This is a genomic window from Klebsiella sp. WP4-W18-ESBL-05, assembly GCF_014169075.1.
In the GTDB taxonomy this organism is placed as follows: Bacteria; Pseudomonadota; Gammaproteobacteria; order Enterobacterales; family Enterobacteriaceae; genus Kluyvera; species Kluyvera ascorbata_B.
Map to the genome: position 1 here is coordinate 1,145,504 of NZ_AP022057.1, position 56,679 is coordinate 1,202,182.

At 56.5% G+C, this 56,679-nt stretch carries 55 protein-coding genes (2 of these 55 only partly in view); 29 read left to right on the plus strand and 26 right to left on the minus strand.

Annotated features, from left to right (window positions below; all coding sequences use genetic code 11):
* The 4 genes from H7R58_RS05475 to H7R58_RS05490 form a co-directional block, all read left to right on the plus strand.
* Positions 1 to 208, plus strand: the 3' portion of a protein-coding gene (locus H7R58_RS05475) for an antibiotic biosynthesis monooxygenase (protein ID WP_182929400.1). Its footprint begins 335 nt before the window's first position; only the last 208 of its 543 coding nucleotides appear in the window; its start codon lies off the left edge, out of view; its stop codon occupies positions 206 to 208.
* Positions 209 to 228: 20 nt separating this feature from the next.
* A complete protein-coding gene (locus H7R58_RS05480) occupies positions 229 to 2,097 on the plus strand; it encodes an amidohydrolase (RefSeq protein WP_106928058.1) in 1,869 nt (622 codons plus the stop codon).
* A gap of 136 nt (positions 2,098 to 2,233) precedes the next feature.
* On the plus strand, positions 2,234 to 4,870 hold the full coding sequence (locus tag H7R58_RS05485; protein ID WP_182929399.1) for a DUF2339 domain-containing protein: 2,637 nt from the start codon (positions 2,234 to 2,236) through the stop codon (positions 4,868 to 4,870).
* On the plus strand, positions 4,857 to 6,251 hold the full coding sequence (locus H7R58_RS05490) for a DUF3999 domain-containing protein (protein ID WP_182929398.1): 1,395 nt from the start codon (positions 4,857 to 4,859) through the stop codon (positions 6,249 to 6,251). The genes H7R58_RS05485 and H7R58_RS05490 overlap by 14 nt, the downstream gene beginning before the upstream one ends.
* A 47-nt stretch (positions 6,252 to 6,298) precedes the next feature.
* Here the strand turns inward: H7R58_RS05490 and H7R58_RS05495 are convergent, their stop codons facing one another.
* Positions 6,299 to 6,901 carry a peroxiredoxin gene (locus tag H7R58_RS05495; RefSeq protein WP_106928052.1) on the minus strand — a complete coding sequence of 201 codons (603 nt, stop codon included), beginning with the start codon at positions 6,899 to 6,901 and terminating at the stop codon, positions 6,299 to 6,301.
* A 171-nt stretch (positions 6,902 to 7,072) separates the two neighbouring features.
* Positions 7,073 to 7,654, minus strand: a complete 582-nt coding sequence (acpH, locus tag H7R58_RS05500) for an ACP phosphodiesterase (protein ID WP_106928050.1) — start codon at positions 7,652 to 7,654, stop codon at positions 7,073 to 7,075.
* A 91-nt stretch (positions 7,655 to 7,745) separates the two neighbouring features.
* Between acpH and queA the strand changes: the two genes are divergently transcribed.
* The 7 genes from queA (at position 7,746) to H7R58_RS05535 (ending at position 14,081) form a co-directional block, all read left to right on the plus strand.
* Positions 7,746 to 8,816 carry a tRNA preQ1(34) S-adenosylmethionine ribosyltransferase-isomerase QueA gene (gene queA / locus H7R58_RS05505; protein WP_106928048.1) on the plus strand — a complete coding sequence of 357 codons (1,071 nt, stop codon included), beginning with the start codon at positions 7,746 to 7,748 and terminating at the stop codon, positions 8,814 to 8,816.
* Positions 8,817 to 8,871: 55 nt separating this feature from the next.
* Positions 8,872 to 9,999, plus strand: a complete 1,128-nt coding sequence (tgt, locus tag H7R58_RS05510) for a tRNA guanosine(34) transglycosylase Tgt (protein ID WP_106928046.1) — start codon at positions 8,872 to 8,874, stop codon at positions 9,997 to 9,999.
* A 22-nt stretch (positions 10,000 to 10,021) separates the two neighbouring features.
* A complete protein-coding gene (gene yajC / locus H7R58_RS05515) occupies positions 10,022 to 10,354 on the plus strand; it encodes a preprotein translocase subunit YajC (protein ID WP_002890398.1) in 333 nt (110 codons plus the stop codon).
* Positions 10,355 to 10,381: 27 nt separating this feature from the next.
* The gene (secD, locus tag H7R58_RS05520; RefSeq protein ID WP_182934669.1) at positions 10,382 to 12,229 is read left to right on the plus strand and encodes a protein translocase subunit SecD; all 1,848 of its coding nucleotides are present in this window, start codon (positions 10,382 to 10,384) and stop codon (positions 12,227 to 12,229) included.
* Between the two features lie 10 nt (positions 12,230 to 12,239).
* Positions 12,240 to 13,211: a protein translocase subunit SecF gene (gene secF, locus H7R58_RS05525; RefSeq protein ID WP_182929396.1), complete on the plus strand. Its 972-nt coding sequence runs from the start codon at positions 12,240 to 12,242 to the stop codon at positions 13,209 to 13,211.
* 116 nt (positions 13,212 to 13,327) lie between these two features.
* Positions 13,328 to 13,675 carry an HNH nuclease YajD gene (gene yajD / locus H7R58_RS05530; RefSeq protein WP_035895149.1) on the plus strand — a complete coding sequence of 116 codons (348 nt, stop codon included), beginning with the start codon at positions 13,328 to 13,330 and terminating at the stop codon, positions 13,673 to 13,675.
* A 298-nt stretch (positions 13,676 to 13,973) separates the two neighbouring features.
* Positions 13,974 to 14,081: a type I toxin-antitoxin system toxin Ldr family protein gene (locus H7R58_RS05535; protein ID WP_035895150.1), complete on the plus strand. Its 108-nt coding sequence runs from the start codon at positions 13,974 to 13,976 to the stop codon at positions 14,079 to 14,081.
* Between the two features lie 89 nt (positions 14,082 to 14,170).
* Here the strand turns inward: H7R58_RS05535 and H7R58_RS05540 are convergent, their stop codons facing one another.
* Positions 14,171 to 15,034: a nucleoside-specific channel-forming protein Tsx gene (locus tag H7R58_RS05540; RefSeq protein ID WP_106928040.1), complete on the minus strand. Its 864-nt coding sequence runs from the start codon at positions 15,032 to 15,034 to the stop codon at positions 14,171 to 14,173.
* A gap of 306 nt (positions 15,035 to 15,340) precedes the next feature.
* Positions 15,341 to 15,883, minus strand: coding sequence for a SadB/YajI family lipoprotein (locus H7R58_RS05545; RefSeq protein WP_182929395.1), 543 nt, complete (start codon positions 15,881 to 15,883; stop codon positions 15,341 to 15,343).
* Between the two features lie 150 nt (positions 15,884 to 16,033).
* On the opposite strand from H7R58_RS05545, the gene nrdR reads away from it, so the two are divergent.
* From nrdR to pgpA, 6 genes are all read left to right on the plus strand, one after another.
* On the plus strand, positions 16,034 to 16,483 hold the full coding sequence (nrdR, locus tag H7R58_RS05550) for a transcriptional regulator NrdR (protein WP_061282153.1): 450 nt from the start codon (positions 16,034 to 16,036) through the stop codon (positions 16,481 to 16,483).
* Between the two features lie 3 nt (positions 16,484 to 16,486).
* Positions 16,487 to 17,590 (plus strand): bifunctional diaminohydroxyphosphoribosylaminopyrimidine deaminase/5-amino-6-(5-phosphoribosylamino)uracil reductase RibD, encoded by a 1,104-nt coding sequence (gene ribD / locus H7R58_RS05555; RefSeq protein ID WP_182929394.1) that lies wholly within the window; start codon positions 16,487 to 16,489, stop codon positions 17,588 to 17,590.
* A gap of 85 nt (positions 17,591 to 17,675) precedes the next feature.
* Complete coding sequence (gene ribE / locus H7R58_RS05560) at positions 17,676 to 18,146, plus strand: 6,7-dimethyl-8-ribityllumazine synthase (protein WP_001021161.1); 471 nt, start codon at positions 17,676 to 17,678, stop codon at positions 18,144 to 18,146.
* A 19-nt stretch (positions 18,147 to 18,165) separates the two neighbouring features.
* Positions 18,166 to 18,585 (plus strand): transcription antitermination factor NusB, encoded by a 420-nt coding sequence (gene nusB / locus H7R58_RS05565; protein WP_064547866.1) that lies wholly within the window; start codon positions 18,166 to 18,168, stop codon positions 18,583 to 18,585.
* A 73-nt stretch (positions 18,586 to 18,658) separates the two neighbouring features.
* Positions 18,659 to 19,633, plus strand: coding sequence for a thiamine-phosphate kinase (gene thiL, locus H7R58_RS05570; RefSeq protein ID WP_106928034.1), 975 nt, complete (start codon positions 18,659 to 18,661; stop codon positions 19,631 to 19,633).
* On the plus strand, positions 19,620 to 20,117 hold the full coding sequence (gene pgpA, locus H7R58_RS05575; RefSeq protein WP_106928032.1) for a phosphatidylglycerophosphatase A: 498 nt from the start codon (positions 19,620 to 19,622) through the stop codon (positions 20,115 to 20,117). Before thiL ends, pgpA begins: the two co-directional genes overlap by 14 nt.
* Before the next feature lie 75 nt (positions 20,118 to 20,192).
* Here pgpA and H7R58_RS05580 read toward each other — a convergent pair whose 3' ends face one another.
* The 4 genes from H7R58_RS05580 to xseB all read right to left on the minus strand — a co-directional run bounded on the left by H7R58_RS05580 (position 20,193) and on the right by xseB (position 24,252).
* Positions 20,193 to 21,167, minus strand: coding sequence for an aldo/keto reductase (locus H7R58_RS05580; protein WP_182929393.1), 975 nt, complete (start codon positions 21,165 to 21,167; stop codon positions 20,193 to 20,195).
* 61 nt (positions 21,168 to 21,228) lie between these two features.
* Complete coding sequence (gene dxs / locus H7R58_RS05585) at positions 21,229 to 23,091, minus strand: 1-deoxy-D-xylulose-5-phosphate synthase (RefSeq protein WP_106928028.1); 1,863 nt, start codon at positions 23,089 to 23,091, stop codon at positions 21,229 to 21,231.
* An 18-nt stretch (positions 23,092 to 23,109) separates the two neighbouring features.
* Positions 23,110 to 24,009: a (2E,6E)-farnesyl diphosphate synthase gene (ispA, locus tag H7R58_RS05590; protein ID WP_106928026.1), complete on the minus strand. Its 900-nt coding sequence runs from the start codon at positions 24,007 to 24,009 to the stop codon at positions 23,110 to 23,112.
* Positions 24,010 to 24,252, minus strand: coding sequence for an exodeoxyribonuclease VII small subunit (gene xseB / locus H7R58_RS05595; RefSeq protein WP_106928024.1), 243 nt, complete (start codon positions 24,250 to 24,252; stop codon positions 24,010 to 24,012). It abuts the gene before it with no gap.
* 190 nt (positions 24,253 to 24,442) lie between these two features.
* Here xseB and thiI point away from each other — a divergent pair, with 190 nt between their 5' ends.
* Positions 24,443 to 25,891: a tRNA uracil 4-sulfurtransferase ThiI gene (gene thiI / locus H7R58_RS05600; RefSeq protein WP_106928022.1), complete on the plus strand. Its 1,449-nt coding sequence runs from the start codon at positions 24,443 to 24,445 to the stop codon at positions 25,889 to 25,891.
* Between the two features lie 79 nt (positions 25,892 to 25,970).
* Here the strand turns inward: thiI and yajL are convergent, their stop codons facing one another.
* Positions 25,971 to 26,564 (minus strand): protein deglycase YajL, encoded by a 594-nt coding sequence (gene yajL, locus H7R58_RS05605; RefSeq protein WP_182928327.1) that lies wholly within the window; start codon positions 26,562 to 26,564, stop codon positions 25,971 to 25,973.
* Positions 26,527 to 27,438, minus strand: coding sequence for a 2-dehydropantoate 2-reductase (panE, locus tag H7R58_RS05610; protein ID WP_106928018.1), 912 nt, complete (start codon positions 27,436 to 27,438; stop codon positions 26,527 to 26,529). The genes yajL and panE overlap by 38 nt, the downstream gene beginning before the upstream one ends.
* Before the next feature lie 166 nt (positions 27,439 to 27,604).
* Here panE and H7R58_RS05615 point away from each other — a divergent pair, with 166 nt between their 5' ends.
* Positions 27,605 to 28,096: a YajQ family cyclic di-GMP-binding protein gene (locus tag H7R58_RS05615; protein ID WP_106928016.1), complete on the plus strand. Its 492-nt coding sequence runs from the start codon at positions 27,605 to 27,607 to the stop codon at positions 28,094 to 28,096.
* Between the two features lie 42 nt (positions 28,097 to 28,138).
* On the opposite strand, the gene H7R58_RS05620 is transcribed toward H7R58_RS05615, so the two are convergent.
* The 8 genes from H7R58_RS05620 to H7R58_RS05655 all read right to left on the minus strand — a co-directional run bounded on the left by H7R58_RS05620 (position 28,139) and on the right by H7R58_RS05655 (position 37,459).
* A complete protein-coding gene (locus tag H7R58_RS05620; RefSeq protein WP_106928014.1) occupies positions 28,139 to 29,503 on the minus strand; it encodes an MFS transporter in 1,365 nt (454 codons plus the stop codon).
* Between the two features lie 157 nt (positions 29,504 to 29,660).
* The gene (locus H7R58_RS05625) at positions 29,661 to 30,671 is read right to left on the minus strand and encodes a Gfo/Idh/MocA family protein (RefSeq protein WP_182929391.1); all 1,011 of its coding nucleotides are present in this window, start codon (positions 30,669 to 30,671) and stop codon (positions 29,661 to 29,663) included.
* Positions 30,668 to 32,032, minus strand: coding sequence for an MFS transporter (locus tag H7R58_RS05630; protein WP_182928325.1), 1,365 nt, complete (start codon positions 32,030 to 32,032; stop codon positions 30,668 to 30,670). Before H7R58_RS05630 ends, H7R58_RS05625 begins: the two co-directional genes overlap by 4 nt.
* 13 nt (positions 32,033 to 32,045) lie before the next feature.
* Positions 32,046 to 32,849, minus strand: a complete 804-nt coding sequence (locus H7R58_RS05635; protein WP_182929390.1) for a sugar phosphate isomerase/epimerase family protein — start codon at positions 32,847 to 32,849, stop codon at positions 32,046 to 32,048.
* Positions 32,850 to 32,924: 75 nt separating this feature from the next.
* Positions 32,925 to 34,619, minus strand: a complete 1,695-nt coding sequence (locus tag H7R58_RS05640) for an FAD-dependent oxidoreductase (RefSeq protein ID WP_182934670.1) — start codon at positions 34,617 to 34,619, stop codon at positions 32,925 to 32,927.
* Between the two features lie 10 nt (positions 34,620 to 34,629).
* Entirely contained in the window at positions 34,630 to 34,950 is a 321-nt protein-coding gene (locus H7R58_RS05645; protein WP_106928004.1) for an NIPSNAP family protein, read from the minus strand.
* Entirely contained in the window at positions 34,947 to 36,641 is a 1,695-nt protein-coding gene (locus H7R58_RS05650) for an FAD-dependent oxidoreductase (RefSeq protein ID WP_182929389.1), read from the minus strand. The genes H7R58_RS05645 and H7R58_RS05650 overlap by 4 nt, the downstream gene beginning before the upstream one ends.
* On the minus strand, positions 36,638 to 37,459 hold the full coding sequence (locus tag H7R58_RS05655) for a shikimate dehydrogenase family protein (protein ID WP_182929388.1): 822 nt from the start codon (positions 37,457 to 37,459) through the stop codon (positions 36,638 to 36,640). The genes H7R58_RS05650 and H7R58_RS05655 overlap by 4 nt, the downstream gene beginning before the upstream one ends.
* Before the next feature lie 152 nt (positions 37,460 to 37,611).
* On the opposite strand from H7R58_RS05655, the gene H7R58_RS05660 reads away from it, so the two are divergent.
* Complete coding sequence (locus tag H7R58_RS05660; protein WP_106927998.1) at positions 37,612 to 38,370, plus strand: IclR family transcriptional regulator domain-containing protein; 759 nt, start codon at positions 37,612 to 37,614, stop codon at positions 38,368 to 38,370.
* Positions 38,371 to 38,447: 77 nt separating this feature from the next.
* Here H7R58_RS05660 and H7R58_RS05665 read toward each other — a convergent pair whose 3' ends face one another.
* From H7R58_RS05665 to H7R58_RS05700, 8 genes are all read right to left on the minus strand, one after another.
* Positions 38,448 to 38,603, minus strand: coding sequence for a Hok/Gef family protein (locus H7R58_RS05665; protein WP_182929387.1), 156 nt, complete (start codon positions 38,601 to 38,603; stop codon positions 38,448 to 38,450).
* A gap of 317 nt (positions 38,604 to 38,920) precedes the next feature.
* Positions 38,921 to 39,808, minus strand: coding sequence for a heme o synthase (cyoE, locus tag H7R58_RS05670; protein ID WP_106927994.1), 888 nt, complete (start codon positions 39,806 to 39,808; stop codon positions 38,921 to 38,923).
* An 11-nt stretch (positions 39,809 to 39,819) separates the two neighbouring features.
* Positions 39,820 to 40,149, minus strand: a complete 330-nt coding sequence (locus H7R58_RS05675) for a cytochrome o ubiquinol oxidase subunit IV (protein WP_106927992.1) — start codon at positions 40,147 to 40,149, stop codon at positions 39,820 to 39,822.
* Positions 40,149 to 40,760 (minus strand): cytochrome o ubiquinol oxidase subunit III, encoded by a 612-nt coding sequence (locus H7R58_RS05680; RefSeq protein ID WP_106927990.1) that lies wholly within the window; start codon positions 40,758 to 40,760, stop codon positions 40,149 to 40,151. The genes H7R58_RS05675 and H7R58_RS05680 overlap by 1 nt, the downstream gene beginning before the upstream one ends.
* Positions 40,750 to 42,741 (minus strand): cytochrome o ubiquinol oxidase subunit I, encoded by a 1,992-nt coding sequence (gene cyoB / locus H7R58_RS05685; protein WP_106927988.1) that lies wholly within the window; start codon positions 42,739 to 42,741, stop codon positions 40,750 to 40,752. Before cyoB ends, H7R58_RS05680 begins: the two co-directional genes overlap by 11 nt.
* A gap of 19 nt (positions 42,742 to 42,760) precedes the next feature.
* Positions 42,761 to 43,708 (minus strand): cytochrome o ubiquinol oxidase subunit II, encoded by a 948-nt coding sequence (cyoA, locus tag H7R58_RS05690; RefSeq protein ID WP_106927986.1) that lies wholly within the window; start codon positions 43,706 to 43,708, stop codon positions 42,761 to 42,763.
* 464 nt (positions 43,709 to 44,172) lie between these two features.
* Positions 44,173 to 45,657, minus strand: a complete 1,485-nt coding sequence (gene ampG, locus H7R58_RS05695; protein ID WP_182929386.1) for a muropeptide MFS transporter AmpG — start codon at positions 45,655 to 45,657, stop codon at positions 44,173 to 44,175.
* 46 nt (positions 45,658 to 45,703) lie between these two features.
* Entirely contained in the window at positions 45,704 to 46,282 is a 579-nt protein-coding gene (locus tag H7R58_RS05700) for a lipoprotein (RefSeq protein WP_106927982.1), read from the minus strand.
* Between the two features lie 297 nt (positions 46,283 to 46,579).
* Here H7R58_RS05700 and bolA point away from each other — a divergent pair, with 297 nt between their 5' ends.
* From bolA to H7R58_RS05745, 9 genes are all read left to right on the plus strand, one after another.
* Entirely contained in the window at positions 46,580 to 46,897 is a 318-nt protein-coding gene (gene bolA, locus H7R58_RS05705; protein ID WP_064547920.1) for a transcriptional regulator BolA, read from the plus strand.
* A gap of 334 nt (positions 46,898 to 47,231) precedes the next feature.
* Complete coding sequence (tig, locus tag H7R58_RS05710) at positions 47,232 to 48,530, plus strand: trigger factor (protein ID WP_106927978.1); 1,299 nt, start codon at positions 47,232 to 47,234, stop codon at positions 48,528 to 48,530.
* Positions 48,531 to 48,772: 242 nt separating this feature from the next.
* Complete coding sequence (gene clpP / locus H7R58_RS05715; RefSeq protein ID WP_035894303.1) at positions 48,773 to 49,396, plus strand: ATP-dependent Clp endopeptidase proteolytic subunit ClpP; 624 nt, start codon at positions 48,773 to 48,775, stop codon at positions 49,394 to 49,396.
* 134 nt (positions 49,397 to 49,530) lie between these two features.
* Positions 49,531 to 50,805 carry an ATP-dependent protease ATP-binding subunit ClpX gene (clpX, locus tag H7R58_RS05720; protein WP_106927976.1) on the plus strand — a complete coding sequence of 425 codons (1,275 nt, stop codon included), beginning with the start codon at positions 49,531 to 49,533 and terminating at the stop codon, positions 50,803 to 50,805.
* Between the two features lie 183 nt (positions 50,806 to 50,988).
* Complete coding sequence (gene lon / locus H7R58_RS05725; RefSeq protein ID WP_106927974.1) at positions 50,989 to 53,343, plus strand: endopeptidase La; 2,355 nt, start codon at positions 50,989 to 50,991, stop codon at positions 53,341 to 53,343.
* Positions 53,344 to 53,552: 209 nt separating this feature from the next.
* Complete coding sequence (gene hupB, locus H7R58_RS05730; protein WP_035895161.1) at positions 53,553 to 53,825, plus strand: nucleoid-associated protein HU-beta; 273 nt, start codon at positions 53,553 to 53,555, stop codon at positions 53,823 to 53,825.
* 213 nt (positions 53,826 to 54,038) lie between these two features.
* Positions 54,039 to 55,913, plus strand: coding sequence for a peptidylprolyl isomerase (gene ppiD / locus H7R58_RS05735; RefSeq protein WP_182929385.1), 1,875 nt, complete (start codon positions 54,039 to 54,041; stop codon positions 55,911 to 55,913).
* A gap of 148 nt (positions 55,914 to 56,061) precedes the next feature.
* Positions 56,062 to 56,439 carry a helix-hairpin-helix domain-containing protein gene (locus H7R58_RS05740; RefSeq protein ID WP_182929384.1) on the plus strand — a complete coding sequence of 126 codons (378 nt, stop codon included), beginning with the start codon at positions 56,062 to 56,064 and terminating at the stop codon, positions 56,437 to 56,439.
* Between the two features lie 110 nt (positions 56,440 to 56,549).
* A protein-coding gene (locus H7R58_RS05745; protein ID WP_106927968.1) for a YbgC/FadM family acyl-CoA thioesterase crosses the window boundary here: on the plus strand, positions 56,550 to 56,679 show its 5' portion. 269 nt of this gene lie beyond the right edge of the window; the window shows 130 of its 399 coding nt (coding positions 1-130); the start codon lies at positions 56,550 to 56,552; the stop codon falls past the right edge of the window.

Below are 56,679 nucleotides of genomic sequence, written 5' to 3' on the forward strand. Positions count from 1 at the left end.
TAAGCGTTGGAAACAGTTCCTGATAACCCTGCTGGTGATTTTCCCGAGCACTAACCTGGTGCCCGCGATAACGGGCGCGCTTCTGCCGTCGCTCAAAGGAACCCTGCTGCTGCATTTTATCAATGATGCCTGTGTGGTCGCGCTGGTGGTCTGGCTCTGGATGCCCATCGTGACCCGCCTGTTTGCCGGCTGGCTGAAAAAAGCCTGATCCGGCGCAAGGAGAACGCTATGTCACAAACAGCCACACTGATCTTAACCCAGGGGCAGATTCATACCCTGGATAGCCAACAGCCCCGCGCCGAAGCGGTGGCGATTGCCGACGGTAAGATCCTTGCCGTCGGCACCGACGCGCAGATGATGTCTTACGCTGGCGAAGGCACGCAAATTATCGATCTTCACGGTCACACGGTGATCCCGGGGCTGAACGACTCGCACCTGCATCTGATTCGCGGCGGTCTGAACTATAACCTGGAGCTGCGCTGGGAAGGCGTGCCGTCGCTGGCTGACGCGCTGCGGATGCTTAAAGAGCAGGCCGACCGTACCCCGTCGCCGCAGTGGGTGCGGGTCGTCGGCGGCTGGAGCGAGTTCCAGTTTGCCGAACGTCGTATGCCGACGCTGGAAGAGCTGAACGATGCCGCGCCGGATACCCCGGTGTTCGTGCTGCACCTGTACGATCGCGCGCTGCTTAACCGTGCGGCGCTGAAGGCCGTAGGCTACACCAAAGAGACGCCGGCACCGGCGGGCGGCGAGATCGTGCGCGACAATAACGGCAACCCAACCGGGATGCTGATCGCGAAACCGAATGCCATGATCCTCTACGCCACGCTGGCGAAAGGGCCGAAGCTGCCGCTGGAGCAGCAGGTTAACTCCACTCGTCAATTTATGCGCGAGCTGAACCGTCTGGGGCTGACCAGCGCCATTGACGCTGGCGGCGGTTTCCAGAACTACCCGGATGATTACGAAATTATCGAACAGCTGCATGCTAACAAGCAGATGACGATTCGTATCGCTTATAACCTGTTTACCCAGCGTCCGAAGCAGGAGCTGGACGACTTTGAGCGCTGGACCGATATGCTCAAGCCGGGCCAGGGCACCGATTTCTATCGCGCCAACGGTGCGGGCGAAATGCTGGTGTTCTCGGCAGCCGATTTTGAGGACTTCCTGCAGCCGCGACCGGACCTGCCGCCGGGTATGGAAGATGAGCTGGAACGTGTGGTGCGCCATCTGGTTGAACACCGCTGGCCGTTCCGCCTGCATGCCACCTACGATGAATCCATCAGCCGCATGCTGGATGTGTTCGAGAAGGTTAACCGTGATATTCCGTTTAACGGCCTGCACTGGTTCTTTGACCACGCAGAAACCATTACCGAGCGTAATATCGAGCGCGTGAAGGCGCTGGGCGGCGGTATTGCGGTGCAGCATCGTATGGCGTTCCAGGGGGAATACTTTGTCGATCGCTACGGCAAAGATGCGGTAAAACATACGCCGCCGGTGGCGAAGATGCTGGAGATGGAGGTCCCGGTTGGCTTAGGGACCGACGCAACCCGCGTGGCAAGCTATAACCCGTGGACGGCGCTGTACTGGCTGGTGTCCGGGCGCACGGTTGGCGGAATGTCGATGTACGACGACGAAAACCGACTGCCGCGTGATGTGGCGTTGGAACTCTGGACGGCAGGCAGCGCCTGGTTCTCCAGCGAGCAGGGGAAAAAAGGCCGTATCGCCGCTGGACAGCTCGCGGATCTGGTGACGTTGTCGAAAGATTACTTCAGCGTACCGGAAGAGGAAATTAAAGGTATTGAGTCGGTGATGACCCTCGTCGATGGCCGCGTGGTGTATGCCGCCGGGCACTTTACGCCGCTGGCACCGCCGCCGATTCCGGTCCTGCCGGAATGGTCTCCGGTGGTGAAAGTCCCGGGGCACTACCGTTCTGCGCCTCCGGGAACAGAGCATCTTGGCGCGGTGGTGCAGATGCACCAGTGCTGCGGGAGCTGCGGCGTTCACGGGCACCAGCATGACTTAGCGCGTAAATCCGGCGTGCCGGTATCCGACGATCGCGCGTTCTGGGGCGCGCTTGGCTGTTCCTGCTTCTCGTTCTAACCCTTTCTTCCAGCCCTTACGCGTGCGTAGGGGCTGTCTCTTTTTGCTAAAACGCTGTTCACTTTGCTAACAGACATGGCACAAATGCAACAATTTGTGTCATTCTGTTGTTTCCATAGACAGTGAAGGTGGAAACATGGATGAACTGCTAACCCTTGGCTGTATCGTTCTATTCTTCGCGCTGGTGGTGGTGCCGGTTCTGGCGATTGTTGCATTCCGGCGCAGCACGGCCGTTAGCGCAGAGCTGGCATTATTACGCCGTCGGATAGACGAACTTGAGCAGCGCGGTGCGGCGAATGCGCCGCAGCCACAGGCCGCGGCAGTCGCACCCGCAGCGGTGCTGCCCGAGCCGATGCCTGACAAGCCGCCCGTTATCGACGTTGCCCCTGAGCCTGAAAACCCCTGGCGTGCGCAGCCTAAAACGGAAACGGTGCCTATCCCTAAACCATCTGCTCAACAGCCATCCGCTTTTGGCGGAATCATGTCGTCCCTGGTGCGCTGGTTTATGCAAGGCAACCCGCTGGCAAAGCTGGGGATTTTGCTGCTCTTCCTCGGTCTTTCTTTCCTGCTGCGTTACACGGTTGAACATTCCCTATTTCCGCTGGAGCTGCGCCTGGCGGCAGCGGCGCTGTTTGCGATTGTCCTGCTGGTCGTAGGATGGCGGCTGCGGCATAAGCAACCGGTGTATGCGCTTATCCTGCAAGGCGGGGCGACGGGGGCGCTCTATCTCACCGTCTTTGGGGCGTTCCGGCTGTGGCAGATGCTGCCAATCACGCTGGCTTTCGTGCTGCTGGTGGTCATTTGCGCGGCGAGCGTGGGCCTGGCGATTTTACAAAAAGCGCTTAGCCTCGCGATGCTGGCAAGCCTCGGCGGTTATCTGGCACCGCTGCTGCTTTCCACCGGCGGCGGCAGCCATGTGGCGCTCTTCTCTTTCTACCTTCTGCTTTCCGTCGGTATTCTCGCGATTAGCATCTGGCAACACTGGCGGGAGCTTAACCTCCTCGGCCTGTTGTTTACCTTTGGCGTTGGCGGTATTTGGGGGCTCGAAGGCTATCGGCCGGAGTATTACCTGAGCTGCCAGCTTTTCCTGATAGCCAATACGATCCTTTTTGGCGTGCTGAGCGTGGCGCTGTCGCTACGTGCGCAGGAGAAAGGTAAGCAGATTATTGATGGGGTGCTGTTGTTTGCGCCGCCGTTAATGGGTTTTGGTATGCAGTATGCTATCACCCGGCATATGGAATACGGCCCGGCGCTCAGCGCGCTAGGCTACGGCGGTTTCTATCTGGCGTTAGCCTGGCTGGCACTGCGTCGCTATCCGGCTTTGGGAAGGCCGCTGGTGCTGGCGGCGCTGGCGCTGGGCGGGGTATTCACCACGCTCGCTATCCCGCTGGCGCTTTCGGCACGCTGGACGGCGATGGCCTGGGCGCTGGAAGGTCTCGGCATCCTCTGGCTGGGCGTTCAGCAGCAGCAGCGGCGAATGAGCTATAGCGGCACGGCGCTGCTGGTACTGGCCGTGGGCAGCGCGCTGTGGGCGCAGATGAACGGGACGTCTGCGCTTTCCCTGATGCTGATCTTCGCAGTACTTAGCCTCAGCTGGCTGGCCGCGGCCTGGCTGTGGCGTCATATTCAGCGCCAGGGCAGTTGGGTTCTGCTGGCTGGCGGCCTGATCTTCTGGATAGTTGCGCTCATTGGTGCATCGCAGCTGGTGCTGAAAAAAGACTCGCTGGTGCTGTCTGGCGTACTGGCGCTCATGGCAATATCGGTCTGGGGCTGGCGGATGGTCGCCGAACGTCTGGCATGGCGGGCGCTGGATGCCAGTAAATGGCTGCTGTGGCCGACGATGCTGGTGGTGCTGATGTCGCAGATTTCGCAGCAGGTGATTTTTGCCGCGGGCTGGCAGAATCTGGCCTGGTGTCTGGCCTTACCCGCGGCGGGGGCGCTGCTCTGGCGTGATGCCGCAGCCTTGCCATCGCGTTTGTCGAGACTGGCGCACCTGTCGCTTTTCTGGATGATTTTGCTGGCGCTGGCGACGGAGCTGTTCTGGTTTACGCAGGATCTGCCATGGGGCATGGCGGCGTGGGGCAGTGGCCTGATGATGGCCGCGGGTGGCCTGCTTATCTTCCTCGTCAATGAGGCGGTTCATCGTCAGCGATGGCCGTTCCGCGTCTGGCCAGCACTCTACGCTTCTCAGGCGATGATTCCGGTTGCGCTGGCATTGGTTATCCTGCTGGTGCTGACGAATTTGCAGGATGGTGTGGTTTATCGTCAGAGCTGGCTGCCGCTGGTGAATCCGCTGGAAGAGGGGGCCGCTTTTGCGCTACTGGGGCTGATCGTGTTTTATCGCGTTTCACAGCGCGACTTCCCGACGCCGCTTTCACTATGCCGCCCCTGGCCGCTGGTTGCGCTGCTGTCGCTCAGCTTCTGGTGGCTGAATGGCATCCTGCTGCGCTCGCTGGCCTGGTACGGTGAAGTGGCCTGGAACGTGGAGGCGCTGTGGCATTCGCGGCTGATTCAGACCTGTTTCGCGCTGTTCTGGATGCTGGCGGCGTTGATCGTGATGCTGCGTGCGACGCGGCGTCGCTCCCGTCGGGAATGGCTGTGTGGCGCCGTACTGCTCGGGATAGTCATTGTGAAGCTGATGCTGGTAGACAGCGCCCGCGGCGGCGGCCTGGCGCGTGCCGTTGCGTTTATTGGCGTGGCGATTCTGGTGCTTATCGTTGGGTATTTTTCGCCGTTACCGCCCAAAGAGGAGACGAAAAATGAAATGGATTAATGCGGCATTATGCGGCGTGCTGCTCGCCGCCTCGGGGGCCGCGCTCAGCAGCGAAAGCGTTCAGGAATCGCCTACGGATTATGCGTCAGGCGTTGTGCTGGAAACCTCAGGCACATCGCCGTGGTATCGCGTTTCGCTTCTGCAAACGGTCTATCAGAGCACCGCCTGGCCGGATTTGCGCGATGTGCGGGTCTTTAACCATCAGGGGGATACGGTGCCGTTCGCGCTGGTGGCGCAGAAAACCCGGAGCGTGACGCCAGAGGCGATAGCGCTGCGGCTGTTTCCGCTCGATATGTCGCTGGCCCCGCCGCGCGATGATGCACGAACCGGTGGTGAGTCTTTGGTTTTTCGCGCCAAAAGCGGGGTCGAAATTCATTTGCAAAGCGATGACGTCAGCGCCATTGGACAGAGCTTTTTATTGACGCTGCCTGAAACGATGACGGACTCGCTTTCGCTGGCGAAGCTGCGGCTTAACTGGGAGACGCCGGCACAGAGCTGGCAGGGTAAAGCCTCAGTTTATGTCAGCCGTGATTTGCGTAACTGGCGGCCTGTGCAAGAAGACGCGCCGTTGCTGGATCTGACGCGCGATAACGATCGTCTGAAAATGGACACTATCAGCGCCAGCCTGACGCTCTCTGCGCAAGGTAATCGCTACCTGCTGGTGATCTTCGACGCGAAAAGTCCGGCGCCGGCGTTACGCAGCGTCAGCGCCATCGCTGAGGCAAACGAACCCGAGTCAGAGCAGATCGTGATAATGGCTCAGGGGGAGCGGCTATCGGATGAGGAAGCCATCTGGCGCTGGACGCGGCCGCAGCCTCTGACGTCGCTACGTATCGATCTGGCCAGCGAAGGCGTTCTGCCGGTGGAGCTGGCCTGGCGTAGCGATGAAAATGAGCCCTGGCAACCGCTGACAAAAACCGTGCTGTATCGTCTGGAGGGGAAACGCGCAGAAGATATTCTTTTCTCCGGCCAACGTATTCAGGCCATCAGGATGAAAACCGTCAGCGCGCGATTACCGCAGGCGCTCCCCGCGCTGAGCGGCGCGCGCGACAGCTATCAACTGGTGTTTAACGCGCAGGGCAAAGGCCCCTATGTGCTGGCGTGGGGAAATCGGGCCGCAGAGCAGGCCGATGTTGGGCTCGATTTACTGATTCCGGCCTCGCTGCGTACAACGCAGCCCATCAACGAGCTTCCGTGGGCGGTTCCTGGCGATAACGTCACGCTTGGCGGAGACGCGCGGCTGACGGCAACGTCGGTTGGCGAACAGCAAAGCCAGTGGCAAACGCTGCTGGTGTGGGGGGCACTGATACTTGGGGTGGCCGTGCTGGCGTTTATGGCGTGGCGAATCTGGCGGGAAGTGAAAAAAGAACGTGCGGATTAAGCCATAAAAAAGGCTCGCCATGGCGAGCCTTTTTTCAATTCAACCGATTACAGGCTGGAGACGTTTTCGCTCAGGTATTTCGCCACGCCGTCCGGAGACGCGTTCATACCTTCTTTGCCTTTTTCCCACTGTGCCGGGCACACTTCGCCGTGCTCTTCGTGGAACTGCAGCGCATCAACCATACGCAGCATTTCGTCAATGTTACGGCCCAGCGGCAGGTCGTTAACCACCTGGTGACGCACGATGCCGTTAGCGTCGATCAGGAAGGAACCGCGCAGCGCAACGCCTTCGTCCGGGTGCTCGATACCGTAAGCCTGCTGAATTTCACGCTTAACGTCAGCCACCATCGCGTATTTCACCGCACCGATGCCACCTTTGTCGACCGGGGTGTTACGCCATGCGTTGTGAACAAATTCGGAGTCAAAAGAGACGCCAACCACTTCAACGCCGCGCTTCTGGAACTCTTCGTAACGTTTGTCGAAGGCAATCAGCTCAGACGGGCAGACGAAGGTGAAGTCCATCGGCCAGAAGAACAGAACGGTGGCTTTACCCTGGGTGTGCTGTTTGAAATTGAATTTCTCAACGATTTCACCGTTGCCCAGTACCGCTGCAGCGGTGAAGTCAGGCGCTTGACGAGTAACCAGAACCATGGGGTTCTCCTTTGAATTTATAAGGTTAATGGAACGCAACGCGGGCCAGTATAGGGGGGGAAGGCGGTTAACACAAAAAGGCTATGACAATTAATTAGATAGGTTTTTCCTATTGATATTTTATTTTTCCCAAAAGAATAAGCATAGCTGTTCCTGGTCATAGCGCAAGGGCTATAGCGCTTTGTTTTTCGCTTTGAGCATCATTTGCGGGTAAAACTGCCAGAAATGGGTTTCCAGCCCGGCATAATGGGCGTCGAGGTCGTGCCATGAATCGCGCAGGGCGTCGAGCTTAGGGCGGCGGCTGGCCATGCCGTTGAGGACGCGTTGGATGAAATCCATGTCGCTGTAGCGCTCCAGCCAGCGCTCTGACCAGAGGTGTTCGTTGAGGGTAATAAAACGCGCCGGGGCCTGCGGTAGAATGTGGGTGACTTCCGCATGGGCATAGTGCACAAAGTCGGTAAGGGCGATATCCGGCGAAATTTGCGCCCAGTGACGCGACAGAAAGTGATCCCACATGACATCAAGCGAAATGGGGGCAACGCGGCGCGTTTGCGGACGGAACCACTCACGGGCCGCTTTCACCTGCGGCAGGCTGTCGGTCATCACGTCAATGCGTCGGTGCATATGAATACCGTCAACGACCGCGGCGGGATAGTCCTGCTGCGGGTTGCCGCGCACAAAATCGGCCAGTAAATTTCCCGACAGCGAACTGTCGGCGAGGTGTGCGAGGTGCAGGTGTGCGAGAAAATTCATTGATTGTTCTTTATCCAGAGGGGTAAGGGTTGCAGGGACGACGCCCCGGCACTAGACTACCCGCCTCATTATTAAGCCCAGAGTCACAGTCATGCGCGTTACCGATTTCTCCTTTGAATTACCTGAATCCCTGATTGCCCACTACCCGCAGGCCGAGCGCAGCAGCTGTCGCTTACTGTCTCTGGACGGGCCAACGGGCGCGCTGACGCACGGTACTTTCACCGATTTGCTCGATAAGCTCAACCCTGGCGATCTGCTGGTCTTTAACAACACCCGCGTGATCCCGGCGCGCCTGTTTGGCCGCAAAGCCAGCGGCGGCAAGATTGAAGTGCTGGTCGAGCGTATGCTGGATGATAAACGTATTCTGGCACATATTCGCGCCTCTAAAGCGCCGAAACCGGGCGCCGAGCTGCTGCTGGGCGACGACGAGAGCATCAAAGCAACGATGGTTGCGCGCCACGATGCGCTGTTCGAAGTGGAATTTGACGATGCGCGCAGCGTGCTGGATATCCTCAACGCCATCGGCCATATGCCGCTGCCGCCGTATATCGATCGCCCGGACGAAGATGCCGACCGCGAGCTGTATCAAACCGTTTATAGCGAAAAGCCTGGCGCCGTTGCTGCACCGACCGCGGGTCTGCATTTTGACGAGCCGCTGCTGGCCAGGCTTCGTGAGAAAGGCATCGAGATGGCATTCGTGACGCTGCACGTGGGTGCGGGCACTTTCCAGCCGGTGCGCGTCGATAGTATTGAAGATCACATCATGCACTCCGAATATGCGGAAGTGCCGCAGGACGTGGTGGATGCGGTGCTGGCGGCGAAAGCGCGCGGCAACCGCGTGGTGGCGGTTGGCACCACCTCCGTGCGTTCGCTGGAAAGCGCAGCGCAGGCGGCAAAAGATGAACTGATTGCGCCCTTCTTCGGCGATACGCAAATCTTTATTTTCCCTGGCTATCAATACCAGGTGATTGATGCGCTGGTCACCAACTTCCATCTGCCGGAATCAACGCTGATTATGCTGGTATCGGCGTTTGCTGGTTATAAAAACACCATGAACGCCTATCATGAAGCCGTAAAAGCGGAATATCGCTTTTTTAGTTACGGTGATGCCATGTTTATCACGTACAATCCGCAGGCTATTTCTGAGCGTGTCGGGGATTAACGCCGCGACATGAGTGTTTAAAACGTCGGACTGTTTTTCTGACGCAGGAGTGAAGATGAAATTTGAACTGGACACCACAGACGGTCGCGCTCGCCGCGGCCGCCTGGTTTTCGATCGTGGCGTAGTGGAAACGCCTGCTTTTATGCCGGTGGGGACTTACGGCACCGTGAAAGGCATGACGCCGGAAGAAGTTGAAGCCACCGGCGCGCAGATTATCCTCGGCAATACCTTCCACCTGTGGCTGCGCCCGGGTCAGGAAATCATGAAACTGCACGGCGACCTGCACGATTTCATGCAGTGGAAAGGCCCAATCCTGACCGACTCCGGCGGTTTCCAGGTCTTTAGCCTGGGCGATATCCGTAAGATCACCGAGCAGGGCGTGCATTTCCGCAACCCGATCAACGGCGATCCGATTTTCCTCGATCCGGAAAAATCCATGGAGATTCAGTACGATCTCGGTTCCGACATCGTGATGATCTTCGACGAATGTACGCCGTACCCGGCGGACTGGGACTACGCGAAGCGCTCCATGGAGATGTCTCTGCGCTGGGCAAAACGCAGCCGTGACCGCTTTGACGGTCTGGGTAACAAAAATGCGCTGTTTGGCATCATCCAGGGCAGCGTTTACGAAGATTTACGTGATATCTCCGTGAAAGGTCTGGTAGAGATAGGCTTTGATGGCTACGCTGTCGGCGGTTTGGCGGTCGGCGAGCCGAAGGAAGACATGCACCGTATTCTGGAGCACGTTTGCCCGCAGATTCCGGCCGACAAGCCGCGCTACCTGATGGGGGTGGGCAAACCGGAAGATCTGGTTGAAGGCGTACGCCGCGGTATCGATATGTTTGACTGCGTCATGCCAACGCGTAACGCCCGTAACGGTCACCTGTTTGTGACCGACGGCGTGGTGAAAATCCGCAATGCGAAGCATAAAAGCGATACCAGCCCGCTCGATGCCGAGTGTGATTGCTACACTTGTCGCAATTATTCACGTGCATACTTGCATCATCTTGACCGTTGCAACGAAATATTGGGCGCGCGCCTCAATACCATTCATAACCTTCGTTACTACCAGCGCTTAATGGCTGGTTTACGCAAGGCTATTGAAGAGGGTAAATTAGAGAGCTTCGTGGCCGATTTTTACCAACGTCAGGGGCGCTCCGTTCCACCTTTGAACGTTGATTAATTTTAATAATGAGGGAAATTTAATGAGCTTTTTTATTTCTGATGCGGTAGCGGCAACAGGTGCTCCGGCGCAGGGCAGCCCGATGTCTCTGATTCTGATGCTGGTGGTATTTGGTCTGATTTTCTACTTCATGATCCTGCGTCCACAGCAAAAGCGCACCAAAGAGCACAAAAATCTGATGAACTCCATCGCAAAAGGCGATGAAGTCCTGACTAACGGTGGCCTGGTAGGTCGTGTGACCAAAGTAGCGGAAACTGGCTACATTGCTATCGCACTGAACGACACCACTGAAGTGGTTATCAAACGTGACTTCGTAGCTGCCGTTCTGCCGAAAGGCACCATGAAGGCGCTGTAATATTCCGTTTTCCCAAAGGGAACTGCCGTGTTAAACCGTTATCCTTTGTGGAAGTACATCATGCTGGTCGTCGTGATTATCGTCGGCCTGCTTTACGCACTTCCCAACCTGTATGGTGAGGATCCGGCCGTTCAAATCACTGGCGTGCGCGGTGTCGCCGCCAGTGAGCAAACGCTGATCCAGGTCCAGAAAACGTTACAAGAAGAAAAAATTACCGCTAAGTCTGTGGCACTGGAAGAGGGCGCAATTCTTGCGCGCTTCGACACCACCGACATCCAGCTGCGCGCGCGTGAAGCGTTGATGAGCGTACTGGGTGACAAATATGTCGTGGCGCTTAACCTTGCTCCGGCAACGCCGCGCTGGCTGGCTGCGATTCACGCAGAGCCGATGAAGCTCGGTCTTGATCTGCGTGGTGGCGTTCACTTCCTGATGGAAGTGGATATGGACACCGCGTTGGGCAAGCTGCAGGAACAAAATATCGACAGTCTGCGCAGCGATCTGCGTGAGAAAAACATCCCGTATTCCAACGTTCGTAAAGAAGACAACTACGGTCTGAGCATTACGTTCCGTGACGCTAACGCTCGCGACCAGGCGATTGCGTACCTGACCCCGCGTCACCGCGATATGGTGATTAGCGCGCAGGGAAGTACAGCGCTGCGTGCGGTCATGACCGACGCTCGTCTGAGCGAAGCGCGTGAGTACGCGGTTCAGCAGAACATTAACATTCTGCGTAACCGTGTTAACCAGTTGGGCGTTGCTGAGCCAGTAGTTCAGCGTCAGGGTGCTGACCGCATTGTGGTTGAGCTGCCGGGTATTCAGGATACGGCGCGAGCCAAAGAGATTCTGGGCGCGACCGCGACGCTGGAATTCCGTCTGGTCAATACCAACGTCGATCAGGCGGCTGCCGCATCTGGCCGCGTGCCGGGCGATTCTGAAGTGAAAAACACCCGCGAAGGCCAGCCGGTTGTGCTGTACAAGCGTGTGATTCTGACCGGTGACCATATCACCGACTCCACTTCGAGCCAGGATGAGTACAACCAGCCGCAGGTGAACATCTCACTCGATAGCGCGGGTGGTAACATCATGTCTAACTTCACTAAGGACAACATCGGTAAGCCGATGGCGACCCTGTTCGTGGAGTACAAAGACAGCGGTAAGAAGGACGCCAACGGCCGCGCCGTGCTGGTGAAACAGGAAGAGGTGATTAACATCGCCAACATCCAGTCTCGCCTGGGTAACAGCTTCCGTATCACCGGTATCGGCAACCCGAATGAAGCACGTCAGCTGTCGCTGCTGCTGCGCGCGGGTGCGTTGATTGCGCCAATCCAGATTGTGGAAGAGCGTACCATCGGCCCAACGCTGGGTATGCAGAACATCAAGCAGGGCCTGGAAGCCTGTCTGGCCGGCCTGGTGGTCTCTATCCTGTTTATGATCTTCTTCTATAAGAAGTTCGGTCTGATTGCGACCAGCGCGCTGATTGCTAACCTGGTGCTGATCGTCGGTATCATGTCGCTGCTGCCTGGCGCAACGTTGAGTATGCCAGGGATAGCGGGGATTGTGTTAACCCTTGCCGTTGCGGTCGATGCTAACGTTCTGATCAACGAACGTATCAAAGAAGAGTTGAGCAACGGGCGTTCGGTCCAGCAGGCGATCAACGAGGGCTATGCCGGCGCGTTCAGTTCCATCTTCGATGCGAACATCACGACGCTGATTAAAGTCCTGATCCTGTACGCAGCCGGTACCGGTGCCATTAAAGGGTTCGCGATTACGACCGGTATCGGTGTTGCAACGTCGATGTTTACCGCGATTGTAGGTACTCGTGCCATCGTAAACCTGTTGTATGGCGGCAAACGCATCAACAAGCTGTCAATCTGAGGAGTGCGATGTGGCACAGGAATATACTGTTGAACAATTGAACCACGGCCGTAAAGTCTATGACTTTATGCGCTGGGACTACTGGGCTTTCGGCATCTCTGGCGTCTTGCTGATTGCGGCCATCGTCGTGATGGGCGTACGCGGCTTTAACTGGGGTCTCGATTTCACCGGTGGTACGGTGATTGAAATCACGCTGGAAAAACCGGCTGAGATGGACGTGATGCGCGATGCGCTGGAGAAAGCGGGCTTTGTTGACCCGCTTCTGCAGAACTTCGGTAGCAGCCATGACATTATGGTACGTATGCCGCCTACAAAAGGGGCGGACGGCGGCCAGGTGTTGGGCAGCAAGGTGCTGAGCGTGATTAACGAGTCCACCAACCAGAACGCCGCGGTGAAGCGTATTGAGTTCGTGGGGCCTAGCGTAGGGGCCGATCTGGCGCAAACCGGCGCGATGGCGCTGCTGGTGGCGCTGATCTCTATCCTGGTGTACGTCGGTTTCCGCTTTGAGTGGCGACTGGCGGCGGGGGTCGTTATCTCGCTGGCGCACGACGTGATCATCACTCTTGGGATACTGTCGCTGTTCCAGATTGAGATTGACCTGACCATCGTGGCCTCGTTGATGTCGGTCATCGGCTACTCGCTCAACGACAGTATCGTGGTATCTGACCGTATTCGTGAGAACTTCCGCAAGATTCGTCGCGGTACGCCTTACGAAATCTTTAACGTGTCGCTGACCCAGACGCTGCACCGTACGTTGATTACCTCCGGTACCACGTTAGTGGTCATTCTGATGCTGTACCTCTTCGGTGGTCCGGTACTGGAAGGCTTCTCGCTGACCATGCTGATCGGTGTTTCCATCGGTACTGCGTCGTCTATCTACGTGGCATCGGCGCTGGCGCTGAAGCTGGGTATGAAGCGCGAGCACATGCTGCAGCAGAAAGTCGAGAAAGAAGGGGCGGATCAGCCGTCTATTCTGCCGTAATCTGCCGCACTCAGGGCACGAATAAAAGCCGCAACGCCGTAGGGTGTTGCGGCTTTTTTATTGCCCATTTAGACTGTGCGTATTCCGTTACCTTGAACACGACATATCGAGTCATTATGGCCATCATCCCAAAAAACTACGTGCGGCTGGAAAGCGGCTACCGTGAAAAAGCGCTGAAACTGTTCCCGTGGGTGTGCGGGCGCTGCTCGCGCGAGTTCGTCTACTCCAACCTGCGTGAGCTGACGGTTCATCATATGGATCACGACCATACCAATAACCCGGAAGATGGCAGCAACTGGGAGCTTCTGTGCCTGTTCTGCCACGATCACGAGCACTCAAAATATACCGAGGCGGACCAGTACGGTTCAACGGTGGTGGCCGGGGAAGATGCGCAGAAAGATGTCGGTGAAGCGACCTATAACCCGTTTGCTGACCTGAAAGCGATGCTGAACAAAAAGAAATAAGCGGCACCGCGGGCGCGCTGTAACGCATACATCATCGCTGGAATCCCGATCGCAAGATTGGGATTTTTTCGTTTTAAAGTCATGCAGATAGCCGTGATAAGCGTAGAATCGGCGGCAAGCCGGGTGTACCCGGTGAGGCGCAATGTTGCGGGGGCTTGATCCCCGGTGGCCTTGTCGCTGGAAAGAGAAAACCCCCGCACGTTGTTTGGTATAAACCGGCAACATAACGGGGGCAATCCTATCTCTAGACAAGTTGAGGATAGCCGCGAACCGTTGCCATTGCAACCAAGGCGGCTGTATGACGCTCACGGAAGTTTGCATTATTGTCTGGCACGATCTGGCAGCACCAACGCTGGTCGGTATTGCGACAGGTCTGTTTTTAGGCTGGTGGCATAGTCAGAGATAAGGTGAGGTGGGCGAACCTGCCGCCCGCGTGGCAGCATGCGCCCGAAACAGGCCAGAGGGTAACCTCTGGCCTTTTTTGCGGTGTCGAACTTAGAAGTTGTAACCTACAACCAGGTAACCACCCCAACCGGTAGACTTCGCGTTGAAGTCGCCTTCGCCCCAGTTCAGGGTATTGCCACCCTGCCACTGGCCGCCGTTATGGAAGTAACGGGCAACAACAGAGTAGTGCCAGTGATCGTAGTTCAGCGCCAGGATATGGCTGGACGCGATAGAGTTGCTGGTACGGTTTGGTTCATCGCCCAGGTCTGAACCCCAGTCGAAGTTGGTGAAGCCGATGTAGCTCAGCTTGCCGCCCCACAGGTCGCTAATCGGTACAAAGTATTTCACTTTGAAGCGGTAGCCGTCCCACTCGTTTTCGTTCGCTGCGCCGTAGTTCTGCCACTGGTATTTAGCATACACGTTCATGGACAGGCTCATTGGCAGGCCGGTGTCGATATCGGTACCCAGACCCATATACCAGGTGCTCTGGCGGCTGGCCTTGTTGTCACCCATATCGTAGATATAGTTGTTGGCGATATACCACTCTTTGAACGGGCCGAAGCTCAGGTCGGCGCCGGTCAGCTTATCGATAGAGAAGCGCGGCTCGATCTCCATGAACAGCGGGGAGCCGTCAGACCATACGCCTTTATCGTTGCCGTTACCCCAGTCGAAGGTTTTCGGAATATCGATATAGCCGTAGAAGTCCAGCCAGTCTTTCTTGGCGAAGGCTTCGTACTCCAGATAAACGTCGTTGTTCAGTTTCGGGGAGAAACGGGTGTGGTAGCTACCTACCACGTTTACGCTCTGATGCCACCAGTCAGAGACATACTGCGGCTGAGAGTCGCCTGCTGCGTTAGCAGTGAAAGATGCGGTAAGCGCCAGCGCGGCACCGGCTGCCAGTAATGTTTTTTTCATATTTATGCCACTAATAAAAAAATTCGAAAGAGAGTGATTTTTATCACCGAAGCTTTTCTAAATGTTTCATGTTTCTGCGAGCCTATTATATGAATCCTTGCTCACGAAAATCAGTCACACTTCACACATTTTTCAAACGCGTAATCGATTGCGTTCACGTTTGCGTAGTTTAGACGCGGGGATTGTACTTATGGAGTGAATTATTGCAAATGTTTACATACGCAAAGCATGGGCAGTGTAAAGGAAGAGGGCATCGCTGAGGGCGGCGCTATAACGCGTTTATCGTTTACAGCGCCGGGTAAAAGATTACTGTACGCCGGCGGGCTGGACGTCGTGAATACGGACGAAGCCCAGCTGATCTGGCGTGACGCCATTCAGCTGCAGAGGAATATCGACGTCGCTGGGTGCCAGCACGCTAGCCGGGGCGGAGAACAGCTGATTCTGTACGTTCACTTCCTGATAGCGTTCGGTCGTGCCCTGGATCTGTCCCCATTCGACGGTGCCGGTAAACGCCGGAAGCGGATCGTTGGATTCCCCTTGAATACGCAGCGTTAACGCCGTGCCCTGGGCGTTAGCGGCGACGTTACGCAACGACATACGCAGCGTGCCAATCTGGCTATTCAGTCGAGCCGGCGTGTTGGCGCCCGGCAGCAGATACGCGCCCTGGGTCGATTTTGCATTCAGCGCGTTTTGCTGGGTAATCTTCACCGTTTCTTTGTTAAGCTGCGTCATCTCGCTGCTCAATGCGCTAATGTTCTGGTGCATTTGCCTCACTTCCGACTGCTGCGCGCAGGCGCTCAGGCTGACGAGGCTTCCCAGCAGGGCTATTCTTAGGTAACGTCTTGTCATTCTGTCTGTTTCCTTCTTTTCGGGATAACGCAATGTTAGCGCGCAATGCGGTTTATCGCATCGATCCATTGTCTCAAAAACAGCTGCCTTTGTTGTCATCGCAGTTCAGGGTAAAATAGGTTTTATCAACCCTCATCGTCAGGACGTCGTATGCACTGCCCATTCTGTTTCGCCGTAGACACTAAAGTGATTGACTCCCGTCTTGTGGGAGAAGGTTCCTCCGTTCGCCGCCGTCGGCAATGCCTGGTGTGTAACGAACGTTTCACCACCTTTGAGGTGGCTGAACTGGTGATGCCGCGCGTGGTAAAAAGTAACGACGTGCGCGAACCGTTCAACGAAGACAAGCTGCGCAGCGGTATGCTCAGAGCGCTGGAAAAGCGCCCGGTGAGCGCCGATGACGTAGAAATGGCGATTAATCATATTAAATCGCACCTGCGCGCGACCGGCGAGCGTGAAGTGCCGAGCAAGCTGCTGGGTAATCTGGTCATGGAGCAGCTGAAAAAGCTGGATAAAGTGGCCTACATCCGCTTTGCGTCGGTGTACCGCAGCTTTGAAGATATCAAAGAGTTCGGCGAGGAAATCGCCCGCTTACAGGACTAAGCTATGCACGATGAAATGTACATGGCGCGGGCGCTCAAGCTGGCGCAGCGCGGTCGCTTTACCACCCATCCCAACCCGCGAGTTGGCTGCGTGATTGTCAATCAGGGTGAAATCGTCGGTGAAGGCTACCATTACCGCGCCGGGGAGCCGCATGCGGAAGTACACGCGCTGCGCATGGCGGGTGACAAAGCCAAAGGCGCCACCGCCTATGTGACGCTGGAGCCGTGCAGCCACCATGGTCGTACGCCGCCGTGCTGCGATGCGCTGATTGCGGCAGGCGTTTCCCGCGTCGTCGCCGCGATGCAGGATCCAAACCCGCAGGTTGCTGGGCGAGGCCTATACCGCTTGCAGCAGGCCGGCATTGAAGTCAGCCACGGGCTGATGATGAGCGAGGCCGAGGCGCTGAATAAAGGTTTCCTCAAGCGGATGCGTACCGGCTTCCCGTTCGTCCAGCTCAAACTCGGGGCATCGCTCGACGGTCGCACGGCGATGGCCAGCGGTGAAAGTCAGTGGATCACCTCGCCACAGGCGCGTCGTGACGTGCAGCGCCTGCGCGCGGAGAGTCACGCGATTTTAACCAGCAGCGCCACGGTGCTGGCAGACGATCCGGCGCTGACTGTGCGCTGGGATGAACTGGATACGCAAACTCAGGCGCGCTACCCGCAGGAGAACCTGCGCCAGCCGCTGCGTATTGTTATCGACAGCGGCAACCGCGTGACGCCGGAGCACCGGATTGTGCATCAGCCGGGTGAAACCCTGTTTGCCCGCACCACGGGCGACAGCCGCATCTGGCCGGAAGGTGTGCAGACGCTGAAGGTGCCGGAGCATAACGGTCATCTTGACCTGGTGCTGATGATGATGCAGCTGGGTAAACAGCAAATTAACAGCATTTGGGTGGAGGCGGGCCCGACGCTTGCCGGCGCGCTGATTCAGGCCGGGCTGGTGGACGAGCTTATCGTCTATATCGCGCCTAAACTGTTAGGTAGCGATGCTCGCGGATTATGTGTGCTGCCAGGCCTTGAGAAACTGGCCGATGCGCCCCATTTCAAATTCAATGAGATACGACAGGTAGGCCCGGATGTTTGCCTGCATTTAACCACTGCGTGAGGCTTTCCCAATTAGAGGAAGCAGCGCCCAGAATATTATGATAAAATCCGCCCCCCTGCGGGGCAAATGAACCCAAAGGAAGAGTATGAACATTATTGAAGCTAACGTTGCTACCCCGGACGCTCGCGTCGCCATCACCATCGCGCGTTTCAACAACTTTATCAATGACAGCCTGCTGGAAGGTGCTATCGACGCCCTGAAGCGCATTGGTCAGGTTAAAGATGAAAACATCACCGTTGTTTGGGTTCCAGGTGCTTATGAACTGCCGCTGGCGGCTGGCGCACTGGCTAAAACCGGTAAATACGATGCAGTGATCGCGCTGGGTACGGTTATCCGTGGCGGCACGGCGCACTTCGAATATGTCGCTGGCGGGGCAAGCAATGGCCTGGCGCACGTCGCTCAGGACAGCGAAATCCCGGTAGCCTTTGGTGTTCTGACCACCGAAAGTATTGAACAAGCCATCGAACGTGCTGGCACAAAAGCCGGTAACAAAGGTGCAGAAGCTGCACTGACCGCGCTTGAAATGATTAATGTATTGAAAGCCATCAAGGCCTGATTTTTGTAAGGGGAAATCCGTGAAACCTGCTGCTCGTCGCCGCGCCCGTGAGTGTGCCGTCCAGGCGCTTTACTCCTGGCAGTTGTCCCAGAACGACATCGCCGATGTTGAATACCAGTTCCTGGCGGAACAAGACGTGAAAGACGTTGACGTCCTGTACTTCCGTGAACTGCTGTCCGGGGTGGCGACTAACAGCGCGTACCTCGATGGATTGATGAAGCCGTATCTGTCCCGTCTGCTTGATGAGCTGGGTCAGGTGGAAAAAGCCGTACTGCGCATTGCGCTGTTCGAACTGTCAAAACGTGACGATGTGCCGTACAAAGTGGCCATCAACGAAGCGATCGAGCTGGCGAAAACCTTCGGTGCTGAAGACAGCCACAAGTTCGTCAACGGCGTGCTGGATAAAGCCGCTCCTGCAATTCGTCCCCACAAAAAGTAATCTCCAGGCCGGCGCGCGGGTGGCATACGCCATCCCCCCGGCCTTGTTTTATCCTTCTGCTGAGGCATAACGTATGGCATGCGGCGAATTTTCCCTGATTGCCCGTTATTTTGACCGAGTACGCAACGCCCGTCTCGACGTAGAAACCGGCATCGGCGACGACTGCGCATTACTCAATATTCCTGAAAAACAGACGCTGGCTATCAGCACCGACACGCTGGTGGCGGGCAATCATTTCCTCCCTGATATCGATCCGGCCGATCTCGCGTATAAAGCGCTCGCGGTAAATGTCAGCGATCTGGCGGCAATGGGCGCGGATCCTGCGTGGTTGACGCTAGCCTTAACTCTTCCTGAAGTGGATGAAACGTGGCTGGCAGCCTTCAGCGACAGCCTGTTTGAACAGCTGAGCTACTACGATATGCAGCTGATCGGTGGCGATACCACCAAAGGGCCGCTGTCGATGACGCTGGGTATCCACGGCTACGTGCCGGTAGGCCGCGCGCTGAAGCGTTCGGGAGCGAAACCGGGGGACTGGATCTACGTGACCGGTACGCCGGGCGATAGCGCCGCGGGGCTGGCGCTGATCCTTAACCAACTGACGATAGATAACGCTGACGACGCTGCGTATCTGCGCCAGCGCCACCTGCGGCCAACGCCGCGCGTACTGCAAGGTCAGGCATTGCGCGATCTTGCCAGCGCCGCTATCGATCTTTCCGATGGGCTGATTTCTGATTTGGGGCATATCCTTAAAGCAAGCGGGGGGCTTGGCGCGCGTATTGATCTTGACGCGATGCCGTACTCTGACGCGCTGCGTCGTCACGCTTCGCCGGAGCAAGCCTGCCGCTGGGCGCTGTCCGGTGGTGAAGACTATGAGCTGTGCTTTACCGTACCGGAGCTGAACCGCGGTGCGCTGGAAGTGGCTCTGGGTCAGTTAGGCACCGCGTTTACCTGCATTGGGCAGATTAGCGCCGATGTTGAAGGTATGCATTTCACACAGGATGGAAAGGCGATAACGCTGGACTGGAAGGGGTACGATCATTTTGGCTAAGAACGATATTGCGAAAAGCCGCCTGAATTTACGCAACCCGTGGCACCTGCTTGCTACCGGGTTCGGCAGCGGCCTGAGCCCGATAGTGCCGGGAACGATGGGCTCAATTGCCGCGATCCCGTTCTGGTATCTGCTGACGTTTCTGCCGCTACAGATCTACTCTCTGGTGGTGATGTTTGGCATCTGTATCGGTGTCTACATATGCCGCCGCACGGCGCGAGATATGGGGACCCACGATCACGGCAGCATCGTGTGGGACGAGTTTATTGGAATGTGGATCACCCTGATGGCCATCCCGGCGATGACCTGGCAGTGGGTATTGGCCGGGTTTGTGGTGTTCCGTATTTTCGACATGTGGAAGCCGTGGCCGATCCGCTGGTTTGACCGTAACGTCCACGGTGGGATGGGGATCATGATCGATGATATCGTCGCCGGGGTGATTTCGGCGGGGATTTTGTACGTGGTGGGGCACCACCTCCTGTAGTCCTGTTGGCCGGATAAGGCGAAGCCGTTATCCGGCAACGCAGCGGGAAGCCTGATGGCGCTGCGCTTATCAGGCCTACTTAAATCCCACCACCGGATGCGGTTGGTACGGCGCTTCCATCGATGCAATCTGCTCCGGCGTCAGCGTAATATCCACCGCATTCAGCAGCTCATCGAGCTGATCTTCACGCGATGCGCCAATAATCGGCGCTGCCACGCCAGGTTTACTCAATAGCCACGCCAGCGCCGTCTGCGCCCGGCTCGCCTCGACCTCTTCGGCCACGCGTTCGAGCTCCCCCGCGATCTGCTCGTCATTCTCTTCCGTGGCGCTGTACAGCGTTTGCCCAAACTCATCGGACACCAGCCGCGCGGTGGTTTCTCCCCACGGCCGCGTCAGACGACCGCGCGCCAGCGGGCTCCACGGAATAACCGCGACGCCTTCCTGCGCGCACAGTGGCAGCATATCGCGCTCTTCTTCCCGGTAGATCAGGTTGTAGTGGTCCTGCATGGTGACAAACGGCGTCCAGCCGTTGGCTTTTTGCAGCGCCAGCGCATGGGCGAACTGGCGGGCGTGCATGGATGACGCGCCGATAAACCGTGCTTTACCCGACTTCACCACGGCGTCCAGCGCTTCCAGCGTCTCTTCTATGGGGGTGCGGTAGTCCCAGCGGTGGATTTGTAGCAGGTCGACGTACTCCATACCAAGGCGGCGGAGGCTGTCGTCGATCGAGCGGAGTATTTGTGCGCGGGAGAGGCCTTCTTCAAGATCACCAACCTGATGGTAAACCTTGGTGGCCACCACCACGTCATCACGGCGGGCAAAATCGCGCAGCGCGCGGCCGACAATCTCCTCGCTGCTGCCGTCGGAATAGCTGTTGGCGGTGTCGAAAAAGTTAATGCCGCCTTCCAGTGCGCGCTGGATGATCGGGCGGCTGCTGTCTTCCGGCAGCGTCCAGGCATGCTTACCCCGATCCGGTTCGCCGAATGTCATACAGCCAAGGCAGAGACGAGAGACCCGAAGGCCAGTGTGTCCTAAGGTATCGTATTGCATGAATCAGCTCCTGCTAGCGGGTAAAAGGTTTCCCTTAAGCATAGCAGGAGCGATAGGCGGGTTATGCTAACCAGGCCGCGATCTTCGCTTCGATGCCCGCGGCATCGAGGCCGAGCTCGGCGTGCATCTCTTCCTGGGTACCCTGAGGAATGAAGAAATCAGGCAGGCCGATGTTGAGCACCGGCACCGGCTTACGATGTGCCATCAGCACCTCGTTCACGCCGCTTCCCGCACCGCCTAGCGTGGCGTTTTCTTCCAGCGTGACCAGAGACTCATGGCGCGCGGCCATCTCCAGAATCAGGCTCTCATCCAGCGGCTTCACGAAGCGCATATCGACCAGCGTGGCGTTAAGCTTCTCGGCGACCGCCTCGGCCTGCGCAAGCAGCGTACCGAAGTTAAGAATGGCCAGCTTCTCGCCCTCGCGTTTCACCACGCCTTTGCCCAGCGGCAGTTTTTCCAGCGGCTTCAGCTCTGCGCCGGTGCCGCTGCCGCGCGGATAACGCACGGCGCTCGGCCCTTCGCTGTAGTGGTAGCCGGTGTAGAGCATCTGACGACACTCGTTTTCATCGCTTGGCGTCATGATAACCATATCCGGGATACAGCGCAGATAGGAGAGGTCGAACGCCCCCTGGTGGGTTTGCCCGTCGGCGCCAACGATCCCCGCACGGTCGATAGCGAACAGGACCGGCAGTTTCTGAATCGCCACGTCGTGGATCACCTGATCGTAGGCGCGCTGTAAGAAGGTGGAGTAAATGGCTACCACCGGCTTATTGCCGCCAATCGCCAGCCCGGCGGCGAACGTGACCGCATGCTGTTCGGCAATCGCTACGTCAAAATACTGGTCCGGGTATTTTTTGGAAAACTCAACCATGCCCGAGCCTTCACGCATCGCGGGCGTCACCGCCATCAGCTTGCTGTCTTTGGCTGCGGTTTCGCACAGCCAGTCGCCGAAGATTTTCGAGTACGACGGCAGGCCGCCGCTGCTTTTCGGCAACTTGCCGCTGGTGTGGTCGAATTTAGGCACCGCATGGAAGGTGATCGGGTCTTTCTCGGCCGGTTCATAGCCACGGCCTTTTTTGGTCATGATGTGCAGGAACTGCGGACCTTTCAGGTCGCGCATGTTTTTCAGCGTATTGACCAGACCCAGTACGTCGTGACCGTCGACCGGCCCGATATAGTTGAAGCCCAGTTCTTCAAACAGCGTGCCCGGCACCACCATGCCTTTGATATGTTCTTCGGTTCGTTTGAGCAGCTCTTTAATCGGTGGCACGCCGGAGAAGACTTTCTTGCCGCCTTCCCGTAGCGAGGAGTAGAGCTTGCCCGAGAGCAGCTGCGCCAGATGGTTGTTCAGCGCGCCGACGTTCTCGGAAATCGACATTTCATTGTCGTTCAGCACCACCAGCATATCCGGCTTGATATCGCCCGCATGGTTCATGGCTTCAAACGCCATCCCGGCGGTGATGGCGCCGTCGCCAATCACGCAGACGGTGCGGCGCTGCTTGTTTTCTCTGCCCGCGGCTACGGCAATGCCGATACCGGCGGAAATAGATGTGGAGGAGTGGCCGACGCTCAGCACGTCGTATTCGCTCTCACCGCGCCACGGGAACGGATGCAGGCCGCCCTTCTGGCGGATGGTGCCGATTTTGTCACGGCGGCCGGTCAGAATTTTATGCGGATAAGCCTGGTGGCCGACGTCCCAGATGAGCTGGTCGAACGGCGTGTTATAGACGTAGTGCAGCGCCACGGTGAGCTCCACCGTGCCAAGCCCGGAGGCGAAGTGTCCGCTGGAACGGCTCACGCTGTCGAGCAGGTAACGACGCAGCTCGTCGCACAGCTTCGGCAGGCTCTCTTTCGGCAGCAGGCGCAGCTCCTGAGTGGAGTCAACCAGCGCCAGGGTCGGGTATTTGGCAATATCAAAACTCATCAGAGACTCATTTATTGTTTATTTGTCGCGCAGGATGATGTAGTTCGCTAGCGCTTCCAGTGCTGTGGTATCCAGTGACAGTGCGGCCAGCTGTGCTAACGACTGGCGGGCTTCGGCAATCAGGTCACTGGCTTTTGTCCGGGCTTGCTCAAGGCCCAGTAGTGCAGGATAGGTGCTCTTACCGAGCTGCTGATCGGCGCCCTGGCGCTTTCCAAGGGTCGCAGTATCACCTACCACATCCAGAATGTCATCCTGAACCTGGAACGCCAGCCCGATGCTTTCAGCGTACTTGTCGAGCAGCGGTAGCGCCTGTCGCCCTTGTTCGCCCGCGCTCAGTGCGCCGAGGCGGACGGCAGCGCGAATCAGCGCTCCGGTTTTATGGCGATGAATGCGTTCCAGCATTTCCAGACCCACCTGTTTGCCTTCCGCGTCCAGATCCAGTGCCTGACCGCCACACATGCCCGCCACGCCGCTGGCCGTGGCCAGTTCGGAAATCATCGCCAGGCGATCGCGGTCAGAGACGTCCGGCATCGGCGCATCACTGAGTATAGAGAACGCCAGCGTTTGCAGCGCGTCGCCGGCCAGAATGGCGCTCGCCTCGCCAAATTTAATATGGCAGGTTGGCTGACCGCGACGCAGGTCATCGTCGTCCATCGCTGGCAGGTCGTCATGCATTAGCGAATAGGCATGAATGCATTCCACCGCGGCGGCCGGCGCATCCAGGGCCGTCAGGCTGACGCCGAACATTTGTCCGGTGGCATAAACCAGGAACGGACGCAGACGTTTACCGCCTAATAGTGCGCCATACGCCATGGCCTCAACCAGAGGAGTGTTCTGAAACGGCAGCGGAGCGATAAATCGGCGCAGCGCGTCGTTTGCCTGCGTTACGCAGGCATTCAGCTGTTGCGAGAAATCCATTTATTCAGCGTCCGGCGTGAAAGGTGTTAACGGCGAATCTTCGTTATCGGCCAACAGAATCTGCACGCGCTGTTCCGCCTGCTGTAACTTGCTCTGCCCCTGACGCGCTAACTGCACGCCGCGTTCAAATTCGTTCAGCGCCTCTTCCAGCGGTAGGGAACCGCTCTCCAGACGATTAACTATCTGCTCCAGCTCGGTTAATGCAGTTTCGAAACTGGCCGGGGCTTCGTTTTTCTTTGGCATAGTGAATGTTTGGCTCTTGTTATGTCGCGACTGCGTCTATGGTAACGGAGTCTGGGTGTGAAGCAAATAACACGCAATGGTCAGCGGGATGATGATATACTCCGCGTCCTGGACGTAGCGACCGCTGGTACGCTGCGATACATCTTTTTGCTCAAAGCCCCGTCGGGCTTGCCAACGAACCATTGCCGCCATGAAGTTTATCATTAAATTGTTCCCGGAAATCACCATCAAAAGCCAATCTGTGCGTTTGCGCTTTATTAAAATTTTAACCGGGAACATTCGTAACGTTCTTAAACACTACGATGAAACGCTCGCCGTCGTTCGTCACTGGGATCACATCGAAGTTCGCGCCAAAGATGAGAACCAGCGTCTGGCAATCCGCGACGCGCTGACCCGTATTCCGGGCATCCACCATATCCTGGAAGTGGAAGACGTGCCGTTCACCTCGCTGCACGATATTTTCGAGCAGACGCTGCCCCTGTGGCGCGAAGCGCTGGAAAACAAAACGTTTTGCGTGCGTGTGAAACGTCGCGGTAAGCACGAGTTCACCTCTATTGAGGTTGAACGTTACGTTGGCGGCGGCTTGAATCAGCACATTGAAACAGCGCGCGTGAAGCTGACCGATCCGGACGTCACCGTCAATCTCGAAATCGAGAACGATCGTCTGCTGCTGGTGAAAGGGCGCTACGAAGGCATTGGCGGCTTCCCGATTGGTACTCAGGAAGACGTGCTGTCGCTGATCTCCGGTGGTTTTGACTCCGGCGTCTCCAGCTACATGCTGATGCGTCGCGGCTGTCGCGTGCACTACTGCTTCTTTAACCTCGGCGGCGCGGCACATGAAATCGGCGTTCGTCAGGTGGCGCACTACCTGTGGAACCGCTTCGGCAGCTCGCACCGCGTGCGTTTCGTGGCGATTAACTTCGAGCCGGTGGTGGGCGAAATTCTGGAGAAAGTCGACGACGGCCAGATGGGCGTGGTGCTGAAACGTATGATGGTGCGCGCCGCGTCAAAAGTCGCCGAACGCTACGGCGTGCAGGCGCTGGTCACCGGTGAAGCGCTGGGCCAGGTTTCCAGCCAGACGCTGACCAACCTGCGTTTGATTGACAACGTCTCCGACACGCTGATCCTGCGTCCGCTGATTTCTCACGATAAAGAGCACATCATCAATCTGGCGCGTGAAATTGGTACTGAAGACTTTGCCCGCACGATGCCGGAATACTGCGGCGTGATTTCGAAAAGCCCAACCATTAAGGCGGTGAAGGCGAAAATTGAAGCGGAAGAAGAAAACTTCGATTTTGCGATTCTCGACAAAGTGGTAGCGGAAGCGAACAACGTCGATATCCGCGACATCGCCCAGCAGACCCAGCAAGAGGTGGTGGAAGTGGAAACCGTCAGCGGCTTTAGCGCCAACGACGTGATTCTCGATATTCGCTCCATTGACGAGCAGGACGACAAGCCGCTGAAAGTGGAAGGTGTTGAAGTGGCTTCACTGCCGTTCTACAAGCTGAGCACTCAGTTTGGTGACCTCGATAAGAGCAAAACCTACTTGCTGTGGTGCGAACGCGGCGTGATGAGCCGCCTGCAGGCGCTGTATCTGCGCGAGCAGGGTTTTGAAAACGTGAAGGTTTATCGCCCATAAATAAAAAAACCGGCCTGGCCGGTTTTTTTATATCAGAACGATGCAGGCCCGATGGCGCTACGCTTATCGGGCCTGCATTTTACGCTTCGTAATAGTTATAGATCCCAGCCGCCATTACCAACTGCGATGCCACTTCGTACGCTTTCTCGCGCCCGACCAGCAGGTCGATAATCTTCAGCCCGAAATCAATGGATGTGCCCGGCCCCTGACTGGTGAGCAGGTTGACGCGCGGGTCCCACGCGACACGTTTATCCATCCACTGGTCTTCCGGGATTTTATCCTTCAGCGCCGGGAAGCCCGTCATGTTGCCGATGGGGAACAGGTCATGCGGCACCAGTACGGTTGCCGCTGATGCACAAATGGCGGCGACGATACGGCCTGAATGATGAAACTGTCTGACCGTTTCCACCAGCAGCGGGCTGTCGCGGAAGTACTCCGCCCCTTTGATGCCGCCCGGCAGGATGATGATGTCGAAATCACCGTCCGCCACTTCCACCAGCGGCGCATCGGCCAGCAGCTTAACGCCGCGTGAACAGGTAATGGCCAGATTGCCGTCGCTTGCGACGCTAGCGGTGGTGACCTGAATTCCGCCACGCACCAGCAAATCGATTGTGGTGACGGCTTCCATCTCTTCACTACCAGGAGCGAGGCAAATCAGTGCCGACGCGCTCATATTCACTCTCCTTACGTTTAACGCGTTCATACAGGCGGGTATTTTCCGGCACCGGAATACCGTGCGCCCGCGCGCGCTTGAGCAGAAAACCGGTAATGTAGTCGATTTCTGTATGACGCTGCGCGCGAATATCCTGCAACATCGACGAGATATTCTCCGCCGTCAGGTCGATGACCTGGTTGACATAAAATAACAGACTTTCCGGAGAGGTATGAAACCCTTCACGCGTCATGGTCTGCGCCACCTCTTCACAGATACGGGCAATATGCTCCTGATGGTCGCGCAGCGCACCGTTAGGGCAGTCCATCAACGCGGTCAGCGGGTTAATGACGCAGTTGACCGCCAGCTTGCGCCACATGGCAGAGTGGATATTGTCGTGCCAGGCGACGTCCGGCAGAACGTTTTGCAGCGTGACGGCGAGCGCGCTGTAATCGGCCTCATAGCGTTTGGCCGGGCCAATGTGGGTCGTCCCGTTGGCGACGTGGATAATGACGTTGCCATCGCGTCGTGCCGCCTGCGTGGTGGCACCGAGCAGAATCGGCTGCCTGAGGTCATTGAGCTCGATAAGGGTGCCCATGCCGTTATGAATCAGTAAAATCGGCGTGGTATCCGGCAGGTGCGCGGCAAGCGCTCTGACCGCATCGGAGACCTGCCAGGCTTTGAGCGTCACCAGCAGTAAATCGCTTTGTGCCAGAAAGTCAGGATCGTTAGCGGTTAACGACTCATTGAAGACGCTGCCGTCCAGCTCTATCAGGTTCACGCTACAGTAGGGCTGAGGTACGCGTAGCCATCCTTGTACTTCAAATCCTTTTTTGTAGAGCGCCGTCATCCATAGCTGACCCAGCGCGCCACATCCCAATACTGTTATTTTCAAACATCCTCCTTACCACACCAGATGCGACTGGTATGTCATACTTCACGCCGATCACCCGAATAAGTGTGAGTATAGCGCTATCCGCTGAGCTTCCGGGGATAACCAGTTGAGTTATGCCGCGTTGCAGGTATTATGCAACGCAAAAGAAACTAAGGGAGGGGAAAAGATGCCATCTTTCGATATTGTCTCTGAAGTTGATCTTCAGGAAGCGCGTAACGGTGTGGATAACGCGGCCCGTGAGGTTGAGTCACGTTTCGATTTTCGCGGCGTAGAAGCGACCATTGAGCTGAATGAAGCCAATAAAACCATCAAGGTGCTGAGCGAGTCCGATTTCCAGGTGAACCAGCTGCTGGATATTCTGCGTGCCAAGCTGCTGAAACGCGGCATTGAAGGTGCGTCTCTCGACGTGCCGGAAGACTTCGTGCACAGCGGTAAAACCTGGTTTGTTGAAGCTAAGCTGAAGCAGGGCATTGAAAGCGCGGTGCAGAAGAAAATCGTCAAGCTGATTAAAGACAGCAAACTGAAGGTGCAGGCGCAAATTCAGGGCGAAGAGATTCGCGTGACCGGGAAATCCCGCGACGACCTGCAGTCGGTGATGGCGCTGGTGCGCGGCGGCGACCTTGGCCAACCGTTCCAGTTCAAAAACTTCCGCGACTAACGGCGAAAGTACGGCCCACACTCCAGTGCGGGCCGATGCTGCTTAATGGGCGGCAATCACCTGTTCCACCTCAAAACGGTTGGTCACTTTGCTGTCGATTTTGACGTAGGCCGAGTGTTCATCTGCCACCACTAACACCTCTTTCACCCCGTCCGTCGCCAGAAGACGTTCACGCAGAGACTCATCAGCGGCAACATCTTGCGGTATTTCGACGCGCAGACTGCTAACGTACTGCGGCTCCTGCATAGTCATCGACACCAGCAGCCAGACCGTCGCCAGCAGCGCGCCGGCGAGGAATACCGTTTGTGAATCAAACAGGCCGTCAATCCAGCCGCCGAGCGAACCGCCGATGGCTACACCGAGGAACTGGCTGGTGGAATAAATGCCCATTGCCGTGCCTTTGTAGCCCGCCGGGGCTTCTTTGCTGATCAGCGACGGCAGCAGCGCTTCCATCAGGTTAAAGGCGAGGAAGAAAATCTGCACGCCCGCCACCAGCTCCCAGAAGTAGCTGCCGGAACCCCACAGCACAATTTCGGCAATCAGCAGCAGAGCAATGCACAGCACGAATACGCGCTTCATGCGGCGCTTCACTTCCGCGTAGATGATAAACGGTACCACTGCGATAAACGATACCACCATGGTCACCAGATAGATTTTCCAGTGTTCGGCGGCCGGGAACCCAGCGGACTCCAGCTGGCCCGGCAGAGCGACAAAGGTGGACATCAGCAGAATGTGCAGGCACATGATGCCGAAATTAAGCTTCAGCAGCCTCGGCTCCATCAGCACCTTGCTGAAGCAGCCTTTCACCATTCCGGACTCGCGGTTGAGCACGTGGTTTTTGCTGTCCGGCACTACCCACAGGGTGAGCAGAATCCCCAGCGTCGCCAGCCCGGCAATCATCCAGAACAGGGCGTGCAGACCGAGTTTATGGGTGATGATCGGACCTAACACCATCGCAATGGCAAACGTCACGCCGAAGCTGACGCCGATAAACGCCATCGCTTTGGTGCGGTTTTGTTCGCGGGTGAGGTCGGAAAGCAGCGCCATCACCGCAGCGGCAATCGCCCCAGAACCTTGTAGGGCGCGGCCAAGAATAATGCCCCAGATGGAATCGGACAGGGCGGCAATCACGCTGCCCAGTACGAAAATCGCCAGCCCGCCAACGATCAGCGGCTTGCGGCCGACGCGATCGGAAATCAGCCCGAAGGGGATCTGAAATACCGCCTGCGCTAATCCGTAGATGCCAATGGCCAGGCCAATCAACGCTTCGCTGGCGCCCTGCAATGCCATGCCGTATGTGGTCAGAACCGGAAGGACCATAAACATACCGAGCATACGCAAAGAAAATACGGTCCCTAAACCCCAGGTGGCGCGTAACTCACCCGGCGTCATTTTGTAATCGTTCATTCCCACCTCTATATAAAAGCTGGGAGTAGTGTAGTGCGGGGAGAGGGCAGGGTAAACAGAGGGTTAATTAACAAATATTACATTATTGAATCATTTGTGCTGAATAGCGACATTGATGGTAACCCGGCGACGAACTGTCGCCGGGGAAAGAGGCCGATCAGGCGGCCTGCTGACGGATCGCGTCGATCACCTCAAGCGAGCGTAATGCATCTGCTGCATCAATAATTGGCCTGGCCTCGCCGTTAATCACCTGCAGGAAATGACGCAGTTGCAGAATAAACGGGTCGATGGCCTCAACGGGTAACGTCTCCTGCAACAGCGGCGCGTGCCAGCCGCTTTGCTCGCCGTAGCGCCACCAGCGCATCTGCGGAATGGCCAGCGCCCCTTTACTACCGGAGATCAGGTAGCAGTTTTCCGGGGTATGCGCGTAGACCGCGTTCTCCGCTGAGTTCATCTCCCAGCTCCACGGGCTGACGCCGCAGTCGCTCAGCACCGCGCTGCCCAGCGCACCGCAGGCGAAGCGCAGGTTGACCACCGCGCTGTCTTCATTGGCGAAGCCGCGCCCGGCGTTGCTGGTCATCGCCTGCACATCGTCAATTTCGCCCAGCAGATAACGCAGCAGGTCGATGTCGTGTACCAGATTCACCAGCAGCGGCCCGGCGCCCGGTTCGCGCCGCCAGGCGACGTCAAAGTAATCGTGGGGCTTTTGCAGGATCCAGTGCGCCGAGACTGCAACAATCGTTCCCAGTTCACCGCGGTCGATCAGCGATTTTGCCGCTGCGGTCAGCGCATTGTGTCGACGGTGGTGCCCCACCAGTACCGGGACGCCGTGTCGCGTCGCCACCTCCACCAGTTCCTGCGCGCGTTCCGGCGACTCGGCCACCGGTTTTTCCACCAACACCGGAATGCCGCGCTCCACGCAGGCAATGGCATACGGTACGTGCAGAGTATTTGGCGTGGCGTTAATGACCCCCTGCGGCTGGGCCTGATCCAGCATATCGTTGACCTCGGCGTACCACGCCACACCGAGGGATTTCGCCAGCGCTTGCGCCTGTGGTGATGGATCGGCCAGCGCCACCAGTTCGGCCTCTGGCGTTTGCTGAATGACGTCAATGTGTTTGCGCCCGATGGCGCCAGCGCCAATAACGGCAAGACGAATACGGCTCATGATGGGCTCCTGACGGTTGCGGTGAGGGAAGAGGGTTTATCGACCGGTCCAGCCGCCCAGTAGCCTTTGGCGGCCAGGCCGATGACGGTCAGCGCCGCCGGAATGCCGAGGATCAGGAACACCGATTTAAAATCGAGGCCCAGCGCCAGCATTTCCGCGCCAGCGAAGGCGCTGAGGATGGCACCGATACGGCCTACGCCGTGCATCCAGCTGGAGCCTGTTGCGCGGGCCTGGGTGGGATAGAAACGCGCGGAAAGGGCGTTCATTCCGGTATTGGCGCCGTTCAGGCATGCGCCGCTGACGAAGGCGAGCAGGCACAGTAGCGGGAAATTCACGCCCGCGTAGCCAATCGCCATGGTAAACAGTCCTCCAACGGCGAAAATTACCCCCAGCGCCCGGTGCGGATCGATCCGGTCCATTAGCCAGCCGGCGAATAGCGAGCCGACGGTGCCGCCCGCCTGGTAGATGGCGGTCATAATCGCCGCCTGGCTGACGGTCAGGCCAATCTCTTTCACCAGCGTCGGTAGCCAGCTACCGAGGATATAGACCAGGAACAGCCCCATAAAATAGACCAGCCACAGCATCAGCGAGCCGAACAGATACTCCCGCGACAGCACGATGCGCATGGCGCTGCTTTTGACGGGCTGCTGCGGCAGAATAAACTGCACGTTTTCACTGACCTGACCGGGGTAAAACCGTTGCAGAATAGCGTGGATCCGCGCGGTGGGAGCCTGCTTGATCACCAGAAAACGCGCCGATTCCGGTAGCTTCCAGATAAGAATGGGGGCGAACAGCAGCGGCAGCACACCGCCCAGCGCCATCAGCGAGTGCCAGCCGAACTGTGGAATCAGCCATGAAGCGGCAAACCCGCCAATAGCGGCGCCGAAGGTGAAACCGCAGAAAATCACGGTGATGATAAACGAACGTTTTCGTTCCGGCGCATACTCTGACACCAGCGTACTCATGTTCGGCATCGCCGCGCCCAGCCCGAGGCCGGTCATAAAGCGGAAGAAGATCATCTGCTCAATGTTCTGGGAAAACGCCGTCGCTACCGTCCAGAAACCGAAGAAAAAGACGCTATTGATGATGATTTTCTTGCGTCCCAGCCAGTCGGCGAGCGGGCCGGAAAATAGCGCCCCAAGCGCCAGGCCGATTAGCGCGGTGCTGATGACAAAGCCCAGTTCGTGGTTACTGACGCCCCACTCCTGCTTAAGCGTTGGCGCGATAAAACCCATGATGGCAATATCGAAACCGTCCAGCGCGATGACGCAAAAACCGAGGAAAATAACCAGCTTCTGATAACGGCTGAGCGGGTTGGAATTGATTAACTCTCTGACATCCAGGCGTTGTGTCTGTGACATAGCGTACCCCCGATTACAGGAAGGATTGTGCAGCGTTAAACAGCAGCTGTGCGCGTTGTTGCGCCGGCAAAGCCCCCTGAGCACCGGCCAGCGGGACTTCCAGCGAAATGGGCAGCGTTGCCGGTAGCGCCGCCAGCAGGCCGTGTAGATCCAGCTCGCCTTCGCCCGGTATCCGGCGCGCGCAGCGGGCCTGGTAAATCAGTTCCTGCGTCTCTGTGGGAATACGCGCTGGGGCGTCACACAGCTGCATGTAGTTCAACTGCTGTGGCGCCAGCGTGGCTAACGTCTCCAGCGATTCCCCCGCGCGCCAGAAGTGGATGGCATCGACCAGAATACCCACGTTGTGCTGGCCGCTGGCGGCAATCAACGCCTGGGCGCTGGCAAGCGTCGGCAGATGAGTCCACGGCATCGGTTCCAGATTCATGGTCAGCCCGTAGGCTGCGCCTGCCTGTGCTAGTTGGGCCAGGTTCTCCGCACAGCGGGCCAGATTGTCGTCATTGCCGGCCACCAGCACCTGCTGAGCTTCCAGCCGGGCGGCGGTTTCCAGGAACGGGCGCAGCGCTTCAAGGCTGAAGTCCGGCGTCAGCCGCACGATCTCCACGTCGGAGACGCGGATGCCGGTATCGCGCAGCGCGGCCAGGGTTTCGCGTACAGTTGGAGTATCGCCGAGCATGTCGTAATCGGGATCGTCAGGGGTCGCAGGCAGCAGACGAATGCCCACGTGGCTAAAGCCGGTGCGTGCCGCGATGCGCACGTGTTCCGGCGGTGGAACGTCCAGCACGGTGAGTGCTGCTAGCGAGAGAGAACGCATATTCATACAGACTCCAGTACAGTTGCAGGTAAGATTTGTTGTTATGTTTGGCGCCGTTCCCTGGCTAAATGCGTAATATTTTTAAGATGTTATATTTTTGGCGAAGTTTTTCCCCACCAGATAACCGAAGGTCATGGCAGGGCCAAGCGTGATGCCGCCGCTAGGGTAGAACCCCTGCATCACGCTCGACATATCGTTACCCACGGCAAACAGGCCGGGGATCGGGCGTTGTTTTACGTCGAGCACCCGCGCTTGCTCATCGGTTTTCAGTCCGCTGAACGAGCCGAGCGAGCCGGGGAGAATACGCACCGCATAGTACGGAGCCTTTTCCAGCGCCCCCAGCGTGGGGCTGGGCTGGTGGCTGGCATCGCCCTGCGCGCGGTTGTAGGCGGAAGCGCCGCGCTGGAAGTCGTCATCGCGCCCCTGACGGGCAAAGTCGTTGAAGCGCGCGACGGTAGCGCTGAGTGCCGGGCCGTCGATGCTGCATTTTTGCGCCAGCTCTGCCAGCGTGCTGGCACTTTGCAGGTAACCGGTACGCAGCCAGGCTTTTACCGGGAACGGCGTGGGCCGCGCGTGACCGAGGCCGTAACGGTGCAGCGCCTGGCTGTCGGCAATCAGCCACGCCGCCGGTTTTTCGCCCTCCGGCGTGGCGTCGATCAGCGCGGCGATAAAGTCATGGTAGGAGTCCGCTTCATTAACGAAGCGTTTGCCGTTGTCCCGCACCGCAATAAACCCCGGCTTAGCGCGCTCAACGAGGTGCGGAAAGGCCAGCTGTATGCCGCTGGCCAGCGACACGCGCGACACCGGCGCCCACGCCATCGGGTGTTTGAGTGAGCGATCAAACTGCCCGCCGGCCGTTTCGCCAAGGCGAATGCCATCGCCCTGATTCCCCGGCGGTGCGGCGGAAAAATGACCGTAGCCCTGTGCTGCGTGGGGTACCTGTTCTGCCAGTCGCTGCTTGTCGTGCGGGAAACCTCCGCAGGCCAGCACAACCGCACGGGCGTTGATCTGAATTTCGCCATCATCGCTACTCAGTATGGCTCCGGTCACGCCGCTGGCGTTTTGTAACAGCCGCGTCACCGGGGCGTTGAGCTGAAAACTGACCTTGGCGTCCAGCGCTGAACGTAGCAGGCGAGCCACCAGCGCGTTACCGTTGACCAGATGGCGGCCGCGCCCGTGGCGCAGTCGCTGCCAGCCATGACGCGCGAGCCGTCGTGCGGCATACAGTGCGGATCGCGGCGAGCGAGTGGCGTTAAAAAAGTGCGCCATATCCTCGCCGCCAGCGATGCCCATTCCCGCCAGACTGATGGTTTCAAGCGGTGGACGCAGGCGATGCAGCCAGTCGCCCAGCTCGCGAGCGTCATAGGGTTGAGCGGTAACCGAACGACCGCCGTTAACGAAGCCCTGGCTGTTGTGAAAGTCCGGCATTTTACTGCCAGACACAAATTGCACGGCGGTACGGCGACGGAAAAAATCCACCATCTCCGGCCCGTAACGTAAAAAAGTCCGCAGGCGCGCATCGGCCGGACGTCCCTCCATTTCGGCCTGAAGATAGGCCAGCGGTGCGGCGTCATCCTCGATAATACCCTCCTCGCGGGCGAGTGGATTCTGTGGTATCCACAGCCAGCCTCCGGACCAGGCGCTGGTGCCGCCAATCGTCGACTCTTTTTCAGCGACCAGCACTCGCGCGCCGTGCAGCGCCGCGGTCACTGCGGCTGACAGCCCCGCCGCACCGGAGCCGATGACCAGCATATCCACCTCAACGAGCCTGCTCATGTATGCCTCCTTATTGCAGCGGGGAGAAATCGGTCGGGCGCATCAGGACCGACTCCAGACGTTCAACCGCTGCCAGCTCGCGGTTTTTACGCGAGAAGGTCAGCCAACGCTCATCCTGTGCCATACGCGCGCGCCGCACCAGGCGATCGTCCAGGCTTTCGTAAGCCCAGATGTGAACCACCTGATTGACTACGCCAATCTCGGTAAAGAAGAAGCCTATTAGCTTACCGAGATGCTCAGTCTGGACCGCAAAGGCGTCGCTTTTGTACAGCGCGAGCCAGTCAGCCATCTTCAGCGGATTGATGGTGTAGGTGCGTTTTTCGTAGATCATGATGCTTCTCCTGAAGTGAGTGGGGATGTGTTGGTCATATGCACTGCGGCGAGATAGCCGAAGGTGAGCGCCGGGCCGAGGGTGATCCCAGGGCCGGGGTAGGTGCCCGCCATCAGCGAGTCCATGTCGTTGCCGACGGCGTATAGCCCACCGATGGGCTGGCCCTGCTGGTTAATCACCTGCGCGTCGGCGGTGGTGACCAGCCCGCGCGAGGTGCCCAGATCGCCGGTAAACAGTTTGATGGCGTAAAACGGCGCGCTTAACAGCGGCGCGTTACAGGCGTTCGGGCGGTGTGCCGCATCGCCCATCGCGCGGTTGTAGCTGTTGCCGCCTTTATTGAATTTGCTGTCGTGGCCAGTTTGTGCGTCCTGGTTATAATCGGCGACGGTCTGCTCAAGCTGCTGCGGGTCGATACCCAACTGCTGCGCCAGCTCGCCCAGGCTCTGCGCCTGATGCAGATACCCGGCGTTGACCAGCGCATCGTTATTGACCGGCGCTGGACGCGCCAGCCCCAGGCCATAGCGCTTCATCGCATTCGCGTCGCAAAGCAGATAGCAGGGAGCGTTCTCCGGCTGTTGCTGCATGGCGCTGGCGAAGTGGTGGTAGGAGTTGGACTCATTGACGAAGCGTAGGCCGTGCTGGTTGACGGCAATCATCCCCGGCTTGGCGCGGTCGGTGACCAGGTGCGGAAACCGCTCTTCGCTGCCGTCCGGACGGCGCAGCACGGAGACCGGCGCCCAGAAGAAGTTAGATGGCAGATCGGCCCCCTGACGGGCATCAACGCCTAGCCCCAGCTGAAATGCGGCGCCATCATTGGTCGCGGGCGACATGGTGTAGTGCTGCTGAGTTGCGGGGCGGAACTGCGGCGCAATACGCCCGGCGGCGAATCCTCCGGCGGCCAGCACCACGCCGCGACGCGCGTGCAGTGCGACCGATTTGCCGTCGCGCTCAATTTCGACGCCGGTGACGCGACCATTCTGCTCCGTCAACGATTTCACCGTCACGTTAAGCTCCAGCTCCAGCCCTTTGCGCAGCGCCAGCGTGGCCATGCGGGCGATCAGCGCGTTGCCCATTGCCAGACGGGTGCCACGATGGTGACGCAGTCGGTCGCGTCCGTAGCGCAGCAGCAGCTTTGCGCAGTGGCGGAATGAGCGCCATGAGCGTCGCATATCGAGGAAATGCTGAATATCGACGCGGTTAACCATCATGCCGCCAAACAGCAGCATCCCCGGCGGCGGTGAGCGTAGCGTTTTAAAGTGTTCGCCCAGCTCGCGCCCGTCGTACTCCACCACTTCCAGCGCGCGGCCCACGTCGACTGCGCCGGGCTCATCCGGGTAATAGTCCGGCGACAGGGGGCGCAGGCTATATTTCACCGCGCCTTGCTGCTCGAGAAAGGCCAGCGCGTCACGCCCGGCGTGAACAAACGCATCCACCATCTCCGGGCGATAATGGGTGTCGCCAATAATGGTGCGCAGGTAGGTTTTTATCTCCTCAGGGGAGCCGCTTTTGCCGAGGTGGCGCGCCTGGTCGGTATCGTTGATCCACACCGCGCCGCCGGAGATCGCCGACGTGCCGCCAAAGTGCGGCGCTTTTTCCAGCATCAGCACGGAGAGCCCTTTGCAGCAGGCCGTCACGGCGGCGGCAAACCCCGCCGCACCGCTGCCGATAACGATCACGTCCCAGCTTTTCATGCGGCGACCTCATGTGGTGAGGGTATCGCACCGATGAACTGCCCCATCAGCTCCATCTGCGCTAGCGCCATTTCCGGCCCGGTTTGCGTGCGGCAGCCACGCTCGCTGGCGAAGGCCAGCAGCGGGGTGACAACCGGTGCGGTGACGACATCGGCAACGTGCGTGGCGGCGGTTAACGTTTCAAGCAGCGCTGGGCTTAGCGGCAGCGGATCGAAGCCCGCCATACCCGCAGGAGAACCGTTGACCAGCAGATCGATTTCCGCCAGCGATTCGGGCAGGGCGGTGAGGTGGACGCTCGGGAAATGGGTGGCGAGACGATTCTCCAGACGCTGGCGGCTGGCGTCGTCGCGATCGTGCAGGGCCAGACTGTGGATGCCCGCTTCGCACAGACTCCAGGCGATGGCGCTACCGACGCCGCCGCAGCCGGTGAGCAGGGCGCGCTTGCCGACGGTGGCAAAACCGTGCGCGTCGGCGGCGCGCAGGAAGCCGACGCCGTCAAGCATATCGCCCTCTAAGCGGCCGTCCGCCAGCTTGCGAACTACGTTGACCGCATTCAGATGACGGGCGCGCGATGTCAGGCTATCCAGCAGCCCGGCAACGCGCTGTTTATGGGGAACGGTAACCAAAATACCGCTCATATTCTGCCAGCCGCGCAGGGTGTTCAGATAGTCGGCAACGGCTTCCGGCGCGATATCGACCGGGATCATTACCTTATCCATGCTCTGGCTGGCAAAGTAGTGGTTAAAGTTTTCCGGTGATTTCACCTGGGTAATGGGATGCCCGATAACGGCGACGACCTGAGTAAATCCGCTGACCATTGCTCACCTCGCTTGTTAATAAACTGTTGCGTAAGTATTTCAATGGAAGCGGTGAGCGACAACGCAGAATTCGGACGGGTTGGTTGTTAATCGCACCGACAGTGCGATAATCGCAGTATTCGACTCCCTCTGTTGCAAAAGTGTGAACAACTATGCAAAACGAGATTCATCAACGCGATCTGATTGTGGGGCTGCAAAAGGGGCTGGCGCTGATCCAGCTTTTTTCAAAGGCGAACCCGCGTCTGACGGTGCCGCAGGCGGCGAAAATGAGCGGGTTGACGCAGAGCGCGGCTCGCCGATTTTTCCTGACGCTGGTACACGACGGCTATCTGGATACCGATGGGCGCTATTACTGGCTGATGGCGAAAACGCTGCGTTTGGGGCAGGCCTACGTTGATTCCGCGCAGTTCCCGCGTATGGTACGGCCGATTGTTGAATATGTTGCTAGTCGTACAGAGGAACACGCGTCGGTGGGGGTGATCGATGACAACGAGCTGGTCTATATTGCCCGCAGCAAACATACGCCGTTTAACTCAACTTCTGTACGGCTCGGTGAACGAGTGCCGATTCACTGCACCGCGGGCGGTCGCTTGTGGTTAGCCTCGTTGCCGGAAGCTGAATGCGAGGCTGTGTTGCAGCGAGTAGCCCGCGAGCAGCGAACGCCTTACACGGTGACGGATGTACCGATATTGATGGAGCGTATCGCGCAGGTTCGTCGTCAGGGATACGCCTCTATTGAGCAGGAGTTTGAGATAGGTATGCTGGTGATCGCCGTTCCACTTGCTGATAGGGAAGGGCTGTACTGGGGAGCGTTGAGTCTGACCAGCCACCAGTCGCGCACGTCGCTGGAGGCGCTGTGCCGGGATCATCTCGATCTGCTGTATAGCGCGCAGGCGATGCTGGTGGGCTAGCCAGGTGAAAAAAATTGGGTGCGTTGAGAATACCTGGTAGCATCAGGAGTGGCGGGGATGACTCCCCGCCGGGTCTCTTACTTAACAGATTCGTAGTCTGTGAAGACGGCGACCTCCGTATGCCCGCTGCGGATACGGACCGCGCAAAGATCTTTGCGCGTGACCAGTACCGACATCACGACGGTAATACAGAGGACAATCAGGGCAACAATCACTACCTTGTTCCGTTTCATAGGCTACTTCTCCTTGACCCTAAGGTCGGTAAGAGGCTAACCTAATACTGGTTGGTATTTAGGGGCCTCAGATTAATGTTAAGCGTCTTGCCGGACGCAGAATGTTATCTGGGGCTTTTGTCTATCTGCCTTTCACATCATGCTCAAGACAAACAGTCTCAAGCACCCGTTGCGATTCTATACCTCTTCCCCTCGAATGAGCTGCCTGAACGCTGGCCTCGCCGCTATTTAGGAAAACATCAATATCGGGTGCTGGCGCTTTTCTTCAGGCAATAAAAAACCCCGCCGAAGCGAGGTTTTTATCAAACGGTGTCTCTTTACCAGACGTAAGTCAGCAGGTTCTGAGAATTCGGCACCATAAAGTCGACCGACATCATCACGCTGAGCGCGGTAATGGCGATGATAGAGAAGCCGAACAGCTTGCGCGCCCAGACTTTATCATCTTCCACGTTGTAACCGCGCAGCGCCATGCCGAGCCACCATACGCTCACCGCAGCGGCAACAATCAGGTATTTATAACCCGCGTAGCCGCCAAGCGTTAGCATCAGCGTGGCGATAGCAAAAGCGACGATGTACAGCGTAATGTGATTTTTTGCCACCGAAATGCCCTTCACCACCGGCAGTACCGGGATGTTCGCTGCCTGATAATCCTTAAAACGGAAAATCGCGATAGCGTAGGAGTGGGGCATCTGCCACAGGCTGAAGATCGCCAGCAGAATCAGCGCGCCGCTGTCAAAGGTGCCGGATACTGCGCAGTAGCCAATCACCGGCGGCGCAGCGCCGGAGAGAGAACCAATCAGCGTGCCGTAAACGGAGTGGCGCTTCATGTACAGGCTGTAAACGCCGACATAAACCACGAACCCCATTACCCCCAGCCAGCAGGCGAGGGGATTGGCGCCGAACCACAGCAGCATGAAGCCAGCGAGACCCAGCAAAGTGGCGTAGACCAGCGACGTTTTTGGCGCAATCAGTCCCTTAACCAGCACTCGGTTCTTCGTTCGCTCCATCTTACGGTCGATGTCACGATCGATGTAGTTGTTGAAAACACAACCCGAGGCGACCACCAGAGACACACCGAGAAGCGTCCAGACGAACAGCGGATAGTCGATGTGACCTTTGGAGGCCAGCAGGAAACCGCCGATCACGGAGATCAGGTTGCCAAAAATGATGCCAGGCTTCGTTACTTGCAGGTATCGCTTAAACATACTCGCCGCTCTTAGTGAACCATCATGTTGTAGTTCAGGTTCCACATAATCCAGATGGACCCTACCACCACGATGGCAATGATTATCACGGTAAAGACAAACGCGGTCAGGTTCCAGCCTTCGTCAGACTTGCTGTTCATGTGCAGGAAGTACACCAGGTGTACGACAATCTGCACCACAGCGGTCACCAGAATGGTACCCAGAATCGCCGCATGCGACGCGCTGCCGGTCATCACCATCCAGAACGGGATCACCGTCAGGATGATAGACAGGATAAAACCTGTCATGTACGACTTCACGCTGCCGTGGGATGCGCCGCTGTGATCGTTAGAATGACTCATTACATCGCCCCCATCAGATAAACAACCGAGAACACACAGATCCACACCACGTCCAGGAAGTGCCAGAACAGGCTCAGGCACAGGATACGGGTACGGTTAGTGCTGGTCAGACCGCGGCGGGAAACCTGCACCATCAGCACCGCCATCCAGATAAGACCGGAGGTGACGTGCAGGCCGTGCGTGCCAACCAGCGCGAAGAACGCTGACAGGAAGCCGCTGCGATCCGGGCCCATACCTTCAACAATCAGGTGATGGAATTCATAGATTTCCATCGCGATGAACCCGGCACCAAACAGGAAGGTGAGGGCGAGCCAGGAAACGACCTGGCTCTTGTTGTTTTTGTACATGGCGATAGCCGCCATGCCGTAGGTGATGGAGCTGAATAACAGCAGTGCAGTTTCAACCAGAACGAACGGCAGCTCGAAGATATCTTTGCCGGTCGGGCCGCCCGCCGTGCCGTTTACCAGCACAGCGTAGGTAGCGAACAACGTAGCGAAGATAATGCAGTCGCTCATCAGGTAGATCCAGAAGCCGAAGATCTTCATCGGCCCTGTATCGTGATGCCCATGTTCATGCGCGTGGGCGTTATGCGCCAGAGTATCAGTTGCCATTTTTCAGCCCTGCCTTAGAAATCTCATCGAAATGCTGATTTTCCAGTTTTTCGACTTCTGCAACCGGCACGTAGTAATCCACGTCCTCGTCAAAGCTTTTGATGATCCAGGTGATCACGATGCCTGCAAAGCTGGCAATCGCCAACCACCAGATATGCCAGATCATGGCGAAACCAAAGACGGTAGCGAAGGCGGCAATCACGATACCCGCACCGCTGTTTTTCGGCATATGAATTTCTTCATACTGCGTCGGCTGTTTGTACGCTTCGCCTTTCTCTTTCATTTCCCAGAATGCGTCACGCTCATGAATGTGCGGCACAATGGCAAAGTTGTAGAACGGAGGCGGGGAAGAGGTTGCCCACTCCAGCGTACGGCCGCCCCATGGGTCACCGGTCAGGTCACGGTTCTGCTCGCGGTCGCGAATAGAGACGTAGAACTGAATCAGCTGGCACAGGATACCGCAGGCGATCAGCGCAGCACCGCACGCTGCGATAACCAGCATCGGGTGGAACTGCGGGTCAATCTGCTGGCTCAGGCGACGGGTCATGCCCATGAAGCCCAGCACGTACAGCGGCATAAACGCCACGAAGAAGCCGATGATCCAGAACCAGAAGGCGCGTTTGCCCCAGGTCTCGTTCAGGGTGAAGCCAAAGGCTTTCGGCCACCAGTAGGTCAGGCCGGCGAAGCAACCGAAGACCACACCGCCGATGATGACGTTATGGAAGTGCGCAATCAGGAACAGGCTGTTGTGCAGCACGAAGTCCGCGCCCGGCACCGCCAGCAGAACGCCGGTCATACCGCCGACCGAGAAGGTCACGATAAAGCCGATGGTCCACAGCATCGCAGAGTTGAAGACGATGCGGCCCTGATACATGGTGAACAGCCAGTTGAAGATCTTCACCCCGGTCGGGATGGCGATAATCATCGTGGTAATACCGAAGAAGGCGTTAACGTTCGCACCGGCACCCATGGTGAAGAAGTGGTGCAGCCAAACGATGAACGACAGGATGGTAATACACACGGTCGCCCACACCAGCGAGGTGTAGCCAAACAGGCGTTTACGCGAGAAGGTTGCGGCAACTTCAGAGAATACACCGAAGACCGGCAGAACCAGGATATACACTTCCGGATGGCCCCAGGCCCAAATCAGGTTGATGTACATCATCATGTTGCCGCCCATATCGTTGGTAAAGAAATGGGTGCCCAGATAGCGATCCAGGGTCAGCAGCGCGATGGTAACCGTCAGAATTGGGAAGGAGGCGATAATCAGGATGTTGGCGCACAGAGATGCCCAGGTAAATACCGGCATCTTGAACATCGTCATTCCTGGCGCACGCATCTTGATGATGGTCACAAAGAAGTTAATACCGGTTAACGTAGTACCAATACCGGAGAGCTGCAGCGCCCAAATCCAGTAATCGACCCCTACGCCCGGACTGTACTCAATTCCCGAGAGCGGCGGATAGGCCAGCCAACCGGTCTGAGCAAATTCACCTACGCCCAGAGACAGGTTAACCAGAATAACGCCGACAACGGTGAACCAGAAGCTCAGGTTGTTCAGGAACGGGAACGCCACGTCGCGCGCGCCGATCTGCAGTGGAACCACGAGGTTCATCAGACCGATAACGAACGGCATCGCCACGAAGAAGATCATGATAACGCCGTGGGCGGTAAAGATCTGATCGTAGTGATGAGGTGGCAGGAAGCCAGCTTCGCCGGCGGAGGCCAGCACCTGTTGGCTACGCATCATGACGGCATCGGCAAAGCCACGCAGCAGCATGACGATAGCGACGATGACATACATGATGCCCAGTTTTTTGTGGTCAACCGAAGTCAGCCACTCATTCCATAGGTAGGACCACTTACCGAAGTAAGTGATCAAGGCGAGTAACGCCAGACCACCGATGATAATGGCAGCGACCGTAACCATGACAATAGGTTCATGGAACGGCACTGCATCCAGTGTCAATTTTCCGAACATCGTTTTCTTCCTCGGCCCCTTAGTGAGCGGATTCCGCGTGGTTCATGTCCATGCCTTCCATACCCTCGTGCGCTGCGTGTTCGCCTTCCGGTTTGGACATGTTCATGCTTTTGCCGTGATCCATAAATTTGCTGGTCACTGCTTTAAACAAATCTGGTTTCACGCTGGAGAAGTACTCCACCTTGTTGTATTCGCTCGGTGCAGCCACTTTCTCGAATGCCGCCATGTCGTCCATGGTGTTCGGAGATTGTTTCGCTTTAGCGACCCACTGATCGAATGTGGCACGATCCGGCGTCGCAATGGCTTTGAACTTCATACCAGAGAAGCCCGGGCCGCTGTAACTGGCGGAGATACCGTCGTAGGTACCCGCTTCGTTAGCGATAAGATGCAGGTTGGTCTGCATACCGGCCATGGCGTAAATCTGGCTGCCCAGACGCGGGATAAAGAAGGAGTTCATCACGGAGTTGGAGGTCACTTTGAACTGCACCGGAACGTTCGCCGGGAAGGCGATTTCGTTGACGGTAGCAATGCCCTGCTCCGGGTAAATGAAGAACCATTTCCAGTCCATGGAAACCACTTCAATCGTGATCGGTTTCTCGTCATGTACCAGCGGTTTGCTTGGTTCTAAGGAGTGAGTGGTTTTCCAGGTCAGTACGGCGAGGAAGATGATGATAAGAATAGGCACGGTCCAGACCACAGCTTCCACTTTGTTGGAGTGTGACCAGTTCGGGCTATACTTCGCATCTTTATTGCTCGCACGGTATTTCCAGGCGAAACCAACGGCCATTAAGACGGCCGGAATGACGACGATCATCATCAGGCCGAAAGCCGTCAGAATCAGCGAACGCTGCTCCAGTCCAATCTGTCCTTTGGGGTCAAGTAGTGCAGAATCGCAGCCGCTGAGTAATACCGTGCTGGCGATTAATGACAACCATCCCAAGTTTTTATTGTATTTCCTGAGTCTCATGTAACGACCTCAATTCCACGGGGTGTTGGTGGCGTTTAAAGTGTGGGGTCATTTTACGGGAAGGTTACATTACTGTAAACATCATTGGTGCTCTGTCAGTTATGTGTTACTGGGTTCTGCCGTGCCTGTCACAGATGTTGCTAAATATGTCTATTTTCCGAGCGGAAAGCCCATCAGACGGGCGTTATAACGAAAGAGGGTATGGGGAAGGGGTTGGGATGGCAATTGGTATAACCATTGCTAAAAATATACAAATAATTAACAATTAATCATCAAATAAAAGACAATTGAAAAACGAAAATTTAATTGGTCTGGTGCTGAATCGGTTAATGAAATAAAGCATACCTTAAACGTTCCAGTAATTTCCAGAATTCTAAAGCGCACAAAAGCGCAAATAAAAAAAGATATATACGATGCGTGAGTTATTATTACGCATCGTGATTACATTGGATATGCCGCATTTTTTACTGAGTGAGTGAAACGGGCGTTTTCCTCAGTGCCAGATAGTCCAGCAGGCAACCAAAGACGATACCGATAAATGCAATGAGCACCCCGGCTTCGAGCAACGTGCCGGACCATGCTACGGCAAAGAGATGAAGCGCATCGCTAATCAGCAGCAGCAGCCAGATGCCTAGCAGGGCGACCCCAGCCAGGAGCAGACGCAGCGCCAGACGATAGCCGCCGCTGTAGGATACGCGCGGCATAAATTGCTCAGTCTGCTGGGTGTACTCCAGCGTCCGGCGGCAGATTAACAGCAGCAATATGCCCGGCACCGCGGCGATGACGGAGAAAAGATAGAACGTTGGCCAGCCGTGGGCTTCGACAAACCAGCCGGCAATCGGGCCTACATAGACCCGTCCAACGGCCGACAGCGCCGACAGCAGGGCAAACTGGGTGGCGGAAAAGGATTTGTTGCACAGCGTCATCAGCAGCGCGACGAACGCCGCCGTTCCCATACCGCCGCACAGGTTTTCAAAGAATACCGCCGCCGCCATGGAGTAGAGGTGCTTGTCGGTAACCGACAGCATCCAGTAGCCCGCGTTGGAAACCCCCTGCAGAATGCCAAAAATCAGCAGCGCGCGAAACAGCGTCAGGCGCTGCATCAGTACGCCGCCGTACAGCGCGCCGATGATGGTCGCAAACAGACCGAGAGTCTTATTGACCATCCCGACCTGCCCGGCATCAAATCCGACGCCGCGAATCAGGAAGGTGGTGGTCAGGCTCATGGCGAAGGCATCGCCGAGTTTGTACATGACGATAAGCAGCAGAATCAGCCACGCGTTGTTACGGCCAAAGAAATCTTTCAGCGGCGCCACGACCGCCTGTTCAAGGCTTTTCGGCACCGGGATAACATCGCTGGGTTCCGGCGCCAGCAGGGTGGCGATAATGCAGGGAACGAGCAGCGCTGCCATCAGCCAGTACATACCCTGCCAGCCCAGCCATTTATCGGCAAGCCACAGCGCTAAACCGCCGGAAACCAGCATCCCCAGGCGATACCCCAGCACGCTGATGGCTGCTCCGGCACCGCGCTCTTCGGCAGGCAGTACGTCGGTTTTCCAGGCGTCGAAGACGATATCCTGCGACGCGGAACAGAAGGCGATAATGACCGCCAGCGCCGCCATCCAGCGCAGCTGCGAGGCGGGCTCAAGGAAGCCCATTGCCGCAATGGCAATCAGCAGTAGGCATTGGGTGGTCAACAGCCAGCCGCGACGGCGGCCGAGGAACGGCGGCGTGTAGCGGTCCATCACCGGCGACCACAGAAACTTAAAGACGTAGGCCTGGCCGACCAGCGAGAAGAAGCCGATGGTTTTCAGATCGATATTCTCGACCGTCATCCACGCCTGAAGCGTCCCTGAGGTCAGGGCAAGCGGTAAGCCGGAGGCAAAGCCAAGAATCAGCAGAATGGCTGATTTGGGTTGCTGAAAAATGCGTAGATAGTGACCAGACATAGGTATATACGTTCAGACCCGGCGAAGCGCCGGGTCTGAGACGGGATTAGCGTGCGTTTTGTTTAATGAAATCGTGAATGGCGGTGTCCTGTGCCATATCGGCAATGGTGTCACCCAGAACGCTATCCACGGTATTGGCGATATTCTGGTTAGAGGCCTGGAACGCGCCTTCAACAGAGTAGTTTGAACGGTAGTTTTTGGTCATCTTATTACCGTTAGCGGCGGTCGCGATGATGGCGATATCGGCTTTGGTATTGATGTTGTAACGCACGTTACCCTGAGAAACGTCAGCATACAGCTGGTTAACGATGATCTGCAGGTTTGCTGCGCCGTTCGGGCCAATCATATAGCCGCGCGCGGTCATTTGTTTTTCCAGCACTTCTTGCATCAGGAAGCGCAGGTCGCGTGAAGCGGTCAGGGTGACCAGTTGGTTGTTACGGGTGACTTTTGCCAGCGCCTGATCCTGGCGCTGATCGGCGCCGTTGATGCTGACGGTGACGCCCATCAGGCTAGGATCCTGGGAAGGCAGCGTGATTTTCGGTGAGACGTCAACGGTCGTCGGCGGCGTTGCGCACCCGGCCAACATAAACAGTGCTACCAGTGGGAAGAGGATTTTTTTTAACATGTTAGGGTTCTCAAACGCATTGTTTACTGAAAATTCCCGTCATCATAACATCGCCAACGGTCAGGGGAAGTAGGCAACGCATGTAATTTCATCGTGTTGGTGCTTTTCTGCACCGCGTGACAGTTTGCGCCAGGATTTCAGATGAGAACGGATTGTAAAAGACGTTAACTTCATCTACTTGACAAATAAAATGGCGCGAACGCTAATTTTTTGTTGCCTTTGTGTAATGGAGTCAGTAAAAGCGGCTAACATTTAAAGGGATAGGCGGCATCTTAACGTTGTCGGAGGAGTAATATCATGATGATGCGTGAACAAATCGAAGAAAAATTAAGGGCAGCGTTTGATCCTGTGTTCCTGGAAGTTGTCGATGAAAGCTACCGCCACAACGTACCGGCAGGCTCTGAGAGCCACTTTAAAGTTGTGTTAGTCAGCGATCGATTCACCGGAGAGCGTTTCCTTAATCGCCACCGAATGATTTATGGCACCCTAACAGAGGAGTTTGCCTCGACCGTACATGCTCTGGCACTACACACTTACACGCGGAAAGAGTGGGAAGGTTTGCAGGATACCGTATTTGCTTCGCCGCCGTGTCGCGGCGCGGGCACTATCGCGTAGAAAAGGCATTTGCAACGCGGAACTTTTCCAGTATGTTGCGTACAGATTATGAGAAAACGGCCTGCGGGCCGTTTTGTTTTGTCTGAATTTTGCGCGCCAAAGACAGTATTCAGACAAAAATTAGCCGGGAATTGTGAAAAATGCCGCAGCAACGCGTGATAACCGTTCTCGACTCATAAAAGTGATGCCGCTATAATGCTGCGTCTTATTTTTCGGAATGTCTTCGGGATGATTCTGGCTACAGGGAATGGTTTCTGATTAAAAGAGAACGTCCCAGTACTGCAAGGCATGATTCAGAGTTGACCGAGCACTGTGATTTTTTTGAGGTAACAAGATGCAAGTTTCAGTTGAAACCACTCAGGGCCTTGGCCGCCGTGTAACGATTACTATCGCTGCTGACAGCATCGAGACCGCTGTAAAAAGCGAGCTGGTCAACGTAGCGAAAAAAGTACGCATTGACGGTTTCCGTAAAGGTAAAGTACCGATGAATGTTGTTGCTCAGCGTTATGGCGCTTCCGTGCGTCAGGACGTGCTGGGTGACCTGATGAGCCGTCACTTCGTTGACGCGATCATCAAAGAAAAAATTAACCCGGCTGGCGCACCGAACTATGTTCCGGGCGAATACAAACTGGGCGAAGACTTCACCTACGCCGTAGAATTCGAAGTGTATCCGGAAGTTGAGCTGAAAGGCCTGGACGCAATCGAAGTCGAAAAACCGGTTGTTGAAGTGACCGAAGCCGACGTTGACGGCATGCTGGACACCCTGCGTAAACAGCAGGCTAACTGGAAAGACAAAGACGGCGCTGTTGACGCTGAAGACCGCGTAACCGTTGACTTCATCGGTTCCGTAGACGGCGAAGAGTTCGAAGGCGGCAAAGCGACCGATTTCGTACTGGCGATGGGCCAGGGTCGTATGATCCCGGGCTTTGAAGACGGTATCAAAGGCCACAAAGCGGGCGAAGAATTCACCATCGACGTGACCTTCCCGGAAGAATACCACGCAGAAAACCTGAAAGGTAAAGCCGCTAAATTTGCGATTACCCTGAAGAAAGTTGAAGAGCGTGAGCTGCCGGAACTGACGGCTGAATTCATCAAACGTTTCGGCGTTGAAGACGGCACCGTTGAAGGCCTGCGCGCTGAAGTGCGTAAAAACATGGAACGCGAGCTGAAAGGCGCGGTACGTAACCGCGTTAAATCTCAGGCAATTGAAGGCCTGGTGAAAGCGAACGAAATCGACGTTCCGGCTGCGCTGATCGACAGCGAAATCGATGTGCTGCGCCGTCAGGCTGCACAGCGTTTCGGTGGCAACCAGCAGCAAGCGATGGAACTGCCGCGTGAACTGTTCGAAGAGCAGGCAAAACGCCGCGTTGTGGTTGGCCTGCTGCTGGGCGAAGTGATTCGTACCCACGAGCTGAAAGCTGACGAAGCACGCGTAGCTACCCTGATCGAAGAAATGGCTTCTGCCTACGAAGATCCGAAAGAAGTTATTGAATTCTACAGCAAAAACAAAGAGCTGATGGAAAACATGCGCAGTGTCGCTCTGGAAGAACAGGCTGTTGAAGCGGTTCTGGAAAAAGCGAAAGTGACTGAAAAAGCAACTTCCTTCAATGAACTGATGAATCAGCAGGCGTAATTTCGCTTTCCGGTTTACGGTTTTGAGAAAAACCCGTTGCCTTTTGGTAACGGGTTTTTTTTTATTGCAGCGATAGCGAAAGCTGACGTGATAAAACGCCGTTTGGGTGTTAGCGTAACAACAAAATATTGTTATGCTTGAAATAGGGTAAGATCGTACCCATTACTGGGGGAACGAATCACTCGCCGCATCGCTATAATCTGAATGTTGTGGCTATTTTATTTTTTATCCAGGAGACGGATATGTCATACAGTGGCGAAAGAGATAACTTTGCACCCCACATGGCCCTGGTGCCAATGGTCATCGAACAGACCTCCCGTGGCGAACGTTCTTTTGATATCTACTCCCGTCTGCTTAAAGAGCGCGTCATCTTTTTGACCGGCCAGGTGGAAGACCACATGGCGAACCTGATTGTGGCGCAAATGCTGTTTCTGGAAGCGGAAAACCCGGAAAAAGACATTTACCTGTATATCAACTCCCCAGGCGGCGTGATCACAGCAGGGATGTCCATTTATGACACCATGCAGTTCATCAAGCCAGACGTCAGCACCATCTGTATGGGGCAAGCGGCGTCAATGGGTGCGTTCCTGCTGACAGCAGGCGCAAAAGGTAAGCGCTTCTGCTTGCCGAACTCCCGCGTGATGATTCACCAACCGCTGGGCGGTTATCAGGGCCAGGCGACGGACATCGAAATCCACGCCCGTGAGATCCTGAAGGTGAAAGGACGCATGAATGAGCTTATGGCGCACCATACCGGTAAGTCTCTGGAGCAGATTGAAAGCGACACCGAGCGTGACCGTTTCCTGTCCGCTTCTGAAGCTGTTGAGTATGGCTTAGTTGACTCAATCCTGAGTCAGCGTAACTAATGTCATGACCGCACGTGCCGTCGCAGGGTATATACTACTAGAGGCGGCACAACGCTTGCGTAGCAGCTTGCGCTAAAGAATGGCATTTGCGTCGTCATATGCGGCACAAAGAACTTAAAAAGAGGTTTTGACTCATGACAGATAAACGCAAAGATGGCTCGGGCAAACTGTTGTACTGCTCTTTTTGCGGCAAAAGCCAGCACGAAGTGCGTAAGCTCATCGCCGGCCCATCCGTGTATATCTGCGACGAATGTGTCGACTTATGTAACGACATCATTCGCGAAGAGATTAAAGAAGTGGCGCCGCATCGCGAACGCAGTGCTCTGCCGACGCCACATGAAATTCGTCATCACTTAGATGACTACGTTATCGGTCAGGAACAGGCGAAAAAGGTGCTGGCCGTTGCGGTTTATAACCACTACAAACGTCTGCGCAATGGTGATACCAACAACGGCGTTGAGCTCGGCAAAAGTAACATTCTGCTGATCGGCCCGACCGGTTCCGGTAAAACGCTGCTGGCCGAAACGCTGGCCCGTCTGCTGGACGTACCGTTCACGATGGCCGATGCCACCACGCTGACCGAAGCGGGTTACGTGGGGGAAGACGTTGAAAACATTATTCAGAAGCTGCTGCAGAAGTGCGATTACGACGTACAGAAAGCACAGCGCGGTATTGTTTACATCGATGAAATCGACAAGATTTCCCGTAAGTCCGATAACCCGTCAATTACCCGTGACGTGTCCGGCGAAGGCGTACAGCAGGCGCTGCTGAAGCTGATTGAAGGCACCGTGGCAGCCGTACCGCCGCAGGGTGGCCGTAAACATCCGCAGCAGGAGTTCCTGCAGGTTGATACCTCGAAGATCCTGTTTATCTGCGGTGGTGCATTTGCGGGTCTGGATAAAGTCATTGCTAACCGTGTTGAAACTGGCTCCGGCATTGGTTTCGGCGCAACGGTAAAAGCAAAATCCGACAAAGCCAGCGAAGGCGAACTGCTGACCCAGGTTGAGCCAGAAGATCTGATCAAATTTGGTCTGATCCCTGAGTTCATTGGTCGTCTGCCGGTCGTGGCAACGCTGACCGAGCTCAGCGAAGAAGCGCTGATTCAGATCCTCAAAGAGCCGAAAAACGCCCTGACTAAGCAGTATCAGGCGCTGTTCAACCTCGAAGGTGTGGATCTGGAATTCCGCGACGAAGCGCTGGATGCGATTGCCAAGAAAGCCATGGCGCGTAAAACCGGCGCGCGTGGTTTGCGTTCCATCGTGGAAGCTGCGCTGCTCGAAACCATGTACGATCTGCCTTCCATGGAAGACGTTGAGAAAGTGGTCATCGACGAGTCGGTCATTGCTGGCCAGGGCGAACCGCTGCTTATCTACGGCAAGCCGGAAGCGCAGCAGGCATCTGGCGAATAATTCACCAGTTCATACAATCAGTTAATCAAAAAGGGGGGATTTTATCTCCCCTTTTATTTTTCCGTATTCATGGCGTTGAATGTGTGGAATACATCCCCATATACTGGTTACATGTTAATGGTTGTGTGAAGCACAGTCGCATGACCAGCTTACCTGGCGGACACTAAACTAAGAGAGAGCTCTATGAATCCTGAGCGTTCTGAACGCATTGAAATCCCCGTATTGCCGTTGCGCGATGTGGTGGTTTATCCGCACATGGTCATTCCCTTATTTGTAGGGCGGGAAAAATCTATCCGTTGTCTGGAAGCGGCCATGGATCATGATAAAAAAATCATGCTGGTCGCCCAGAAAGACGCTTCAACGGATGAGCCGGGTGTAAACGATCTTTTCACCGTTGGGACCGTGGCCTCTATTTTGCAAATGCTGAAACTGCCTGACGGTACGGTCAAAGTACTGGTTGAAGGCCTTCAGCGTGCGCGTATCAGCGCGCTGTCTGACAACGGAGAACACTTCTCGGCGAAGGCCGAGTACCTGGAGTCGCCGGCGATTGAAGAGCGCGAGCAGGAAGTGCTGGTGCGTACGGCAATCGGTCAGTTTGAAGGCTATATCAAGCTGAACAAAAAAATTCCACCGGAAGTGCTGACGTCGCTGAACAGTATCGACGATCCGGCGCGCCTGGCGGATACCATTGCCGCGCATATGCCGCTGAAGCTGGCGGATAAACAGTCCGTCCTCGAGATGTCCGACATCAACGAACGCCTGGAATATCTGATGGCGATGATGGAGTCGGAAATCGATCTGCTGCAGGTTGAGAAACGTATTCGCAACCGCGTGAAAAAGCAGATGGAGAAATCTCAGCGCGAGTACTATCTGAACGAGCAAATGAAAGCCATTCAGAAAGAGCTCGGCGAGATGGACGATGCGCCGGACGAGAACGAAGCGCTGAAGCGTAAGATCGATGCGGCGAAAATGCCGAAAGAGGCGAAAGAGAAAACCGAAGCCGAACTGCAAAAGCTGAAAATGATGTCGCCGATGTCAGCTGAAGCGACCGTGGTTCGTGGCTATATCGACTGGATGGTGCAGGTACCGTGGAATGCGCGTAGCAAGGTCAAAAAAGACCTTCGCCAGGCGCAGGAAATCCTTGATACCGACCATTATGGTCTGGAACGCGTGAAAGATCGCATCCTTGAGTATCTTGCGGTTCAAAGCCGAGTGAACAAAATCAAGGGGCCGATCCTGTGTCTGGTTGGGCCGCCGGGGGTGGGTAAAACCTCTCTGGGTCAGTCCATCGCGAAGGCGACCGGGCGCAAATACATCCGTATGGCGCTGGGCGGCGTGCGTGATGAAGCGGAAATCCGCGGCCACCGTCGTACCTATATTGGTTCGATGCCGGGCAAACTGATTCAGAAGATGGCCAAAGTGGGCGTGAAAAACCCGCTGTTCCTGCTTGATGAGATCGACAAGATGTCCTCCGACATGCGCGGCGATCCTGCTTCTGCACTGCTTGAAGTGCTGGATCCTGAGCAGAACGTGGCGTTCAGCGACCACTACCTGGAAGTGGACTACGATCTCAGCGACGTAATGTTTGTTGCGACCTCGAACTCCATGAATATTCCGGCACCGCTGCTGGACCGTATGGAAGTGATTCGTCTGTCTGGCTATACCGAAGATGAGAAGCTGAACATCGCTAAACGTCACCTGCTGCCGAAGCAGATTGAACGTAACGCCCTGAAAAAAGGCGAACTGACGGTCGATGACAGCGCCATTGTCGGTATTATCCGCTATTACACCCGCGAAGCGGGCGTGCGTAGCCTGGAGCGTGAAATCTCCAAACTGTGCCGTAAAGCGGTGAAACAGCTGCTGCTGGATAAAGCGCTGAAGCACATCGAGATTAACGGCGATAACCTGCACGATTACCTCGGCGTTCAGCGCTTTGACTACGGCCGCGCCGATGACGAAAACCGCGTGGGTCAGGTGACCGGCCTGGCGTGGACGGAAGTGGGCGGCGATCTGCTGACTATCGAAACCGCCTGCGTCCCGGGTAAAGGCAAGCTGACCTACACCGGCTCCCTGGGGGAAGTCATGCAGGAGTCCATTCAGGCTGCGCTGACCGTGGTGCGCGCGCGCGCGGAAAAACTGGGCATCAATCCAGATTTCTACGAAAAACGCGACATCCACGTTCACGTACCGGAAGGGGCAACGCCGAAAGACGGTCCGAGCGCCGGTATCGCGATGTGTACCGCGTTGGTTTCCTGCCTGACCGGCAACCCGGTGCGTGCAGACGTGGCGATGACGGGCGAAATTACCCTGCGTGGCCAGGTGCTGCCGATCGGCGGTCTGAAGGAAAAACTGCTGGCAGCACACCGCGGCGGTATTAAGACTGTTCTGATTCCTGATGAGAACAAACGCGATCTGGAAGAAATTCCGGACAACGTTCTGGCGGATCTGGATATTCATCCGGTGAAACGAATTGAGGAAGTTCTGTCCCTTGCTCTGCAAAACGAACCCAGCGGAATGCAGGTTGTAACGGCAAAATAGTGACCTCGCGCAAAGAGCGTTAATAAAAAGCGGGCTGGCAAGCATAAACTGACTTGCCAGCCTTTTTTTGTCTCGCTAATTTAGACGGCTGGCAGGTGTGTCTTCGACAACGGGTGTTGTAAGGGCATGGGAGTCCTGATATAACTGCTCCGCGATTGCGCCGTGAAGGATTCAGGTGCGATATAAATAATAAAGAGAGGAAGAGAACAGTGAACAAATCTCAACTGATTGACAAAATTGCTGCTGGCGCGGATATCTCCAAAGCTGCAGCTGGACGTGCGTTAGATGCTTTAATTGCTTCTGTTACTGAATCTCTGCAAGCTGGGGATGACGTTGCGCTGGTAGGCTTTGGTACCTTTGCGGTTAAAGAGCGTGCTGCCCGTACTGGCCGCAACCCTCAGACCGGTAAAGAGATCACTATTGCTGCCGCTAAAGTTCCGGCATTCCGTGCAGGTAAAGCACTGAAAGACGCGGTAAACTGATCGCTTTCCCGCTAGGGGAATGTGGAAAAGTACAAGGGCGCATCATCTGATGTGCCTTTTTTTATGCCTTAATGCGTACTTTTAAGTGTTTATATGCGGTGTGTGCTGACAACCGCCCCGGTTTCTTGTCAAAATACGCCCTCACGCGCAGCCGCCACACGTGCTATGCTGCTCGAGATATAAAAGTCACCTACAGCGGAGTGTTGTTACACCATGATGGACAATTTACGCACGGCAGCGAACAGCGTCGTGATCAAAGTCATTTTCGGTCTCATTATCGTGTCGTTCATCTTGACCGGCGTGAGTGGTTACCTGATTGGCGGTAGCAATAATTTTGCCGCGAAAGTGAATGGCCAGGAAATTGGTCGCGCCCAGTTTGAAAATGCCGTTGCCAGCGAACGTAATCGCATGCAGCAGCAGCTTGGCGATCAGTTCTCTGAACTGGCGGCCAACGAAAACTACATCAAAACCATGCGTCAGCAGGTGCTCAATCGTCTGATCGACGAAGCGCTGCTCGACCAGTACGCCAAAGACCTTGGCCTCGGCATCAGCGATGAGCAGGTGCGTAACGCTATTTTTGCGACCCCGGCGTTCCAGAGCGAAGGCAAATTCGACAACACTCGCTACAGCGCACTGATCAATCAAATGGGGATGAACCCTGACCAGTACGCGCAGGCGCTGCGTAACCAGTTAACCACCCAGCAGCTGATTAATGCCGTTGCCGGTACCGACTTCATGCTGCCTGGCGAAACCGACCAACTGGCGGCGCTGGTTTCCCAGCAGCGTCTGGTGCGCGAAGCCACGATTGACGTGAACGCACTGGCGGCGAAACAGCAGGTGAGCGATCAGGAAATTGCCAGCTACTACGAGCAGAACAAAGGTCAGTTCGTGGCACCGGAGCAGTTCCGCGTCAGCTACATTAAGCTGGACGCTGCGGCGATGAGCCAGAACGTCTCTGACGACGAGATCCAGTCTTACTACGATCAGCATCAGGATCAGTTCACCCAGCCGCAGCGCGAGCGCTACAGCGTGATTCAGACGAAAACCGAAGCCGATGCGAAAGCGGTGCTTGATGCGCTGAACAACGGCGGCGACTTTGCCGCGCTGGCAAAAGAGAAATCGACCGACATTATCTCCGCACGTAACGGCGGCGATATGGGCTGGCTGGAAGCTTCCACGCTGCCGGACGAACTGAAAAATGCCGGTCTGAAAGAGAAAGGCCAGCTGTCAGGGGTGATCAAATCTTCCGTGGGCTTCCTGGTCGCGCGTCTGGACGATGTGCAGCCGGCAAAAGTCAAACCGCTGGCCGATGTTCATAATGACATCGCTAACAAAGTGAAGCAGGAAAAAGCGCTCGACGCGTTCTATGCGCTGCAGCAGAAAGTGAGCGACGCGGCGAGCAACGATAACGACTCTCTGGCCGGTGCTGAACAGGCCGCAGGCGTGAAAGCCGTAGAAACCGGCTGGTTTGACCGCAATAATCTGCCGGCGGAGCTGAACTTTAAGCCCGTCTCCGACGCTATCTTTAACGGCGGTCTGGTGGGTGAAAACGGCATGCCGGGCAGCAACTCCGACATCATTACCGTTGATGGCGATCGTGCCTTCGTCCTGCGCGTGAGCGAGCACAAAGCGGAAGCGGTGAAACCGCTGGCCGAGGTGAAAGCGCAGGTGACCGATATCGTTAAGCACAACAAAGCAGCGCAGCAGGCGAAGATGGATGCTGAGAAACTGCTGGTAGCGCTGAAAGACGGTAAAGGTGACGATGCGATGAAAGCCGCTGGCCTGAGCTTTAGCGCAAGCAAAACGCTGAGCCGCACGGGTCAGGACCCGCTGAGCCAGGCGGCCTTTGCGCTGCCGCTGCCGCAGAAAGATAAACCGAGCTACGGTATCGGCAACGATATGCAGGGCAACGTGGTACTGCTGGCGCTCGACGAAGTGAAAGCAGGCGAAATGCCGGAAGCGCAGAAGAAAGCAATGGTTCAGGGCATTACGCAGAACAACGCGCAGATCGCGTTTGAAGCGATGATGAACAACCTGCGTAAATCCGCGAAGATTAAACTCGGCGATATCATCGACCAGCAGCAATAATCCGGAACGCTTCTCGCATAAATTTGTAATGCGATGCACACACCAAAGGCCGCTTTCGCGGCCTTTTCCACATTTAAAATCTGCCTTTTGCGCGTCGCTCTGCCGCTGGTTATGGTGCTCAGGTCATCAACCATAAGGAGACATCAACATGAAACGTGGAATCAAAATGTGTGTTATTGCGGCGGTCGTGACCTGCCTGGGTATGAGTTTTAGCGCGCAGGCCGCGCAGCCTGTGGCGGCCAAAACGTCCCAGCAACAGAGTAAAGCCAGCGCCGCCTCCGGCGAACAGGCGAAGGCCACGCCGGCCACGAAAGCGGCCGATGAGGACGGCACCCGGGTCAGTATTAATACCGCGTCAGCCGAAGCGCTCGCCCTGGTGATGAACGGCGTGGGGCTGAAGAAAGCACAGGCTATCGTCAGCTACCGTGAAGAGTACGGCCCCTTCAAAACGGTGGACGACCTCAAGCAGGTGCCGGGTATGGGGAGCTCGCTGGTTGAGCGTAATCTGGCCCACCTCACGCTTTAATTTACTTTGATGGTTTGCAGTCGTCTGAAAATTTGCCAGACTAAAGAGGTCATACCAGTGGTGTGACCTTTGACTCTATTCATAATTTAAAACAATAAGGCTATGGCGCTATGCAGACGAAAATCAAAGTTCGCGGTTATCACCTGGATGTTTATCAGCATGTTAACAACGCGCGCTATCTGGAGTTTCTGGAAGAGGCTCGTTGGGATGGGCTGGAAAATAGCGCAGGGTTCCAGTGGA

What these genes read in the sequence shown, in the direction of transcription:
- H7R58_RS05480 (WP_106928058.1), top strand. Translation starts at nt 229, where the DNA reads ATGTCACAAACAGCCACACTGATCTTAACCCAGGGGCAGATTCATACC.
- H7R58_RS05485 (WP_182929399.1), top strand. Translation starts at nt 2,234, where the DNA reads ATGGATGAACTGCTAACCCTTGGCTGTATCGTTCTATTCTTCGCGCTG.
- H7R58_RS05490 (WP_182929398.1), top strand. Translation starts at nt 4,857, where the DNA reads ATGAAATGGATTAATGCGGCATTATGCGGCGTGCTGCTCGCCGCCTCG.
- H7R58_RS05495 (WP_106928052.1), bottom strand. Translation starts at nt 6,901, where the DNA reads ATGGTTCTGGTTACTCGTCAAGCGCCTGACTTCACCGCTGCAGCGGTA.
- acpH (WP_106928050.1), bottom strand. Translation starts at nt 7,654, where the DNA reads ATGAATTTTCTCGCACACCTGCACCTCGCACACCTCGCCGACAGTTCG.
- queA (WP_106928048.1), top strand. Translation starts at nt 7,746, where the DNA reads ATGCGCGTTACCGATTTCTCCTTTGAATTACCTGAATCCCTGATTGCC.
- tgt (WP_106928046.1), top strand. Translation starts at nt 8,872, where the DNA reads ATGAAATTTGAACTGGACACCACAGACGGTCGCGCTCGCCGCGGCCGC.
- yajC (WP_002890398.1), top strand. Translation starts at nt 10,022, where the DNA reads ATGAGCTTTTTTATTTCTGATGCGGTAGCGGCAACAGGTGCTCCGGCG.
- yajD (WP_035895149.1), top strand. Translation starts at nt 13,328, where the DNA reads ATGGCCATCATCCCAAAAAACTACGTGCGGCTGGAAAGCGGCTACCGT.
- H7R58_RS05535 (WP_035895150.1), top strand. Translation starts at nt 13,974, where the DNA reads ATGACGCTCACGGAAGTTTGCATTATTGTCTGGCACGATCTGGCAGCA.
- H7R58_RS05540 (WP_106928040.1), bottom strand. Translation starts at nt 15,034, where the DNA reads ATGAAAAAAACATTACTGGCAGCCGGTGCCGCGCTGGCGCTTACCGCA.
- H7R58_RS05545 (WP_182929395.1), bottom strand. Translation starts at nt 15,883, where the DNA reads ATGACAAGACGTTACCTAAGAATAGCCCTGCTGGGAAGCCTCGTCAGC.
- nrdR (WP_061282153.1), top strand. Translation starts at nt 16,034, where the DNA reads ATGCACTGCCCATTCTGTTTCGCCGTAGACACTAAAGTGATTGACTCC.
- ribD (WP_182929394.1), top strand. Translation starts at nt 16,487, where the DNA reads ATGCACGATGAAATGTACATGGCGCGGGCGCTCAAGCTGGCGCAGCGC.
- ribE (WP_001021161.1), top strand. Translation starts at nt 17,676, where the DNA reads ATGAACATTATTGAAGCTAACGTTGCTACCCCGGACGCTCGCGTCGCC.
- thiL (WP_106928034.1), top strand. Translation starts at nt 18,659, where the DNA reads ATGGCATGCGGCGAATTTTCCCTGATTGCCCGTTATTTTGACCGAGTA.
- H7R58_RS05580 (WP_182929393.1), bottom strand. Translation starts at nt 21,167, where the DNA reads ATGCAATACGATACCTTAGGACACACTGGCCTTCGGGTCTCTCGTCTC.
- dxs (WP_106928028.1), bottom strand. Translation starts at nt 23,091, where the DNA reads ATGAGTTTTGATATTGCCAAATACCCGACCCTGGCGCTGGTTGACTCC.
- ispA (WP_106928026.1), bottom strand. Translation starts at nt 24,009, where the DNA reads ATGGATTTCTCGCAACAGCTGAATGCCTGCGTAACGCAGGCAAACGAC.
- xseB (WP_106928024.1), bottom strand. Translation starts at nt 24,252, where the DNA reads ATGCCAAAGAAAAACGAAGCCCCGGCCAGTTTCGAAACTGCATTAACC.
- thiI (WP_106928022.1), top strand. Translation starts at nt 24,443, where the DNA reads ATGAAGTTTATCATTAAATTGTTCCCGGAAATCACCATCAAAAGCCAA.
- yajL (WP_182928327.1), bottom strand. Translation starts at nt 26,564, where the DNA reads ATGAGCGCGTCGGCACTGATTTGCCTCGCTCCTGGTAGTGAAGAGATG.
- H7R58_RS05615 (WP_106928016.1), top strand. Translation starts at nt 27,605, where the DNA reads ATGCCATCTTTCGATATTGTCTCTGAAGTTGATCTTCAGGAAGCGCGT.
- H7R58_RS05620 (WP_106928014.1), bottom strand. Translation starts at nt 29,503, where the DNA reads ATGAACGATTACAAAATGACGCCGGGTGAGTTACGCGCCACCTGGGGT.
- H7R58_RS05625 (WP_182929391.1), bottom strand. Translation starts at nt 30,671, where the DNA reads ATGAGCCGTATTCGTCTTGCCGTTATTGGCGCTGGCGCCATCGGGCGC.
- H7R58_RS05630 (WP_182928325.1), bottom strand. Translation starts at nt 32,032, where the DNA reads ATGTCACAGACACAACGCCTGGATGTCAGAGAGTTAATCAATTCCAAC.
- H7R58_RS05635 (WP_182929390.1), bottom strand. Translation starts at nt 32,849, where the DNA reads ATGAATATGCGTTCTCTCTCGCTAGCAGCACTCACCGTGCTGGACGTT.
- H7R58_RS05640 (WP_182934670.1), bottom strand. Translation starts at nt 34,619, where the DNA reads ATGAGCAGGCTCGTTGAGGTGGATATGCTGGTCATCGGCTCCGGTGCG.
- H7R58_RS05645 (WP_106928004.1), bottom strand. Translation starts at nt 34,950, where the DNA reads ATGATCTACGAAAAACGCACCTACACCATCAATCCGCTGAAGATGGCT.
- H7R58_RS05650 (WP_182929389.1), bottom strand. Translation starts at nt 36,641, where the DNA reads ATGAAAAGCTGGGACGTGATCGTTATCGGCAGCGGTGCGGCGGGGTTT.
- H7R58_RS05655 (WP_182929388.1), bottom strand. Translation starts at nt 37,459, where the DNA reads ATGGTCAGCGGATTTACTCAGGTCGTCGCCGTTATCGGGCATCCCATT.
- H7R58_RS05660 (WP_106927998.1), top strand. Translation starts at nt 37,612, where the DNA reads ATGCAAAACGAGATTCATCAACGCGATCTGATTGTGGGGCTGCAAAAG.
- H7R58_RS05665 (WP_182929387.1), bottom strand. Translation starts at nt 38,603, where the DNA reads ATGAAACGGAACAAGGTAGTGATTGTTGCCCTGATTGTCCTCTGTATT.
- cyoE (WP_106927994.1), bottom strand. Translation starts at nt 39,808, where the DNA reads ATGTTTAAGCGATACCTGCAAGTAACGAAGCCTGGCATCATTTTTGGC.
- H7R58_RS05675 (WP_106927992.1), bottom strand. Translation starts at nt 40,149, where the DNA reads ATGAGTCATTCTAACGATCACAGCGGCGCATCCCACGGCAGCGTGAAG.
- H7R58_RS05680 (WP_106927990.1), bottom strand. Translation starts at nt 40,760, where the DNA reads ATGGCAACTGATACTCTGGCGCATAACGCCCACGCGCATGAACATGGG.
- cyoB (WP_106927988.1), bottom strand. Translation starts at nt 42,741, where the DNA reads ATGTTCGGAAAATTGACACTGGATGCAGTGCCGTTCCATGAACCTATT.
- cyoA (WP_106927986.1), bottom strand. Translation starts at nt 43,708, where the DNA reads ATGAGACTCAGGAAATACAATAAAAACTTGGGATGGTTGTCATTAATC.
- ampG (WP_182929386.1), bottom strand. Translation starts at nt 45,657, where the DNA reads ATGTCTGGTCACTATCTACGCATTTTTCAGCAACCCAAATCAGCCATT.
- H7R58_RS05700 (WP_106927982.1), bottom strand. Translation starts at nt 46,282, where the DNA reads ATGTTAAAAAAAATCCTCTTCCCACTGGTAGCACTGTTTATGTTGGCC.
- bolA (WP_064547920.1), top strand. Translation starts at nt 46,580, where the DNA reads ATGATGATGCGTGAACAAATCGAAGAAAAATTAAGGGCAGCGTTTGAT.
- tig (WP_106927978.1), top strand. Translation starts at nt 47,232, where the DNA reads ATGCAAGTTTCAGTTGAAACCACTCAGGGCCTTGGCCGCCGTGTAACG.
- clpP (WP_035894303.1), top strand. Translation starts at nt 48,773, where the DNA reads ATGTCATACAGTGGCGAAAGAGATAACTTTGCACCCCACATGGCCCTG.
- clpX (WP_106927976.1), top strand. Translation starts at nt 49,531, where the DNA reads ATGACAGATAAACGCAAAGATGGCTCGGGCAAACTGTTGTACTGCTCT.
- lon (WP_106927974.1), top strand. Translation starts at nt 50,989, where the DNA reads ATGAATCCTGAGCGTTCTGAACGCATTGAAATCCCCGTATTGCCGTTG.
- ppiD (WP_182929385.1), top strand. Translation starts at nt 54,039, where the DNA reads ATGATGGACAATTTACGCACGGCAGCGAACAGCGTCGTGATCAAAGTC.
- H7R58_RS05740 (WP_182929384.1), top strand. Translation starts at nt 56,062, where the DNA reads ATGAAACGTGGAATCAAAATGTGTGTTATTGCGGCGGTCGTGACCTGC.